The following is a 52,839-nucleotide window of genomic DNA, read 5'->3' on the forward strand; positions in this document are numbered from 1 at the left end:
CACTATTATTGTTGATATAATGCGGCTACCTACCACCTCTATATCTCGCGATGGGTCGGCAGAGTAAGATGGGTATAAGAGACACCCACCCACCCATCCCGACAAGGATGTTGGCTTTCGTCTTGGCCCCTGACTCATCGGTCGTGGTCAGCGTGCCGCTGGCAGGACTTCCGACCGATACCTGCCAGTTGCCTTTCAGGCGGCCCGTATCGACAGGCGTGCTGTCGATAACTTCGGAAAACAGTGCGAAGGTGATGGCGCGGACGGTCTGGTCAACCGCCTTTTCAGACTTAATAGCCCACTTGCCTACGTCAACAGCGAAACTGCTCATCGCGTCGCGTTGGCCTTGTACAGCACCGGCACGCCGGCCGGCGCAACCTCGGTCACGGCCTCAAGCTGCCACACGGAGCCGCTGACCTCGGTCAACTTAGTGGTGGCGTCAGGGGCCCATGACAGGTTCGGCTCGATCAGCGCCTTGCGGTCGCCAGCCTTTACCGTCCCATCCAGATAATCGCCGTCGCGGTACGGCAGGATCGCAGCCTTGCAGGTCTGCGACTGCACCGTATCCGGGGATACCGTCCCGGTCGCCGGGTCGTATCCGCCCGGAACAACGCGCGACAGGGTGACCGTCTGGCCGAACGTGTCCAGCAGCGCGGCGGCAGTCGCTGCGCTGGCCGGATAATCGAATGCCATTGTCAGGCCCGAGTTACGCTCAGCGCGTACAGACCACGACGCGCAAGGTAATCTGCGAACTGCACCTGCGACGGACGATCCGGCGCGGCGCGCATCAGCTTCCCGCTGTTCTCGACGGTCGCGTACTCGACTTCCAGTACGTCCACTTTTTCTTTTGTCACCGCGCCCTTGCGGGCCTCCGGCGGGTCTATGTCGTCAGCGTGGATTTCAGCCGCAAGCGCCATCTGGCCGTACAGGATCGGGGCCGGAATGTAGTCGTCCGCCAGAATTTCGCCATCGACGGCGACGCCAGTACGCGGCCACGCCATCGACTGTGATGCCCCACCCTTCCGGCTGCCCTTCCAGTCCAAGCCGTTCATGGCCTCAGCAGCGCGCCTCAGCAAGACTTCCTGCTCGGATTCAGTTGCCGGGATCGTCCAGCCGTAGGCGGCTGCCCGGTCGGCCAGTTCGGCGGCAGTGGCGTAGCTGTCGGCCCCGGTTACGCCGGTTCCGTCCTCAATGGTCAGTGCCACGCTTGCGCCTCCTATTCTTGGCGGGCCGGTCAGGCTGCGCCCGCACGGCGGGCATTGCAACCCCAATACCGGGGATCAGGTGATTCAGTACAAAATCTACGCACTGGCCGCTACGCATTTCATCGAGCGTCCACTGGCCGTAGGCAATGCGTGCGCACAATGCGCGCAGCGCGGCTCGGCTCGGTAGCGCCGGCCCGGAAAGCTCGCCCCAGCAAGCCCTGTCCGGAAGATCAGCAACCGCCGGAACCCCCGCGATCATCGCCTCAAGTCCGCCAGTGCTGCAAAGCGTGTACACGACGCTCGCCGCCGATAGCGCATCGGCCAGCGGCCCGACTGACTGGTCGGCATCAACCTTCACGCCGGGGCTGTGCGGGTGCGGCCGGAATACAGCGCCATGCTCATCGCACTTGGACTGCGCCCACGCAGCCATCCCGCATTCGGTGTACCCATGCGACGGATCGCCTACATGCTGGCCCAAGACAAGCGGTCTGCCGCCAGCCTTGGCCGGCATGAGCTTGACCCCAAGTGCGTCGAATCTGTCGCCAGGGCATTCGAAGCTAGGGATGCGGTTCAGCCCGCCTAGCCCTACCTGCCAATGTCCTGTTTCCCACGTATCGACACCTGACACCCGATCAAGGTAGCCGTAGTCGATTACCACAACTTGGATGCCGGCCTCCGTATAGTCTCGGCAGACCTGCCCGCCCTTGTCGCGGACCCCGGAAACGACAACAACTTCGAACTGCTCTACCTGGCCTTGCCCGTAATCTGATACTGACCGCCAGTGCGGACGATGCCCTAAAGCCAAGAGGCCGGAGCGAAATGCCCCGGCCTCAAGGTTGTCACTGCGGGCGTATACCCCTACCCGCATTAGCGCGACTGGATCACCACGCCGGCCAGGTCCTTGTGGGACGTGAATACCTTGTCCCAATAGTCGCTGGTGCCGAGCGCCGAGTCAGACGGGTTCTTGCCGCCGTTGCTGACATCCCAGGTGAAGCCCTTGATGCCGACGTTGTAGGCGAACTCGCCCTGCATGCGGATCAGGAGTTGTTCCAGTCCGGTGACTTCCTGAATCACTACATGCTCTTCCTCGGTGTCCTCCACTCGCAGCGCGTCGGCGCTCAGGCCAAGCGTGAAGTAGTCGGTCACCGCAGCAGTTCCAGAACCGGTCGTTACCGCAAGCGCGTCCGAATCGGTGACGATGATCGGACGATTCAGGGTCAGCGGAGACGCCGCCACAACCGCCGTGTTCGCAACCACGTCGCCGTTGTTGCTCGGGGCGATCTGGTACTGCAACAGGTCAAACGCGACCTTGGAGTGCATCACCCAAGCGTCGATCCGCGAGGCGGCATCGCCGTACAAGGCGAGACCGGACACAAGCGAAGTGGTCGCCATCGTTCCATTGGTCGGGACGGTGAACTTGTTGGCAGCGTTGCCACTGAGCGCGGCGCGGCCGGCGCGGATGGCGTTGTTCAGCATGTCCGCCAGTACGTCCTTGGCGACCTGCTCACCGGCAGCGACGCGGATAGCGTCCTGCGACAATCCGGGCTTCAAGAACGCCGAACGGGTCCATTCCACCGGGCCGATCTTGCGATTCAGCTTGATGGCGGCGTACTCGTCCTGCGACAGCTTGATGCCGGACGCGATGGCGACGCTGGTCTGATCCTGGCGAGAAACGAGGCCGCCCGCGTTCTTGAAGAACGCAGCATAATCGTAGTCACCGGGCTTGCGGTTGCTGGTCAGGCGAATGGTGCCGTTGCTGCCAGCGTTGAACTTGTCAACCGCCTGCGCAATAACTTCGCTGTAGCCGCTCTGGAAGAACGGGTCGCGGAACTTGGTATCAGTGGGGAGAGTGGTAGCCATTTCTTTAACCTCTAGTCAGGTAATTTCATGAAGGCGTCCTGACCATGCTTGGAGACGTATTCCGCCTTCTGGACATGACTCATGGACGACCGCTTGAGTTGTTCGCCGCCGCCGCCACCCTGTGAACCGGGTGCGCCGCCGCCGCTTGCACCGTTAATGACGAAGTGCTTGCCCTCGTCAGTCCCGGCCCATTCCGTGATGAAGTCGCCCAGCGCCTTGTCGCCGGCCTTGACCACCTGCGTACCGTTGTCGTCCGCAACCGATACCGCGCCGCCGAGCAGCGCTTTGACTGCTTTCAGGTGTACGGGATTGGTCACGCCGGCCTTGGTCAGCGCTTCGGTAAGAGCCGTGTCGGCTAGGGATTTTCGATATGCCGCATCAGTTTCTGCCGCCTGCTTGGTGGCATCCTCCGCAGCCTTGGTCGCCTTGGATAGCGCTTTGGTTGCATCAGCGAGCTTCGCTTTCAGGTCGTCTCGCTCTGACTCGACTTTTTCAAGGTCGGCCGGATCGATTTCCGTTTGTTTGCGGAGCTTCTTCACCTCGCCAAGCAGTTCGTCACGCTTGGCAAGCAGGGGGGCAGTAGCTTTCTGTACGGCAGCATCAATCGCCGCCTGCACCTCAGGCGCAGTCAGGTCAACGTCAGTCACGGATAATGTCCTCTGGACGGGTTACGGCCGCAGGCCAAAAGAATGGGCCGCCACTGGCGACCCTGCTTGCTCGCCCCGGCACGACCGGGCACGCGCGATGCTGGTAACGATGTCGAATAATCCGGGGGAGCTTCAATCCCCCAACCCGGCCCGCTTGAACGCCTTAGGTTCCAGCCGCCTCATTTCCTCCAGCGTCAGCGGTTGCCAACGTCGGTCAAGCTGCAATTCGGCGAATCGCTTGGACGACAGCCCGCCGTCCCGCAGCAGCTTTCCTCGGGTCGGACCGATTACCTCATCCTGAAATGCGGCCGGCTGGCGCTTGAGCCAGTCGTAGTAGGTCGTCCCGGCATCTACCGGGCCATCCATGCTCGAACGCTTGGCCCCTTTCGTCAGCGCCTTCCACTCGTCTTTCAGGACCGGGGTTGTGCTGGATCGGCAATTGACGTGAGCCGGCGGCAGCGGCCCATTTCCGAACTGGAAGATACGGCCGTCCAGCGCCCTGCATGTGTCGCTGGTGCGCTGGTCAAGCGTGGCGGACCACATATACCCGGCCAGGATGTCGGCATTGTCGGCGTAGGTCTCATGCCGCGCCGAGGCGCTAACATGAGCAACCGCCGTCCGTACCACGGCTTCGGTTTTGCGTGCAGATATCGCCAGTACGCCATCGGCGTACCCCGCCGCTTTCGTGCCGCGTACCGCCTGCACGATCTGCGCCGTGGTCTGCCCCTCGGCCACACCGAGACGGATAGCCCCGGCGACACGCTCACGCTCAGCCTGCGACCATTCGCCGATGAACCCGGCCAGCAACTTCCCTTTGCCGGCCGCCAGCGGCTGGGAACTGGCCGCTGTCCACAACTGACCTGCGGTCGGCACATTGGCCCGATACCCATGCTCGGCCAGCATCCCGCCGACAAACTCGCCCTCATAGGCTGCCAGCGCCCGCAGGTCGTCGTCCAGCGCCCCGGTGTACTTCGACAGGGTTGCCGCCAGTACGCCATCCACCTCGCGCAACATGGCCTCCATGCGAGCATGTTCAATGGCCGTCAGTCCGCCGCGCGTCAGTATCTCGCGCAGCCTGCGATCGATCTCGCGCAGGAACGGGGCGAACTTGCGGACCTGGCCGGATTTCAGGCGCTCGATATAGACCGCATGCCGGGTCAGGTCGTCGGCAAAGGCGAGATTGGCCTGTGCCATTACTCAGCCTGCGCAGGGTCGACACCCGGCTCAATCGGATCAAGCTCGACCCCGCCGCCCTGCGTCTCAAGCTCGTCGCGGATGTCGTCATCCGACTTGTCAGCCGCGATCAGCCCGATAGCGCGGCAGTACGTCCAGAAATCGGATTCCGGCAGCTTGCCAGACTGCACCGCCGCCAGAGCCTGCCCCATCTGCTGCGCGTCGAACTGCACGCCGGAGAACTCGGTCCCGATGGTGAAGTCAAGATTCTCGGGTGTCGCCGCTACGCCAGCGAACTGTGCCACCCAACCAAGGGCGGTCCGGTAGGCGTCGCTCACGTTGTCGCAGACGATGGACAGGATGCTGTTGCTGGATTTGTCGTTCGCTGCGGCCTCGGTGGCGGTACGGTTGGCCTCGCCGGGGGCGATCAGCTTTGCCCCAAGCATCCCCATCAGATCGACTTTGTGCTGCATTTCCTCTGACAACCCGGATACCGCCTGAGCCTGCAACAGCCCCGCCTGCCCGCCGGACGGAACCGGAAGAATGCTCCGGCTGCCGACGTACACACCGGACTTCTGCATTTCTTCGGCCCAATCCGCATCCGCGCCGCTAACCCAATACATCGCCTGCCCCGCGAAGAACAGTGATTCCTCATGGTCGGCGCTGTTGTTCAGGTGCGCAATGTTCAGGGTCGCAAGGTCATACAGCGGCGGCTGATCCGGAAGCACGTCGTTATTCGTGGCTCCGATGAAGGTGAACGGGATTTCCGACCACGGCTTACTGCCCTTGATGACTGGCCGCCTTTTCTCTACGACAACCCAGCCGCCGCTGTTAGACTCCTGCCATACCTCCTGCACATACACGCCTCCGTCCATGCGCAGCACCCGATACTGCGTCTTGCTGCTTACCTCAAAATCGCTCCATTCCTCGTATGACTCACGCAGCACGACGAGCGTCAGCATGTTACGTGCGCCCATCTTCTCGGTGCGCCAGTTCATGATTGAGTTTGCGTCGTACAGGGAAATTGTCGGCCGCACGCCCATACGCTCGGCATCGATGGCGACCATTTCACCGTCTGACTTCGGGTAATCCACTAGCAGGCCGGATCGCCCGGTCTGCAAGACATTGGATACCGTGGACTGCGACTGATTGATGATCCCGACGCCGGAACCGTCAACGTCGCTCTTTAGGAAATCCAATCCTGACGGACACTTGACCTCTGGTGATTTCCCGAACGCGATACCGATCATTGCCGACAGCGTGCGCCCGGTGGCATTTGTGTATACCGCCCGCCGCCTGCGCTGATCGTTCCGAGTTGTGTTCTCAGGCGACAGGTCGGTCGGATTCACTTGGATGATGTAGTCGGATGTCTTGACCGCATCTGACCCTGAGACGGCATCTTGCACGAGTTTCCACTGCGCACGCTTATCTTTAGCCTCGGGACGGATAAATTCAACGCTCATGCGGCAAATCCAATTTTGATTGCGGTGGCGGGTTTCTTGATGGGGTATCGGTAGGCAATGAAGTACCCGGCGGCGTCGATCACATGATCCAGCCCGCCCGACTTGTCAGGCTCGCCGTGCTTGTCGTAAGCCTGCTTTTCCAGTGACTCGACCAAATCGGGGCACCCCTCTGGATTCACCCGGTAGCGCCTTGCGCCGTCCGAGCAAATCATCTTGTTGACTGACAGCACACGGTCTTTCACACGCGGGTTCGACGGATTCACGCGGACGCCGAATCCGGCCTTTCGCAAGATCGCCAAGTCAGACTCACTCGCGTTGTTGCTCTTGCGACTCGCTCCGCTGGCGTCCGGATACACGATGATCTTGTGCCCCTCATGCTCTCGGCTCAGCAACGCAGCCATTGCTGGCGTATCAAGCACTCCGGTATGCTCGACGACCGCATGCGGATCGTCTCCGCGCAGTACGTGGATAACCGCCGACATTTTGCCTACGTTGAAGTCCATCCCGACGTGCAGCGCCTCGCCTTCCTTGATGCGCTCAGCACTCGCATTTGCCGCCCGGTCGAACTCCGGATACACGGACCCGGCCACGAGGTTGACGAACTCTCCATCCAAGTAGGCGGCCAACAACTGCGGCGGGTACGTGGTCCGCAGGCTGTCGATGTACCCGGTCGGAAGATTGGCCGCATTGCTCATCGTCCCGGCCTTGATGATTCGATATCCGGACTCGGCCCGACGAACCCATCGGTCGTAGACGAATCGAAATCCCTCAGGGGTCGTCGCAACGCCTACAGTATTAAGACTTCCGTCCGGCTTTTTCTGCCGGTTGCGCGCAATGATCTTGTTCCATGCATGCGCTGCCTTTTCCTCAGGCAGCGTATCCAACTCATCGACAATGCTGTCTGCCACCTCGTAGCCGATGATCCGCTCCGGCGCATCCATCGTCCGGAAGATGATCGATCCCGCTCCCTCGACATTGATGATCTTGTCGTTCTTGTTCTGTTTGTACCCAAGCCCCCATGACTCCAGCGTTTCCATGACGCGCGGCCACGCAATCGTCGTTACAAGGTCATACGTCGGAAGGTAGTACGCAACCGACTGGATCGGGTACTGCAATTTCAGCGTCAGCAGGCGGAGAATCGCCGCGTGCGTCTTGCCTGCGCCGAAACCCGCCACCATCGCCGGAAACTGGTCCGTCGCAGTGACGAACTCGTACTGCGGGCCAGTCAACTCGACACGCACGATCAGTCCTCGCGCTCGGGAGCCTCCGCAGCGCGGACAATCTGGATCACTGGAAGTCCTGCGCCTTCGACCTTGGCGTCAACGAACTCAGTAGGCTTTCCCCATCCTCGATCAAGTAGCGCCTGCGAGCAGGCGACGCGCACCTGCCACTCCGGCGCGGTTAATCCATCAGCAAGGGTCTGGATCGCCTCCGCCGTGTGCAGTCGCGCCAACTGCGCAGCCGTCTCCCCATTCGGCCCAACGCGAGGCGAACGCCCCCCAGGATTCCCGGACTTACCCTTCTGGAACGTGGTGCTGCTCTTTGCCACGTTAGCGCTCCAGCACTCCCAAAGCGCGATCCGCCCAACGGGCGGGGGTTGCAGCGCCTGGTGTTTCAAGCAGCAGCTTGTGCAGCTTGGCGATAACCCAGATCAGGATGGCTTTCATCGGTTCACCTCGTAGGCTTGTATTAGGGCTTCGATTCGGGCGTCGCAGGCGGCACCGACTCCAATAGCATCCGAGACAAGCTCTGCTCCGCGTTCAACGGCTGGGTCAGGCTCGGCGGCAGCGGCGGTATCACCGGACAGACGGGCGGTGTGGAGCGCTGCGACTTCGTGGCGCAGCCGGAGATTGCCTGCACGCAAAGCAGCAGCAACACTTTCAGCGCGGGCTTGCGCATCTTGTTTTTCCTTCTCGTATTGTTCGGCGACGGCGTTTAGCTCTGCTGATCTAGAGCGCTCGGATTCAAGGGCGTCTTGTAGGGAGATAACCTTTGCCTCGGCAGCGTCGGCGCGATTATTGGCCTCAGTTGCGCTGGTTTTCTGGCGTCCATGATCACAGGACACGACGCCGAAACAGACTGCAAGAGCCGCGAAGCAGGCCAGCAGGATTCTGGTCATTGAACGTCCCTCAAGCACAACTTCCGCTCATCAAGGCGGCGGTTGAAAAGACCTCGCACAAACTTCCCTCCCGCGCTGCTCCATACAGGCTTTCCGGCAGCGTTGCGGGGGATGCGCTCACAGGCCGTCTCGTAATCCCCGCGCCTTGCGTACTGCGCAGCAACGCTTCCGCAGGTCTTGTTTACGCCGAAATTCCATGCGTGCGACGAGAGCGCATCAAACACCGACTGTGGCGGTGTGCGGCCAAGACAGTTAATCAGCGGAAGCTGTACATGCTTCACCATCGCAGCCCTTTCCTCGGCCTCGCATTGCTCGTCAGTCCAAACATCGCCAACGATGATCGGGGTGTCGGTCACATGCTTTGTAAGTCCGTCGCACACGGTCGGCAGTCCACCCGCCAGTCTGTCGGCATAGACTGTTAACCCCCGAGTCCCGCCGCTCTCCCACTTTTGGACGAACCCCATCAGGACAGCAGACGCTAGGACAACCCCGGCCACCGTGCCGCCTACAACGGTCTTTGTCCCCACCTGACCTCGGCTCATTGGTCGTCCTGCAAATCCCGCAATTGCGCCTTGTGCAACTCCGACTTGCGAACGTCATCACGGTGCTTGTAAATCCAGTTGACCGCCAAGCCGACGATGGCGACGAATGCACCAGTGAATGTCATCACGTCGCTGGCAGTGAGCCCGCCGATTACTGCGGCAGCACTCCCTCCGAACGTAGCTTTATTTGCGATGGCGGCTATCGTCGCCTCGGCAGCCTGATCCTTCACTTCCGGTCCTCAGTGCAATGGGCCGGATTCCCGGCGTTCCTCGATATGCGCGAGCGTCTGCCGCGCGATGTCCACAAGGGCGAGCAAATCCTCGGCCGCTACCCCGACCTGATACCCGCCCGCTTGCGTCTTGTAGATGACAAAAACCTCGGCGACATCGCCGTCGCAGGCTGCGTCGTGCAGTTCCTCGATGATGTCGTCGGTTAGCTCGCGGATGTTCATGGGGTTACCGAGTCAATGCCTCCGCCGGTCTCCGGGTCGAACTGCGCGGCGATCTTGACCGCTGTCTTTGCGTCCGACCCCATCGCAAGTGCACCAATCGCAAACTGGGCACCTGAACCGATTACGGCGAATGGCTCGCGGATGCGAACCTCGCGCAAGTACGGCCAGGTCAGCCAAAAAGCCTCGTCTCCGCGGATCACGATGAACTCGCTATCCTCCGACTCAGGAAGGGCCGGCTTGTCCTTACCTTCCTGCATCCATGCCGCTACCTCGATCAACTGGTGCATCGTCCCCGCGCCGGCCAGATAGCCGTTCGGGATCGGAAATATCTTGCAGGTCGTCATGTACCCCGCCATCTGACGATCAGCGGCAAGGGTTTTGCCATCCCACACGATTGTGGTCACGCCGCCTCCGCGAACATTTCCGCATTGACGCGGCTGCGGCCAACCTCCCCATGCTTGGCGTGGTACACGATGGCCTGCATCGGGCGCGCAGATCGCCATCCGCCATTGGTGGCGTAGGCATCCCGCGCCGCCAGTGTCCCGAAGCTCTCTACCGTCACGCCTGCAAACTCTCTGCGGCTTTCGTGATGGACGTGGCCCATCAGCCAATGCCTGTGATCTGACTCGCCCCAATCCTTCGCGCGGTCGGCGGCCATGACCCCCGGCAGCTTGTCAGGCTTGCAGGTGTGTCCGTGATGGACCCCGAGCAATACCCGCCCGAATTTGTAATACGCGAATACAGCCGGCGAACTGTCTACCGTTACCCTTGGCTCGCGTTCGTAGGCGACTGACAGCACTCGCGCGAGCCAAAGCCCGCCCGTCTCATCGTGATTGCCGGGGACGCAGATCACATGCACGTGCTTGTGTTTCTCCAGCGCCGACTCGATGCACTGGCGCATGGTCGTGACAGCCACATCAACTACGCGGGCATAGCGTCCGTCCGCATCGAGCATGTGGCCACTGCGAGGCGTCTTTGCCTCCATCGAGTCAAAGTGCAGCGCGTCGCCCAGGTTGATGACCAGCCCGGTTTCGCTTGCCGGGGCGGCGGCGACCAGTGCCGACATCGCGTCGCAATGCACCTGCCGGGCGATATCCAAATTCCAATCCTCGCCAGTCTCATCCGGCCAAGACAACATGCCAAAGTGCGGATCGCCGATTGGATACACCGTCAGCAGGTCGTCGCGGAATACGCCCTTTGCCTTCCTCGGCTTGACCCTCGGCAGGTCTGCCGCCATCGCATCGATTGCCGCGACCATCGCAGCATGACGCGCCTCGGCGTCGGCTGTGGTCTTGACCCATTGAGCCGCAACGGAGCCGTCCTCCCGGTACAGCGTGGACGTGCCCTTGACGTTGAAGCCCGGTGCCGTCGGGTGAACCATGTCGCTTTCGTGCGCCACGCCCTTCGCTGCCGCGATAATGCGGTCGGCCCACTGCTGCTCAAGCTCTGGCATGACGTTGAACGTCCTCTTGCAGTCGTGGCATGCGCCTCGACCGCTGCCCTTCTTGTACGTGTGTGTGCTTCCGCACTTGGGACACTGCATCAGTCGCCCGTGTCCTGTCGGACACGTATCCCGGTGATTCGGCCGGCTGTACCCACGGCGACAAAATCCGATTCGTCCACATGCACCAGTGCCGCCTCGATTTCCTTCTGCAAAAGCGCCAGCGCACGCCACGCCACCTTGGCAGAATGACGCACGCCATCGGTATCGACGGTCCCGCGCTGCATAAGGTGTCGCATCAGCGCATCAGCCTCGTCGCCCGACTTGCTGCGGTCCCAATGAAGCGGCTGGCCTGGATTGTGCTGCTCGTTACCAATCGCGGATAACTCTGCTACGGCGGCCAAAGCATTTGGGAAATAATCCAAGCAGCCGGTCGCCAGCGGAATCAACTTTCTGGCCGCCGCGTCTGTCGGAAGTGTCATGTGAACTCTGGTCGTTGATGTAGGTTTCAGCAGCCCCGCAGCGCTACGGGGCACGTCCGGGTTCCCAAGGTTTACTCGGGGATCAGTGCGGGATTCCGCTCCCCCCTCGTCCCGACCTCGCCAGCAGGAGCTACCCACCGGCCGGATTCGACGCTTGCTGAAATAGGAACCCCCCATGGTGCGCCGGTCTGACGAGAGGCGTGGGGGGTGTTGTTATCGACCTTCGTGGATCAGTCCGAAGGGCCGCTGTTACTACCTTTCGGCCTAGCAGCGGTCTTGGAGTTGCACGAGCAGTTACCCATCTCGCGCGTTGTAGCGACGATCATCCAAAAACTGGGGGAGCATCAATCCCCCGATCAGGCTGCATCCCGCAACGCTGCCGACAGGTGCCGCGCGGCTTCCTGCTCGGCGTCCCCAAATTCGCGGATCATCCACTCGTACATGGGCCGCCACACCACGCGGTAGGTCGCCTTGTCCCGCCCGATGGCCGCTGCACGCTTACGGTCGGAGATTGCCAGCGTTCCGCGTCCGCCACAGGTCGGACAGGTAACGACAAGCTCGCCCGCCCGGAGTTGTCCGCGACCCTTGCAGTCCGGGCACTGATTCGGATGGGCCAACTCGTCGATGACAGCCTTGGACATCGCCGGCAGCATTTCGAACGCCGACACCGGCCAGCACCTGGCCTTGATCGCCTCGACCTTGGCCTCGGCCGCCGCAAGCTCTCGCAGCAGCCCAGCGCCCGGATTGTTTGCCCAGCCGGCGCAGGCGTGGAGCATGCCCCGGTGGATTCGCGCCTCGGATAGCTCCTTGGCTTGCCGCGCAATCTCCGGCTGTACGTGCATGTACACAGCGTCCCTGAGCTTGTGGGAGCGCCTTGCGGCCCCGTCCGGCCACCAGCAGGCCTCCAGTACCTCACGGCCCAGGCCCGCCGGCACAAACGCCAGCGCGGCGGCAATGTCCTGATTCGACAGCGCCCCGACCCCGCCCCGGCCAACGTCGTAGCGGATCGTCGTCGGGTTCAGGCGTGCGAGTAGTTCGCGTGGGTTAGTCATGGCGTACTCCCCTCCCGGCGGCAACCGCCCGGTGCGCGAAAGCCAGAAATTCCAGTGGCGACCTGACCGCAAACCGTGCCAGCGCCATGTAAGCCGACCGCACTCCAGACCAGCGCCCCAATCCGAACGCCGCACCCACTGCTGCCGCCAAAAGAATCTCGTTCATGTCGATACCCTCTTGATTCGCCCTGTGCGGGCCTGTGAGGCCCGCCCCTGTGTTCCGCTACCCTCGCCGCACTCGAACGGAGGACGACCCGCGCAGAGCGACTGGTGCGGCTCCTGCCCCATGTAGTCCACGACAGAAGCCCATGCCGCCTCCCAGCCGTGGCAAACGGCCGTCGCCCATCCCGCGCTGGTCAGGTGCGCCAGCCATTCGTGCTGTTCCCGGCTGACCCGCCCGCCGTGCAGGCGCTTGAGTTCGAGGGCCAGCCCCACGAACGGGCCGCGTGGCACGGGCAACAGGTAATCGGGCACGCCGGGGCGGACGCCCTCTGCCTTGAGCTGGGCGGCCACGCGCTTGTTGCGCAGCCCCCCATTCGGCACCGCATGGAGCCATCGAAGGTCGGGCCAGCGATCCTCCGCCCCGCGCACGGCTCGCATGAACACCACCGCTTCGGTGTGTTCTGAGGTCATGGCGTCACCATACTGAGGCTGTCAAATCCGTATGGAGCCCTCACAGCAGGGTTATCCACAGGCGGCGACCTGTCGGGAACGACCTGTCGGCCCTTACGGGTATAGGAACCGACAGGTGAGTCAGACCCGTCCGTAACCGGCCGACAATCGGGGGAAAGCGCCACAAAAGCGCGCTTTTCCCCATCGACATGTCGGCTTTCGGGGGCCCGACATGTTGCCGACAGGTAATCCGACAGGTTAACCACTTGAAAATCAATCATTTGCGTTGACGTGTCGGATTCTCCAGAATTTCCGACAGGTGATCCGACATGTAGCCGGATTGACCCACCTGGAAGTGAATCCGAGGCCCGGATTGGACGCTCAGGAGGAGTGCGGAAAGGCGCTTTCTGCCGAAAATCGAACCGACAGGTCGAGTTGTCTTTAAAATCAATCATTTATAGTCACCTGTCGGTTTTTCAGAATAGGAACCGACAGGTCGATTCCTCCACGGAGCCGACGAGTCGTCCCACGGACGAGTAGCGCCAGCCGGCCTGAACACGTCAGTCAGGCCGTTGACACGCGGGATTTGCTCGGTAGATCGGACCAGATCGCCGGACTCGACGGCCGCAGCGAGACGGCTCTTGGCCCAATCGGCACCGAACCCGCACCGGTTCGATACCTTTCGGACGGTCGCGTACTCCTTGGCCTCACACAGCTCGACCACCGCCCGGATGACCAGGCGCACATTCGCTTGCTCTTTCTCCAGCTTCCGTTCTGCCGCCGCGTCCGCCTTGGCCCCCTGGAGCGACTTATGGACAGACCGCCACGATTTACCCGACAGGTCGGCCGGAGTGTTTATCTCTACCGCGCGGGGGCCATAGGGGTCCACGTCATCCCAGCGGAAGAACAGTGGCACCGGCTCGGCCGACTTGGAGGACGACAGGCATGCCAGCAGGGTCACCCGGTCCTTTTCGCCGGGGGCTACCAGTGATCGCAGGACTTCGCGGCTGTCGGCCTCGGGGAACGGGTCGAAGGCCGACCCCAAGTTAACGGCCAGAAGGGTCTGGCGAGCGTTGTTGACCAGCGCGGTGCCGCCACGGAAGGCCGACTCTGACAGGTCAAGCGTCGGAAGGGCCTTGGCCGCCTCCTGGCTTGTGTGGTGCGTCAGTACGACGGCCACGCCGGTGACCTTGGCAACGTGCTTGAGGGCCGAGACCAGCACGCGCAGGCCTACGTTGTCCTCCTCGGCGTCCGAAAGCGTGCTGGCCGTCTCGAAGATGGCCAGCCCAAGCGGACACTCGCGGGCCATCAAGCGCCGGATCGTGTCGATCAGGGCCGCCAGAATTGGGCCGCGCACGGGTTGCCGGCCTTCCAGCCGCACAATCTCGCGCCAGCCGGCAAGCAGCTCGCCGTGAAGGTCGGGGACGATGATATTGGACTGTAGTCGGGCGGCGTCGTCCGCCGGAAGGCGAGAGCGTTGGGCCTGCACCTTTCGGGCGTACTGGGCGCGGTCGTCCTCGGCCGAGTAAATCATCACGCTACCGACTTCGACCGGAGCCATGCCGCCCAGCGCCCAGCCAAGCGCGAAGTGTTTGGCAATGGCCGTGATCACGGTCGTCTTGCCCTCGCGTCCGGGGGCGGCAAGCACGGTAACCTCGCCAGCCGGGAACAAGCCGCGCTTTCCGTCCGGTGCCATGAAGGCGTGCGGGTGCGGGATGGCAGCGGCGTCGAACTCAGCATCGGTGAACGGAGTCGCGGCCTCATCCAGTGCGGAACCGATGCTGGCGACAATGGCGGTCGGCTGCGTGGGGGGCGCACTGGAGGATGGGACCACTCCGGACAGTGGATTCAGCCAACCGTGCCGGCTGGCCGCCGCGAACACGGCCTGATAGCCGGTATGGTCGGCCGTGAAGCTGTCCCACACACGGGCCGCGTCGGCCGGATCGTACTTGTCGGACTGCTGCGACCACTCGACCCACAGGGCGCGTCCGCGTTCTCCAAGTTTCTTGAGCCGTTGACCGTTGGCAACCCATAGGTCGCGATCATCCGCCCGCATGGAAGCCAGGGCACTGCGCAGATCGGCCGCAGTGCGAGGGTCCATGTACTCGGTTACGTTGTCCGGAGTCGGGGCTGCGTTCGGGGCGTGGCGTGGCGCTAGAGTCCTGGTCACGTAGTCGTGCAGGTCGATGGGTTCGCCAAGCCCTGCGCCCTCGCCCGTGACTGTGAAGAACCGGCCGGCGCTGTATGCCTCTATTCCTGATCCGTTGGAGCCAAGGGCTGGAAATGGGCGGCCATACCCGATTGCATGGAGGCCGTTTCCTGACGGACTGGACTCGGTGTAACCGGGCAGTCCGTCGTCGGCCAACAGGGCAAGCTCAGGACGGCTTGGCAGGTCATCCAAGTCGATCCCCTGCCAATGGCCCCCGGTTCCGTCGGGCCCAAGGGCAAACCCGAGTCCTGTGTATTGCCCTGATGCCAAGGCATCGCAGGCGTCCACAAATGAGGCGAGTTGCGCAATGTCGGCAGCGTCGTCCAGTCGCCCGTGCCGGGGCTTGCCGTTGGCGTAGAACGGAACCTTCCGGGGCTTCTTGTCAGGGACGGGAATGCTTCGCCATACCAGCCAGCGACGCGCATCACGCATCGATTCGGGGAGGGTGTCGGCGTCGAGTTCGGCCGTGATCACGACGCAGCAATCGCCATCCGCTTCTGAAGGACTTCCAGCGCCTTCACGGCCGACACGAACTCTCGCTGAAGCTGGGCCGCCTCGTCCTCCGGGTTCAGGGGCTGCGGCTCGGTGTAGCCGGCGTCACGCGCCTCGTAGTGGGCCAGGATGTGAACCCCCGACTGCCGCGCGGTGCGCCGGATCAGGCGCAACTCGCCCAGGTCCAGCTTTTCCCGCTTGTCGGTGTTGAGGCAGGCGGCCAGCTTGCGGCCGGCATCGTCTGCCGGCATGGCTGGCCAGAGCATGTTCCCCACCTGCTTGAAGCCACCAAGTGCCGTCACGCAGTCGCGGATGGCGTCCTCGTAAGTGTCGTAAAACAAAGGGATTTGTGCGCTTGTCACTCTCGTTACCCCTGCGGGGGACGGCGTGGGACAACCGTCCGGATGTACAAAAAAAGCCCGCCCAACAGGACGAGCTGCTATGTGTTCAACCCCAAATATCAGGCCGCAAAGACGCTTTCCGCACGCGGTATCGCCGCCCCCATGTCGCTGTCTCAACCTCGATTGCTTGAGCAAGCTCGGGAGACGGGCGCTTTCCTCGCCACCCCTGCCCCAACTGCCACAGATAGTCAGGGCTACGTTTCAGACGACGCGCCAATTCGGAGCGCCGACTGGTGTCTGACACGAAAGTTTCCAGGTCCATGACGGATAAGTCTATCCGTAAGGTAGACGTCCTTGCAAGGCCCATGTGTCCCCAAGAGGTAGACCACACCTATCGAGGGCACGCCTACCATTTGGGTATGCGTCCAATCACTGACATCCGGCGCGCCCGACTCCGGCAACTGATTGATGAGTTGTTTGATGGAAATCAGGCCGCGTTCGCCGAGTCAATCGGCAAATCAAGGGCTTATGTTGGCTTCTGGCTGGCGGACCCAGCCAAGCCGCACGCAAAACAGATCAGCCACGCAACAGCGCGCGAGGTAGAGGCCAAGGCGATGAAGCCGGCCGGCTGGCTGGATGTCGATGAGGCGGCGTCGCAGTCGGTGATACCCGACCCGGCGATTCTTGGAATCGCGCTTACATCGGTGGACAAGGTTGCCCGAGATCGGTTGATACGCATAGAGGGGCAGATGGGCGTATTGGCTCCGGTCGTGATGTATGCATATGCGTTAGCCATGCGAACCTTCGCAGGCAAGTTGCCGGTCAGAGGTACGGTGAGGGGCGATAAAGCGCTGGACGATTTCGACAGGAAGGTCGCCGAGAACTTGGGGGAAGGCATTGAGAGCGGATCACTCGGACCACTTGAGTACGTTGCTGGAAGAAGCAAAAAAGGCCCTATCCAAGGCAAGGCCAAGAGCAAGGCGGCTGGGCGTGGTCGAACCTGACGGGATCAGGATTGTGATTGACGAATCCGGCGGGCGGGAGCAACGCCAGTTTCGGAACTTAGACCAATTAGGGGACTGATATGAAGATGGCACTGATCGCGCTCCTTTCTTTGGTAGCGGCGTCGGCGCTTGCCGCTGACGGGTACAAAGTCGCTGGGAGACAAGGCGCTATGGTGTTTGTGTCCGTAGATAAGTCCCAAAAGGACAACGAGGACGTTTACAGGATTGCGGTCGCAGAATCCTGCGCCGGGAGAGCAATATGCAACGTCCATTTTTGGGTAGGCCAAGCCGCAAGTAGGTTGCCAATGACCGACGCGCAGGTGAACTCAAAGGTCGTCACTTGGCAGCAGAATTTGAATACCGGCCTGCGCCGATGGGTTGTCAATTGCAAGACGACCGATGTATTTAAGGGTGACCGCGAGTGCGGATAGCTTGGCGCGCATCCAAAATTGAAACAGGGGGAGTAGTGAAGAGGATTGCTTTGATCGGGGTAATGACGGCTGTAGCCGCCTGCGCATCTACGCCTCCGCCCATGAGCAGAAGTGACTGGGAGGATATCCACGTTCGTCAGTACGAAGGGGTAACCGCCAGAGAAGTTCAAGACGCGGCCGAGAAGGTATTGCGGCTCGCCGACCATGATTTTTCGTTCCAGTATCCAGACGGAAGGCTGATTGCCAGCAGAAACTGGACGGTGTTCGCTGTGATCGCCATCACTGGCGGGAAAGATCATTGGACTGTGGAGACGAGTGAGTCAAATGGGGTCACGCGGGTAACTACGACGATAACGCGAGAGTCATCTACGACAACTGCCGCGCCAGTTGTTGGTGGATCAGGGGTCGCGCCTGTTGTCGGGTCCACACCTGGCGCGCTGATAACGCAGGGCGCTCCATACCAGCTTTTCTGGGAGCGGCTTGAGTACACCATTGGGAAGAGGGACGTATGGACGACGTGCGACCAGTTCAAGGGTCGGATTAAGGACTCCACGAGAGCAAGAGACCGGGGGCAGATAGATGCTTTATGCGGGATAACCGCAGATGACGTGTACCCACAGTAATCCAACGACTCCGAATAGCCGTATCTAAAGCCCGCTCCGGCGGGCTTTTTCTTTGCCTGAAACTTTTTTCCACTGGCCTATTGACAAGTCTATCTTTTGGATAGACACTTACTCCCAAGCCCGCACACACCGGGCACGGGAGACAGACAAATGGCACAGGTAGTCCAGATCATGCCGTTCCAGTCAGCGGTCAAGCAAGGCCGCCGGATCGGGGTCACGGACAAGGCAGCGGTACGCGACGTACTGGCCGCACAGCGCAAGGGTGAGACCGGCGAGACCGTCGCCAGCACCTACCGGCATATCGCTTGGGGGCTGGTGATGAATGGCGGGCGCGGGGGTGCGGCATGACCAGCAAGAAGACGCAGGCCCCGGAAGAGACCATCACCTCCTACAAGGGCTTCACAAAGGACTTCACCTGCATGGGCGGCTCAGAGCCTTTCCAGTACGCAGTTGACGAGACCTACGAGCATGTAGGAGTGGTTTTAGCCTGCCGCTCGGGCTTCCACGCCTGCGAATACCCTCTCGATGTTTTCGGCTACTACCCGCCCGGTATCCTGAGTCGGTACGCCGAAGTCGAGCAGTCTGGCGACATTTCGCGGCATGAGTCAGACAGCAAAGTCGCCAGCAGGAAGATCAAGATCGGGGCCGAGGTTGGTATCCCCGGCATCATCAAGGCCGCCATCGAATACACCACATCTCGGTGCAACCCCGTAAGGGCCAAGCATTCCACAGGGGACCAGTCGGCCAGTAGCGCCACGGGGTACCAGTCGGCCAGTAGCGCCACAGGGGACCAGTCGGCCAGTAGCGCCACGGGGTACCGGTCGGCCAGTAGCGCCACGGGGGACCAGTCGGCCAGTAGCGCCACGGGGTACCGGTCGGCCAGTAGCGCCACGGGGGGCCGGTCGGCCAGTAGCGCCACGGGGTACCGGTCGGCCAGTAGCGCCACGGGGGGCCAGTCGGCCAGTAGCGCCACGGGGTACCGGTCGGCCAGTAGCGCCACAGGGGACCAGTCGGCCAGTAGCGCCACGGGGTACCAGTCGGCCAGTAGCGCCACAGGGGACCAGTCGGCCAGTAGCGCCACGGGGTACCAGTCGGCCAGTAGCGCCACGGGGGGCCAGTCGGCCAGTAGCGCCACGGGGGACCAGTCGGCCAGTAGCGCCACGGGGGACCAGTCGGCCAGTAGCGCCACGGGGTACCGGTCGGCCAGTAGCGCCACAGGGGACCAGTCGGCCAGCTTGTCTACAGGCTCACATTCATCGAGCCAGATCACTCCGAACAAATATGGAGAGAGTATGGCCGCGTCCGCCATTGCGGTTGGCTATGCAGGCAAGGCCCGCGCGCCAATGGGTAGCGCGATCTATCTGGCAGAGCGAGATGACAGCGGCGAGTTCCTGGCCGTGTTCGCCAGCCGGGTCGGCGACAACGGGATCAAGCCGGATACCTGGTACACGCTCAAGGATGGCAAGCCGGTGGCGGTGTCCGAATGACCCTTCTATCCCGCAAAGACCCCTATGCACCGGGAAACCGGGTTCTTGCCCACGGCGAGGCGGCGACGATCCTGCGCAATCTGGCCGATGGCGTCCACATGATCCACACGGACTACGGCCGGATGCGGATCGCGGACGACAAGGACATCAAGCCGATGCCTCGCCGCCGGGTCCCGGTCAGCCTGCGGATCACTCGCGCATGGTTTCGGCTGCGGTACTGGCCTGACCTGTATCCAGCCGTGGTGATGTTTCTGTGGGGCGTGGCGATTGCACTGGCCGTCGCGCTAGCCCCCTACATGTGGGCGCACGCGCAGACCGTGTACGACTTCGGCGTGTTCACGCACTCGGCGGTGAGGGGATGACCGCCCTCGCCCACCTGTCAATCGTCCACTGCCCGCCGCGCCGAATGGTGCCGCAGGTGCCGACAAACCGGGAGCGCATTCAGGCGTACCGGGCGCTATCGCCGGTAGAGCTTGGCAATGGCTTCGATTGGGGGTGGCGCAAGCGGCACGAATACGAACTGTCCGAAATGATGGACGGCCGCGAACGACAAGCAACCGGGGAGGAACTATGAACTTCGACGAAAAGGCCGCGCTGTACGAGCAGCGCAAGCAAGAACTGAACATTGCGCAGACGCGATTGAATGAGGCGCATGAAGCGCTACTCGCGGATTGTGTCAGCCGCAATGAAGGAAGCGCAACGACGACCGGGAGCAACTACAAGGTCACGGTCACCTACGGTATGAATCGAACGGTTGACCAGGCCGCACTCAATGCTTTGTGGGAGCGGTTACCGGAAGGGGCGAGGCGCGTGTTCCCGGTTAAGCATGGCATCGACACGAAGGAACTGCGCTACTGGCAATCGAGCGAACCGGACACCTACGCGCTGATTGCGCAGGCGATAACTGCCAAGCCGAGTAAGCCGAGCGTGAAGGTGGAGCGCATTGAAACTGCGGCGAATGCCGCTTAACGGAGAAAATCATGGCAATTTCACTCACTTCAATCTCGCGCACTTCGCGCAACAGCCTCCCGCCGCGCGTGGTGATCCACGGCGATGGCGGAGTCGGAAAGTCCACGTTCGCCGCCAGTGCGTACAAGTCGATTTTCCTGCCGTTCGAGGATGGCTTGTCTGGCTTGGAGGTTGACGCCTTCCCACGACTGACCGGATACCAGGATGCCATCGACGCCATTGCCTCGCTTGCGCAGGGCGAACACGAGTTCGGCACGGTCGTCGTGGATTCGCTGGATTGGCTGGAACCGCTGGTGTGGGCCGAGGTTGCGAAGGCGCACGGTAAGGACAGCATCGAGGCCATTCCGTATGGAAAGGGATATGTCGAGGCGCTTCCGTTGTGGGCAAAACTTCTCGATGGGCTGAACTACCTGCGCGAGAAGCGAGGCATGGCCGTGATCCTGATCGCGCACAGCGAAATCAAGCGATTCGAAGCCCCAGATTCGGAGCCGTTTGACCGCTATCAGATCAAGCTACACAAGGGAGCAAATGCACTGGTGCGTGAGTGGGCCGACATCATCGGATGGGCGCACCACGAAACAGCCATCAAGAAGGAAAACATGGGATTCCAGACCCGAGCCCGTGGCGTGGCAACCGGACGCCGACTACTGCGCGTGGCCGAAACTCCGGCGTGCGTCGCTAAGAACCGCTACTCCCTGCCCGGTGTGATCCCGCTTGAGTGGGGCGCACTGATGCAAGCAATGCAGCCGCAGCAGCAGGCGGCGTAACGACCACGGGGCGGCACCGGCGCTGCCAATGACGGTGCAGACGGATTCGACACCCTCGCCCCACCACTTTCAACGAAGCAACCACATAGAGGTAAACAGTAATGGCTAACTTGACCGGCTTTTATGACCCGAGCGCAGAAATCCCAACCGGGGGCGGGGCATTGCCCGCTGGGTGGTATTTCGCGCAGATCATCGAATCGGAACTCCGAGACAATTACAACAAGGACGGCGAGGAATACCAATTCACCTACGAAGTCATGGATGGCGACCACAAGGGACGGAAGTTTTGGCACTCCATTGCCCGTAGCGGACCCGATACAAGCCGAATTGGAAAGGGGCAAGGCGAAATCAATGCCATCACCGCCGCTTGCGGCATCAAAGGCGCTCCCAACGACACCCAGGATTTCCACTACAAACCGCATTGGGTCCGGCTGTCGTTTGTCGCAGCCGGAACATCATCCAAGTCTGGTAACACCTACCAGAAGGACCGCAACTTTCTGAATGAGTGGAAGCCTGCCAATGATGGCATGGCCCCGACTCAGGATTCCCCGCAGCCTGCCACTTCCGCGTCGTCCACCCCGCCGTGGGTCGCTAAGTCGGCCTGATCCAGCCCACGAGTTGCGCGTGTATCTCCGAGGGCGGGCCGGCGTCCTGACGCAACAACCGGCCAACTTTCAATGGGGTGAATGCGCAGGCTGATGCGCTGTAGCGGCGCAGGAATAAGCCGCATGGGAAACCAGAACGATTCCTGAGCCGGAGATCAGCACCGGCCACCCCACCCAACACCGAGGACACTCATGGCCGCCCTACCGCCGCCACGCTCACAGACTGTCGAGGCCATCTATACATGGTGGCAGGGAAAGATGGAGCCGCCGCGCGCCTATCTTGGGGCCAGCGCCATCGGCCGCGAGTGCGATCGGCAACTTTGGTATGGCTTCCGCTGGGCGACAGGCGGGGAACAGTTTGACGGACGGATGAAGCGGCTTTTCAATCGCGGCCACCGCGAGGAACCCGTGTTCATCGAGGAGTTGCGGGCCATCGGGTGCACGGTCAAGGACATTGATCCTAGCACCGGGGATCAGTTCCGGTTCAAGGCGGTCGGCGGGCATGTCGGGTGCGGCTTGGACTCCGTGATTCTCGGCGTTCCGGAGGCGTCAAAGACTTGGCACTTGGGGGAGTACAAGACCCACAACGCAAAGAGCTTTGCGGCGCTTGTGAAGGATGGCGTAGCAAAGTCGAAGCCCGAGCATTACGCACAGGTGCAGCTTTGCATGAAGCTGTCGGAATTGACGCGGACGCTATACCTTGCCGTCAACAAGGACACCGACGAACTGCATGCCGAGCGCATTCACTACGACTCCGACTTCGCCGATAGGGTGCTGACGAAGGCCGAGCGGATCGTGTACGCGCCCGAGCCGTTGCCCCGCCTCTCCGATGACCCAGCATTTTTCAAGTGCAAGTTTTGCCCCGCCTCCCAGGTATGTCACGCATCCGCGCTTCCGCAGGTGTCGTGCCGCACCTGCCTACACGCGACGCCAGAGCCGGACGGTGATGGTCGATGGTCGTGCGCGAAGTTCAATTGCGACCTGAGCGTCGATATCCAGAGAGCGTCCGGAGAGCAGTGTCGGTCGCATCTATACATTCCTGCCCTACTCCACAATTGGGGCGAGGCCGTTGACGCCAGTCAGGAAGATGGCTGGGTTGAGTATCGGGCCACGGATGGCCTTGTTTTTCGCAACGGACCGTGGGGCGTGACGAGTTTCACCAGCAAGGAGTTGTTCGCTGCGTCGCCGGAGTTGTTGCGCAACGAGCAATTCATGTCTATCAGGCGAGACACGAACGCAAGGATTGTCGAAGGTTCAGAATGGAAGGATGCAGCCTAATGGCACACCACGGATACATGGGAGTAATCGGGAAAACGCCAGTGTCCAGCATTGCGAACAAGTGCGCCGAGTTCATTTCACGGCCGCGTGCCGTGCCGATGGCGGTATGCGTTGACCCCGCGCTAAGGGTTACGGTCGGGGAATACGACGACTCGGTGCCGTCCGATGTGATCGGCGTGTACAACAAGACCATCGGGCGAATGGAGTTGTGGCGTCAGATCGAGGCTGATTTGCGATGCGAATATGAGCTTCGGATTGGTGGGCTTGGGAGGGTGGCGTGATGGCGGCGCGTAGGCGCGGTCTGTACAACGCAATAAGCAGCTATCGGCGAGTATACGACCGATCTTACATTGAAGATTTAATTTCCAACAGGTCGGAAGCCAACAGCGCACTCTACAACGTTCCAAATTACCTTGTGTTCAGTTGGAAAGAAAGAATGGGTCAGTGTTTGCAGAGGTACTTTCGCCGGCACCACGACGGGCACTGCACGGTTGGGGCGTGGAATCGGGCAATTGACAAGTACGTGGGAGATTCAGGGATTTTCGGGCGTGGGAGCGTCATTGCAACTAGGCACATACGTGTAACAGAGGGGACTTACTTCGATGGTTATAGGGACATAACCAGGACAAGGAATCACAGCGAGGATTACGAAGATCGCGTAACGATAAGAAATATCGTAGGGAAAAAGCATACGCACACCTACGGCCAAATCCGCGCCCGCATTGCTCGATACCAAAAGTTCCTAGAGGAACGCGCAAAACGCGACGAGCTTGCCGTCCGGCGCGAAGCAAAAAAAGTATTAAATGCTGCGCAATCCGTTAAGCGATCCCCCGCCCAACTCTACCGGCACTGGGACAAGGATGGCCGTCTGCTGTACGTCGGGATCGCGTGCAACTTCGTAAATCGTCTGGCGCAACATAGGAACGATTCGGCGTGGTTCCCGCTGATTGCAAACGTCACGATCCAGCACTTTGATTCAAGAGAGGAGGCCGCCGCCGCCGAGGTTCACGCGATCCGCACCGAACTCCCGATCTTCAACAGGGCGCATAGCGTCATTGATCTGGCAGCCTAATGCAACTCCGCCCCTACCAGTCTGCCGCCCTCTCCACCTGCTGGGACTACCTGCGCAACCGCACCGGCAACCCCGCCATCGTCTTACCGACTGGCGCGGGGAAGAGTCCACTCATGGCGGCCATTGCACGCGATGCCTACCAGAATTGGGGTGGGCGTGTCGGGGTGATCGCGCACACCCAGGAATTGGTCGGCCAGAATTTTGACAAATTTCGCAAAGTCGCCCCCGACCTACCTGCCGGAATTTACTCGGCCAGCCTGAACCGCCGCGACCGATTCGACCCGATCATGTTCATGCAAATTCAGAGCGTTGCGCACCGGGCAGACGCACTCGGAAAATTCGACCTGTTGCTGATTGACGAGGGGCACCGCATTCCACTCAAGGGCGAGGGGCGCTATCGCAGATTCATCGAGGGCTGCCGGCGGTGGTCGCCCAATCTTCGCGTCGTGATCCTGACGGCGACCCCGTACCGGTTGCAGGGTCAAGCCGTCCCGATATGTGGTCCCGACTACATCGCGACCGAAATCGCCTATGAAGCCCGTATCCCCGACCTAATCGCCGATGGCTACCTGTCTCCACTTATCAGCATTGCGGGCGACAACCCCGACCTTAGTGCCGTCCACCTGAAAGGAGGTGAGTACATCGAGGACGAATTGGCCGACGCCATGATCCGGCTCGTGGAGCGTACGGCGGACGACCTTGTGCGGCGCGCAGCCGAACGCCGCGCCATCATCGTGTTTTGCGTCAACGTCGCCCATGCCGAGGCTGTACGCGATGCGCTGACCCGGCGCGGCGTTGCCACCGGACTCGTCCACGGCGGAACGCCGAAGGGTGAGCGCACCGCACTGCTTGACCAGTTTCAGGACGGCCAATTGCGTGCGATGGTCAACGTCAATGTGCTGTCTGAGGGATTCGACGCGCCGCATATTGATTGCGTTGTCATGTTGCGCCCTACAAAGTCACCAGGCATGTACTACCAGCAAGTCGGGCGGGGATTCCGTATGGCCCCCGGCAAGGCGAATTGCCTGGTGCTGGACTACGCCGGGAACGTGCTGGAGCACGGGCCAGTAGATCAAATCCGCGTCCGCACGCCACGGCCAGGGAAGGCCGCCGAGGTTCAGGCCGGTAAGGCCAAGCAGTGTCCCGGATGCGAAACTCTGCTGCCATTCGGGACACGAACCTGCCCGGAATGCGGCCACCAGTTCACGCACAGCGCCCCCGACCATTTAGACCGGCCGGTCAATGCGCCCGTGCTATCCAGCGAGCGTGAGCGGGTTGTGGTATCGCTGCCCGTGTCGTCGGTGAAGTACGAGCGGCACGTTGGCAAGGGCGGGAAGCTGGACAGCATGCGCGCGACCTACCAGTGCGGGCTTCGCCGGGTGCATGAATGGATCTGCGTCGAGCATGGAGGATTCGCCGGCCGCAAGGCACTGGAATGGTGGATTCGACGCGACCCGGCCGGCGTGCCGCCGCGTACTGTCGAGGAAGCTCTTGGGCGGGCCTACGGCCTCCCTACTCCCGCCAGGATCACAGTTGACGAGACTGACAAGTATCCGCAGGTGCTTGGGTGCGAATGGGATGCCGAGGCCGTCGCGGAACAGCAGGCGACTACGCTGGAAGCCCGCAAGACGCCGGCTTGGCTGGCCGAGGCGATGAGCGGTCTTTCCTCTGCTTGACAAGTCTATCTTTTGGATAGACACTTACTCCCAACACAACGGAGACCAGCCCATGACCACCGAACACGAAATCCCCGACGCCCTGCCCCGCATTGATCCGCCGGTTGGGCCTAGTGGCGACAACAAGCCCGTGAACGCGCTGGAGTTGCTGGACAACGCCGCTGAGCAAGTGCGATGCGGGGCCGTCTGCGCCAGCGATGCCGAGAAACGGCGTGTCGATGAGGGTATTCGCAAAGCTCGCGACGCCATGAAAGAGCTGATCGAGGCGGCTGGCAAGGCGCAGGACACCAACCGCGAAGATTATGTGTTGGGCCGCCCCGACGTGTCTGGATTGCCCGAGGCCGAGCGCGCCGTATTCCTGCGCGGCTGGGATGCCGCCTCAGAAGCCGTCTTTCGCACCGGCCTCCGCGCCGCCCTCCGCCGCGCGCGAGGGGGTGCGGCATGAGCGCCCAACCGAACGACTACCGCACGAAAGGTCCCGGCGATCTTCCGGGCGACCCAAATCATCCGAACAGCCCGGATTACGTGGAGCCGGAATACGGGTATGAGGAGGCGGACGACGATATCGCGGCTGGCCTTGAGGAAGCGGGAGAAGTTTCCGAGCTTGTGATGGATGTCCGCAACGCGGCGGCTCTGCTTAACTGGATTGCTAACAACGTCGAGTTGCCCGTGTGGGCGCTTCCGGACTTCCGCGCGATTGACCGGCAAGCAAGCTCAATCTCTAAACGCGCCGATGAACTTATCGAGAAGTACGCATGAGCGGAGGAACGAAGAATGATTGACGTGTATATACGCTCGATCAACAGCGCAGACTCATTCCGACTAGCGACCCTAAAAAACGCAGCAGAAGTAGACGATCTGCTAATTAACGTCAGGACGCACGGAGTCTACTGCGACGGCGGCGTTACCATGAAAGTGATTATGCAATACGTGATCGACGAGGAAAACGAAGATGCCTTCGTTGAGTTCATCGCAGGAGAAATGTAATGACCACCATCCCCGAAGCGGCGGACATTCTTCGAGCGCACAACGAATGGCGGCGTGGTGGAGACGGCCCGCAGACAGACCCGATGCAGCTGGGGATTGCTATTGATGTCGCGATTGAGGCTCTTTCTGCACCCCTACCTGCCGGCGGGGAGGCGGTGGAGTATATGCCGTTCGGTTACGTTTATCGTGTCACATCTGACACTAGCTCAGAGCGCGCGTGGAATCTAAACGAAACGGTGTTTTGTTTTGGGGCTGCGCCCGCTAATGGAGTGAAGGGGTCAATCCAGTACCTTAATCTCTACGCCGCCCCTCAGTCCGCGCCAGAGCCGGACGAAATGTCGCCGGACTTCACTGACACGGCGCGCGCAGCTATTGCGTGGGTTCTCTACCACCACCAAGGCGGAAGCAGCCCGATAGGACAGCCACTCCGCTTCGCCCTTGGGATGGGCGCGCATGAACAACTCCCTGACTGGCGCATCGCCGAAGCAAAGCGATACGCGGCGTGGGCTGGCTCCGCCACCGAAAGGTTCCATGCCGCCCCGCAGCCCGCGCCGGCACCGGAGCCTGCTTACGACCGGGAGCTGAGCGCGAGCATGCTGGAAAATCCGCACGGTTTCGCGGTTGAGTCGATGCGCGAACAAGCCCGCCTGCTACGTGAAGCCGACAACGCCACCGCACAGGCGCGGACTGTGGTGATGGGTGAGCAGGGCGGGCCGGATGACGCGATGCTCAATGCGGAGCGGTACGGCTGGCTTCGCGAACACTTCCGTTTTGCGAATGACAGCCTGCATGAGTTGTGGTTTGACGGGTCTCTTGAACCTAACTGCGGCGGGGTGCCAGCTGATCTTGACCAAGAAATCGACAGGGCCATGCTCGCCGCCGCGCCAGAGCTGGGAGAGTCCAATGCGTGACATCAATGGAATGCCCCTCGTGCCCGGATATAACTCAGACAGGATCGATATCACAGCCGGGATGCAGGAGTTGCGTCGGTGCGGATACGAGGCTAACGCAGAGCGCGACATGGTAATCGAGTATGCGCTGGCACGATGGAAGCGCGGCGAGGAAGAACAAGCGCAACGCGGAGCGATAGACAAGAGCTTCCACGGGATCACGCTTACAGCGTGGCTCCGCGTTATTTCCGCCGCGATGGTGGCAGGTGAGACCAACGCCGCGCCAGAGCCGCGCGGTGTGGATGGAATGAAGTGACAGAAGCGACAGACAAGAGAGTGCTGGACCCGTGCTGCGGTACCCGCATGATGTGGTTCCACCGCGCGCACCCGGACGTAGTGTTCGGCGACAAGCGCAGCGAGACGATAACTGTCACCGACCGTTCGCATGGAAACGCCAGTGGCCAGCGCGTGCTGCGCGTAGAACCGGACGTGCCGCTGGACTTCCGGGCGCTGCCCTATGCCGATAGTACGTTCAACCTCGTTGCATTTGATCCACCGCACTTAGTTCGCGCGGGTCCGAAAAGCTGGCTGGCGGCGAAGTACGGAAAGCTAGGAGAGGACTGGCGCGATGACCTGCGCCGTGGCTTCGCCGAATGCTTCCGCGTGTTGGCCACCGACGGTGTGCTGGTTTTCAAGTGGAATGAAACCCAAGTCAAGGTGACCGAAGTGCTGGCGCTGACTCCAGTCGCGCCACTGTTCGGTCACCCAACAGGCCGCAAAGGTCTGACCCACTGGTTAGTTTTTATGCGCCCCCAATCCCTAAACCAATCCGCGACTAGCACCACCGAGACAGACCGATGAGCGAACAAATGGAATACCGAGTGACGCTGACCAAATCCGTGACGGTCATGGCCGATGACGCACTTTCCGCGATCCGAGCCGCCGAAAAGGTTGTTCGCGGCGCGAAGGCGGTGAGCGTGTACTGCGACGAATCCGGCGAGCAGCGGTATGTGATCGAGCGTTGTGAGGGATGCGACAAGCCAAGGCTCGATGGCGACAACAGCGGCGCACATTGGGAAGACGGCGTGTGGACATGCGGCGATTGCACGGCGCTGGAACCCGGCGAACGAGTAGCAGGCCGACCATCGCTCAGGGTTGTCGGAAATGCAGCGCCAGAGCCGGGGGTGGGGTGATGCGGGTGTTGGTCGGCTGCGAGCGATCCAGGGTTGTCGCCCAGGCGTTTGAAGCGCTCGGGCATGAAGTCCTGTCCTGCGACATTGAGCCTGCCCGAAGTGGGGGGGGCGCATTACATGGGGGATATTTTCAACGTGATTGACTACCCATTCGACCTCGCCATCTTTCATCCACCATGCACGCACACTGCGGTCAGCGGGGCCAGGCACTTCGCCGAAAAGCGGATGGACGGACGCCTGTACGCCGGCATGAGTTTCATCATGGCGATTGTTCGCAGGTCGGCACATATTCCTCGCGTCGCTATCGAGCAGCCCGTGTCGATCCTGTCAACACTGTGGCGCAAGCCAGATCAGATCATCCAGCCGTGGATGTATGGCCACGGTGAGACCAAGGCTACCTGCTTGTGGTTGCGCGGGCTGCCGCCGCTGATGCCTACAAACGTTGTCGAGGGGCGAGAAAGCCGCATCCACCGCATGCCGCCGTCCGACGACCGAGCCGACAAGCGCAGCGAGACGTACTCAGGGATTGCGGCGGCGATGGCGCAGCAATGGGGCGATCATCCCTTGGAGGCGGCAGCATGAGCGCCAGTGAACCAAACTGCCGAAACCACGAGTGCAAGCTCAAAGAAATGCAGGCCGAGATTGAGCTGCTGAGGAAGAATGCTGAGCGGTGGCGGGTATTGATTAAATACCGGCAGCTTCGATCGTCAGCCGGATACGTTGTGGTCGCAATAGACGACAGGTGTACGCCAGGACAGGCTGAAAATGTCGCTGACCGACTGATCGCTGAGGATGGGAGGGAGTGATGGAATGCCCGAATTGTGGAGTAGAACTTTCGACGGAAATTGTCCCGCTTGAGTCAGAGCGAATGACTTTTCGGATGACGTGGGAAGGCGATGCCATCGAAGCCAAGACCGTTGGCGGCGTTATCGAAAACACGAGGAAACTGCTGGTATCCGCAGCCAAGGATTCCGGGTGTGGAAACTATGCCGTGATGATGGACGGGATCGACTGGGGCGATAAAGAGGCGTCGTTCCACTTCCTCCTGATCGCCAAACCGGGGCGATCTGTCCCCATGATTGGAGGCAACGATGGCTAAGACCTACGCCGCCGCCCGCAAGGAGCTACAGGACCGCACGGGATGGGACATGGCGACGCTCAGGTACGAGCTTGCATTCCAGCAAGCCACCGGCATCCACACTTGGGGAACAGGTCGATGTGGACACCCGGCGCGCGGATCGGGATTCTGCGCCGACTGCTTGCAGGCGGAGATTGATAGGAGGGCGCGGGGTGATTGAAGCGTATTTTGTGCTAGCTGCGTGGTTCTATGCTACTGACATGATCGCCGGCCACGTTGCTGGAGTTAAGTGCAGGCCAATCGCAGGGATAGGATTAGCTGTGGTTTGGCCTATTTCATTGGCGGTATCGCTTGTGGCATCCGCTGCACTCGTCCGCGCCTACAGACTCAAGCTGTACGGAGGCGAAGATGGCTGAGCTAACTCCGCACGGATTCAAGACAAAGCAGTTGCTTTGCGAAGTCGTGATAGACGGCGCTATCCGGGTTCTTAATACCAGATCAGGTGAGTGGGTGATGGTTCAACAATCGGGCAAAGGCGTTAAGCAGTGGGTCACCACTGGAAAATTCTCGCAAGACGCATTGCGCAGTTACCTTAGCCACACCGGAGGCGGAGATGGGCGCGGCTGAGCGACTGCCCGGAATTTACACCTACGCCGACCTGAAATCCATGTGCAAGCCGGAAGGGAACCCAACCCTTGCAACCGTTGAGCGATGGCTGATCCGGCAGCGCATCCCGTACCACTACGACGGCAACGGCGGCGTCTGGACGACACCAGAGGCCATCAACTCCGCGCTCGGGATTGGTGGCAAACTGGAGGCCTACCGTCCCGAGGATTTAGCCTGACATGCCTCGCCCGCGCAAGCACAATCAAACCATTCCCACGCATATCGATCAGACCAAAATCCCGAAGGGCATCTATTGGGATTCCTCTGGAAACGGCCGCTGGTATGTGAGAGACGGCGAGCGCGCGATGAAGGTAGCCGGACCCGCTGCCAAACTGTCTGACCTCCACGACATTGTGGAGCAGCGAAAAGGCGGCTCCGCGCGGGATACGGTCGGATATTTCATTGAGCGATTCCACGCGAGCGCGAAGTTCGGGAAGCTGTCACCACGGACTCAGAGCGATTACGAACGGCAGGCAAATATCATTCGTAGCTACATGACCCCGATGGGGATACCGCTTTCTGCCGTGCTTGCCACGCGTCTGTCGCCAACGTCAATCCAAAGGGTCGTAGATAAACTGGAAGATGCGGGCACGCCGACTAAGGCAAATCACCTGCTCCGCTACTTGCGCAGGGTACTGAGCCATGCCGTGCGCCACGAAGGGCTACCATCTAATCCTGCGAAGGGCGTTGAACAGGCAAAAGAGCGAGCCAGGTCTGGGATGCCATCCCTACATGCGTTTGCCAGAGTCCTGTCCTTCGCCCGCGAACGCAGCCAGAGACAGGCTCACTCCGCTGGTAGCGTCTCAGCGTATCTCCCCCACCTGATGCTGATAGCTACGGTCTGCCGCCTCCGTGGGATCGAGGTAGTGACCATCACGGAAGCACAGGGAACACCAGATGGGATTCGCGCAGTCCGCAGGAAGGGTAGCCGGGACAACGTGACAGCGTGGACGCCCGAGTTATCGGCCGCGTGGAATGAACTGTTGAGGATTCGCGGCGACGCTTGGGAACGGAATCGAGTCCCCTACCCTCTTCGACCAGAGGATCGACCGATGTTTGTGGCCGAGGCCGGACATGCGCTGAGGAAGTCGGCTCTGGACACCGCATGGCAGCGGTTGATGGCTATGGCCGTCAAAGAGGGCGTGATTGCAGAGGATGAGCGATTTACCTTGCACGGGCTCAAGCATCGCGGCATCACTGACAGCGCCGACAAGGCGGCGGGCGGGCACCGGACGGAACGGATGCGGCAGCACTATGACCACGATACGCCGGTCGTGGAACCATCGAAAACAACGGAGTTTTCAGGAGTGATTTCAGGAGTAGCGGTAACGATCCCTGTAAGTGACTGAAATACATGGTGGGCCGTGATGGATTCGAACCATCGACCAGCGGATTAAAAGTCCGATGCTCTACCGACTGAGCTAACGGCCCACGGGCTGGAAAGCCTTGCAAATCAAACGCCCGGCATTGCGCCGGGCACGTCATTCTACCCCAGACCACCGCCACCGGCGAAATCAGGCGTAGTGGGTCGGGTCGGCCACGCCGGCGTCGGCGAAGCCGGCCGCGCGCAGGCGACAGGCATCGCAGTGCCCACAGGCTAGGCCCTGCGGATCGGCACGGTAACAGGAGACGGTCAGGCCGAAGTCCACGCCCAGGCGCAGGCCTTCGCGGACGATGTCCGCCTTGCCGAGTTCGATCAGCGGCGCATGGATGCGGATACCCGCCCCTTCCACCCCCGCCTTGGTCGCCAAATTAGCCAGCCGCTCGTAGGCGGCAATGAATTCCGGGCGGCAGTCGGGATAGCCGGAATAGTCGACTGCATTGACGCCGCAGAAGATGTCGGCCGCGCCCAGCACTTCGGCCCAGCCCAGCGCGATCGACAGCATGATCGTGTTGCGTGCCGGCACGTAGGTGACCGGAATTCCGGCACCGCCGGCTTCCGGCACCTCGATATCGTCGGTCAGCGCAGAACCGCCGATCGAGCGCAGGTCCACATCCACCGTCTTGTGCGCCACCGCACCGAACTGCCCGGCCACCCGTGCGGCGGCATCCAGTTCCGAGGTATGCCGCTGGCCGTAGCGCACGCTGAGTGCATGCACGGCGAACCCGCGCTCGCGCGCGATTGCCAGCACCACCGCCGAATCCATGCCCCCGGAGACCAGAACCACTGCATTCTTCATGGCGGGAATTGTACGGCCTCGGCAGCGATGCCGCCCGAATCCCGCGGACCGGATCAATGGCCCGGCGCGTCGTCCCACAGCAGCTTGTGCAACTGCATCTGGAAGCGCACCGGCAGGCGGTCGGTGACGATCCAGTCGGCCAGCATCCGCGGCGGCAATTCCGACTTGCTCGGCGAGAACCACACCATGCAGCGCTCGTGCAGGCGATGCTCGCGGATCACCTCGCGCGCCCACTCGTAATCGGCGCGACCGCACAGCACGAACTTGACCTGATCGCGCGCGGTCAGGCACGCCAGATTGTCCCAGCGGTTGCGCTCGACTTCCGCCGACCCCGGCGTCTTGATGTCCAGTACCCGCGACACCCGCGGATCGACGGCGGAAATATCGATCGCCCCGGAGGTTTCCAGCGAGACCTGGTAGCCGGCATCGCACAGCCGCTGCAGCAGGCCCAGGCAACGCTTCTGCGACAGCGGCTCGCCGCCGGTCACGCAGACATGGCGAACGTTGTGGCCGGCGATCTCGTCCAGAATGTCGTCGATGGCCCGCCACTGGCCGCCGTGAAAGGCGTAGGCGGTGTCGCAATACTGGCAGCGCAGCGGACAGCCGGTCAGGCGCACGAATACGGTCGGCCAGCCGACGGCATCGGCCTCTCCCTGCAGGGACAGGAAGATTTCGGTGATCTTCAGTCGCGATTCCGCGGACGGCGCGGTATCGGTAGCGGCAGCAACGGTATTCATGACGGCGACACTATGCCGCGATGGACCGCGGCGGGAAAGCGGCCTTGTCCGATCAGCGCAGGCCGGCCCGGCCGACCTGGATGGCACGCAGGCGGTCGTCGGCGGTGCGGGCGACGTCGCTGCCCGGATAGCGGGCCATGACATCGTTGAGAATGCGCTCGGCCTCGGCCGTCTTGCCCAGCCCGTAATCGCACAGGCCCAGCTTCAGCAATGCGCCGGCGGCCTTGTCATGGGTGGGATAGCGGTCCAGCAGTGCACCGAACTGTTGCGAAGCCAATTGATAGTTGCCGGTCACGTAATAGCTTTCGCCCAGCCAGTACAGGGCGTTGGGCGCATAGACCCCACCCGGGTACAGCTCCAGGAAACCCTGGAACAGCTTGGCCGAGTCGGCGTACTCGCCGGCCTTCAGCGCATCGAAAGCCACGTCGTAGGCGGCGCGCTCGTCGCCGGCCTGGGCCAAGGCGCCGACATCGCCATGTACGGTCGGCCGGCTGTCGGCAGGTGCCGGAACCGGATTCGCCGCGGCCTGGTCTCCCTCGGATACCGGTGCCGTTGCTGGCGTCTCGCCGCCTTCCAGCCGGTTCAGACGGCTGTCCAGGTCCAGGTACTGATCGCGATTACGCTGCTTGAGTTGCTCGTTCTCGTTCTGCAGCTGCTCCAGCATCCCGCGCAACTGCATCACTTCGCGGCGCAACTGCTCGATCTGGTTGACCAGCTCGGTATTGCCCTGGTCGGCCGCGGCATGCGCTTCCAGCGCCGTGACCCGGTCGGACAGACTCTGGCGCTGTGCCTGAGCTGGCAGAACCAGGGCGAAGGACAGTACGGCGGCGAAGAAGAATCGAGTCGGGATGCGCATGGAGAATGTCGTCGTGTTTCAGTTACGGGTGCCGGGTGTCGGGTGTCGGAAACCGGTATTCAGCCTGCATGACCTTACTGTGAGGGGCACGGGAAAGTCTGAACGGCGCCCCCGTCGCGATCGTGCCGCCGCACAGACGAATGCCCGCTTGCGCGGGCATTCGTCGGCGTTTCCCGGGCCGGAATCCGGCCGGGTGGCGCGGCTTACTTGGCGGTATAGACGATTTCGACGCGGCGGTTGCGTGCCCAGCAGTCCTCGCTGGACTCGGTGCAGACCGGACGCTCCTCGCCATTGCTGATCGTGTTCAACTGGCCGGCCGAGCCGCCATTGGCCATCAGCGCGGACGACACCGCGTTGCCGCGACGCTCGCCCAGGCCCAGGTTGTACTCGCGGCTGCCGCGCTCGTCGGCGTTGCCTTCCAGAGTGATGCGCGAAGACGGGCGATCGCGCAGGTATTTGGCGTGGCAGCCGATGATCGCCTGGAACTCCGGCTTCAGCGCATCCTGATCGAAATCGAAATAGACCACGCGCTGGCGCAGGCAGGCATCGGTATCGAGGTCTTCGGGACCATACACGCCCGAGGTCACCGGAGCGGTCGGGGTGGTCGGAGCGGTGACGGTGTCGTCGACCGGCGGAGTTTCCGGCTTGACGTCCTTCTTGCAACCCGCCAGTACGGCGACGGACAGCAGGGAAAGCATGACTACGCGTGCGCTGGTGTTCATGGAAGAATCCTTCGTCTCGCTTACAGGGTGGGTTTTACGGGGGTTTGCGGGGGATTCTAGCGCGTAATCGGTTACGGCTGCATGCGCCGGGAGAACTAGCGGGCTTTCCGGTACGGCCCCCATGCCGGTTCGCGGACATCGCCGTTGGCCAGAACCAGCCGCTGGCGGACCCGGCCATCGGCCGAAACCGCATACAGCACGCTACGGCCACCATCCCGGGCGGCGTACAGCAGCATGCTGGCATTGGGGGCGAAGCTGGGCGACTCGTCCAGCGCACCCGGCGACAGCATGCTCCAGCGCGGTGAGCCCAGGCTGCTGTCCATCAGCGCGATCCGGTAGGTATTGCCACTGCCCTGGGCCACGGCGATCTTCTTGCCGTCGTAGGACACGCTGGCGGTGGCGTTGTAGCTGCCGTCGAAGGTCACCCGGCTGGCGCTGCCGCCGGCCGACGGAACCTGGTAAATCTGCGGCTTGCCACCACGGTCGGAGGTGAAATAGATCGTGCCGCCGTCGGCGCTCCAGACCGGCTCGGTGTCGATGCCGAACTGCCGGGTCAACTGGGTCAGCGCCTTGCTGGCCAGATCCATCACGTAGATTTCCGGGTTGCCGCTGCGCGACAGCGACAGGGCCAGTTTGCGGCCGTCCGGCGAGAATGTCGGCGCGCTGTTGATACCACGGAAACTGGACACCAGTTCGCGCGCACCGGTACCCAGGTCCTGGATGTAGATCGACGAATTGCCGCGCTCGAAGCTGACGTAGGCCAGCCGGCGGCCATCCGGGCTCCAGGCCGGCGACAGCAGCGGCTCGGCCGAGCGCACGATGGTCTGCGGATTGAAACCATCGGCGTCGGCCACCATCAGCGCGTAGCGCGCGTCACGGCCCAGCCCGGTCTGGGTGACGTAAGCGATCCGGGTCCAGAACGCGCCGGGCACGCCAAGGATCTTTTCGTAGATGGCATCGGCCATCTGGTGGGCGACATCGCGCATCGCGTTGGCGCGCGCGGTCATCGCCAGGCCCAGCAGGCGCTCCTGCTTGGCCACGTCGAATAGCTCGTATTCGACCCGGTAGCTGCCCTCGGCGGCATCGACGACGCGACCGACCACGATGTAGTCCTGCCGCAACGCCTTCCAGGTCGGGTAATCGATCTCGCCGCCGCGGGTCGGGCGCTCGACCATGCTGGCATCGGCCAGCGCACGGAACTGGCCGGAGCGCTCCAGATCGGCGCGCACCACCGCGGCCACGTCGGTGCCGGGCATCGCCACCGCGCCCTGGTAGGGCATCGGCACCACGGCAATCGGCAGGGCCGAGGCATTACCGCCGACGATGTCGATTTCCAGCCCCTGCTGGGCCATCGCCGCCAGCGGAGCGAGCAGAAGAAGGGCGAATGCGGCAAGCCGATGCGTCAGTGTCTTCATGGGCGCAGTATCTGGTTCAGGTTCCGGAATGATTCGACAGTGTGCATGCCGACGCTTGCGCTACCGTGAACGGCGCCGCCACTCAGCGGTCCTGGGCTTCGAAGTTGAGGGTCAGGGTGCGGCTGAACACCGACTCGTAGCCCCGATACGGCAAGGGCTGCGCCTTCAGTACCGCGCGCTCGACCGAATCGCGACCGGCCGCGTCCATCGCGCAACCGGACTGCACTTCGGCGCTGATCACCTCGCCGCCGGGCAACTGCCTGATGACCACACGGCAGCGCGTCCCCAGCGGGACCGATTCCGGCCGCACCCACTGCCGCAGCACGGCTTCCTGGATCGCTGCTGCATAGCGCGCACGCAAGCCTTCATCGACGCCGGCCTGCCCGGCCGGAGCACTGGACTCGGAGCCGTATTGCACCGCATTGGCCGAACTGGCTTGAGCGGCTTGCGCATCGTTGATCTGCCGCAGCTTCTGTTCGGCCCGCGCCTTTTCGCGGTCGAGCTTGGCGCGCTCGGCACGGATCGCGGCCAGCTTCTTCTGCCGCGCCTCTTCGTCGCGCTTCTTCTGCTCTTCTTCCTGCTGCTTGGCCAAACGCAGGCGGTTCTCGGCTTCCTGCTGGCGCTGGCGTTCGGTCAAGTCGATCTGCTCCTGCCGGCGCTTGGCCTCCTGCTCCTTGCGCGCGGTTTCCTGCGCGATGGCGTCGGCGCTGACTTCGTCCTGATCCACCCGGTCCGGCACCGGGATGCGCTCCTGCGCCTGGGTCTGCTGCGGTACCGGCGCATCCTGCGGGCGTGGTTCGGGAATCGGCTGCGGTGGTGGCGCGGTGTCCTCTTCGACCGGCTCGGGCTCGACCGGTTCAGGCAATGGCAGCGGGTCATCACGCAGCGCCCGCCGTACCGCGCGATCCTCGGCCGCGGTAGTGTCCATGGTCGCCTCAATCACCGGCGCGCCGGCCGCGGCCGGATCGTGGTCCCACTCAATCCGTGCGGCCAGCCACAACAGCAGCGCCAGCAGCAGGTGCACACCGATGGCCAGCGCCAGCGGCCCGCCCAGGCCACCGTCGTCGTATCCGTTGCGCGGGAGCGTTTCGGCGTGCATGCGACCGCGCTATTGCGTCCACAACACGACGTTGGTGACCTTGGCTTTGCGCAGCGCATCGGTGGCGTCGATGATGCGCTGGTACGGGGCATTGCCCTCGCCGGCCAGCAACACGCGCATGTCGTTGCCCTGCTGGGCCTTGATCGGCGCCAGCATCGCCTCCAGCGCGGCCGCATCGACTTCGCGCGGCTGCTCGTCGCCGGGCAGCTTCAGCCCTAGCCGGCCGTCCGGGTAGGCGATCACGATCACCGGCTCCTGCTTGCTTTCCAGCGCCTTGCCGGTGGACGAGGGCAGCTTGACGTCCACGCTGAGGGTCAGCAATGGCGCAGTGACCATGAAGATGATCAGCAGCACCAGCATCACGTCGATGTACGGGACCACGTTGATCTCGGACTTCAGCTTGCGCCGCTTGCGATGGAAGATGCCTCCGGCCATCGTCCGCGCCCTACTCGCCCGAACCCTGGCGCTGCAGGATCGAGCTGAACTCCTCGGCGAAGCTTTCGAAACGCACGCTCAGGCGCTCGACCCGGGTGGTGAAGCGGTTGTAGGCCCACACCGCCGGGATCGCCACGAACAGGCCGATGGCGGTGGCAAACAGCGCCTCGGAGATGCCGGGCGCGACCGAGGCGATGCCTGCCTGCTCACCGCTGCTGACCATGTCGTGCATGGTCACCATGATCCCGAACACGGTGCCGACTAGGCCGACATACGGCGCGGTGGAACCGATGTTGGCCAGCAGTTCCAGGTTGCGCTCCAGATGATCGACCTCGCGCGTGTAGGCCACCCGCATCGCGCGCTGCGCGCCTTCCAGCTGCGCCCGCCCGTCCAGGCCGCGCTTGTCGCGCAGGCGGGCAAATTCGCGGAAACCGGCCTCGAATACCGCTTCCAGCCCGCGCAGTTCGCGGTTGCGGTCCGATGCGGCCGAATACAGCTTGCCGAGGTCGGTACCCGACCAGAACCGGGTCTCGAACTCGTCCGCACTGCGATTGGCGCGGGCGAAGATGCGCGCCTTGCGGAAGATGATCAGCCAGCTGATCAGCGAACCCAGCAGCAGCAGCAGCACGATCAGCTTGACCGGCAGGCTGGCCTTGAGCATCAGGTCGAAATAGTCGATGCCGCCATGCGCAACCTGGGCGGTAGCCTGCGCGGCGGCCTGGCTGACGTCCACCGGCAGCGCCTCGGTGACGGTGGCAAGCGGGGCCAGGAATGTTGCGATCATCCGTTGGGTCCTCGTGCTGGCAGGCAGCGGTTGTTGTCTCGGGGGAACATGTCGGGATTCGTTCCCGGAATCGGTTCAGACATCCGCCGCTTCCAGCGACTTGAATGCCTGGTACAACGTGGCAGGCAACGCAACGGGGCTGAAGGCCGAGGCTTTCAGCGCCGCCACCCGCACCTGCGCCGTCAGCAGCAGCGTCCCGTCGCGCACGATGCGCTGCGCGAACGCAAAGCTGGCGCGCCGGCACTGGCGCAGCTCCACTTCGACCTGCAGCAGGTCGTCCAGCCGCGCGGGTTTGAGGAAATCGATCCGCATTTCCCGCACCGCGAACACCAGATCGTGGGACTGGCGCAGAAGTTCCTGACCGTAGCCATGGGCGCGCAGCCACTCGGTACGGGCGCGCTCAAGGAAGGCCAGGTACTGCGCGTGGTACACCACGCCACCGGCATCGGTATCTTCCCAGTACACCCTTGTCGGCAGGCTGAACACCGGCGAATCGCTCATGCCTCGTCCTGGGTCTCGGCGAACAGGTCGGCGTCGGGATTGCGCGGCTTCAGCCCCAGATGGCGGTAGGCCTTGTGGCTGGCCATGCGCCCGCGCGCAGTACGGACCAGGAAGCCCTGCTGGATCAGGAACGGCTCGATCACGTCTTCCAGCGTGCCGCGCTCCTCGGACAGGGCCGCGGCCAGCGATTCCACCCCGACCGGGCCGCCGTCGAAGTTTTCCACGATCAGGTTCAGCAGCCGGCGATCGAGTTCGTCGAACCCTTCCGGATCGACCTTCAGCATCGCCATCGCCGCATGCGCCACCTCGCGGTCGATGTGGCCGGCGGCCTTGACCTGGGCGTAGTCGCGCACCCGCCGCAACAGGCGGTTGGCGATCCGCGGGGTGCCGCGCGAACGGCGCGCGATCTCGGCCGCGCCCTCGGGCTGGCAGTCGATGCCGAGGATCCGCGCCGAACGCTGCACGATCCGCCCCAGTTCCTCGGCCGAATAGAATTCCAGCCGCTGCACGATGCCGAAGCGGTCGCGCAGCGGCGCGGTCAGCAGGCCGGCGCGGGTGGTGGCGCCGATCAGGGTGAACGGCGGCAGGTCCAGCTTGATCGAGCGCGCGGCCGGGCCCTCGCCGATCATGATGTCGATCTGGAAGTCTTCCATCGCCGGGTACAGCACTTCCTCGACCACCGGCGACATGCGGTGGATCTCGTCGATGAACAGCACGTCGTGCGGCTGCAGGTTGGTCAGCAGCGCCGCCAGATCGCCAGCCTTCTCGATCACTGGTCCCGAGGTCACCCGCAGGCTGACCCCCAGCTCGTTGGCGATGACATGGCTCAGAGTGGTCTTGCCCAGCCCCGGCGGACCGAAGATCAGCACATGGTCGAGCGATTCGCCGCGGCGCTTGGCCGCCTCGATGTAGATGCCCAGCTGCTCGCGTACCGGCTGCTGGCCCAGGTAGTCGTCCAGTCGCTGCGGGCGGATGCTGGCCTCGATGGCCTCGTCCTCGCGGGTGGAACCGGCGGCGATGATGCGCTCTTCGCTCATCCGGCTATGTTCGCATGCCGCACGCGGCGGCGCACCGGCTACGCCTACTGCGTGCCCCGGGCGGCAAAGGCGCGAGCCGCCAGCGCGAACGAATGCCGGCGCGCGGCATGGTCGAAGATGTTGGCCGTCAGCATCAGCTCGTCGGGCCGGTGACGGGCGGCGAAAGCGGCGATGCCCTCGGCCACGTCGGCGGCGTCGCCGATCACCGCGCAGGCCAGCGCCTGCTCCACCATGGCCTTCTCCTGCGGCGTCCAGAACGTCTCGATGTCGTCCAGGGGCGGCGGGATCAGTCCCGGCTGGCCGCGGCGCAGACGCACGAAACTCTGCTGCTGGGTGGTGAACAGCCGCCTCGCTTCGGCGCCGGTATCGGCGGCGACCACGTTCAGCGCCAGCATCGCGTACGGCTGCTGCAGGCGCGCGGACGGACGGAAATCGCGCCGGTACAACGCCAGCGCTTCCTCCATCGCCGCCGGGGCGAAATGCGAGGCGAAGGCATAGGGCAGTCCCAGTGCCGCCGCCAATTGGGCCCCGAACAGGCTGGAGCCCAGGATCCACACTGGCACCTCGATGCCGCCGCCCGGAACCGCCTGCACCGCCTGTCCCGGGCGCACCGGTTCGAAATAGCGCAGCAGCTCGGTCACGTCGGCCGGAAACGCATCGGCGCTGGCGTAGTAGCGCCGCAGCGCGCGGGCGGTGGGCTGGTCGGTGCCCGGCGCCCGCCCGAGCCCCAGGTCGATCCGCCCCGGATACAACGACGCCAGCGTGCCGAACTGCTCGGCCACCTGCAGCGGCGCGTGGTTGGGCAGCATGATGCCGCCGGCACCGACCCGGATACGCGAAGTGCCGCCGGCGATGTGGCCGATCAGCACCGCGGTCGCCGCGCTGGCGATGCCCGGCATGTTGTGGTGCTCGGCCAGCCAGTAGCGGGTATAGCCCAGCATTTCGGCATGCCGGGCCAGGTCCAGCGTATTGACAAAGGCCTGCGCCGGCGTGCTGCCTTCGCAGACCGGCGCCAGGTCGAGCAGGGAATACGGGATGCGACAGAGCGCGGATTCGGATGGCGAGTTCATGGACAGGAATTCTCCCCCGCCCTGCGCCGTCTGTCGGCCCCCGGCATGGAATGCTGCGGACCGTCACTGCATCGGCAATGCCCGCGCCGGATCAGATCTCCACCTGCGAACCCAGCTCGACCAGGCGGTTGCCGGGGATGCGGAAGAACTGGTTGGCCGGCGCGGCGTTGCGGTGCATCAATGCGAACAGCTTGTCGCGCCAGATCGGCATGCCGCCGCGCGCGCGCGCGACGATGGTTTCGCGGCTGACGAAATAGGTGGTGTCCATCGGGTCGAAATAAATGCCGCCCTTGTCGCAGCTGCGCATCAGCGCCTGCGGAATGTCCGGCGTTTCCATGAAGCCGAAACGCACCGTGACCCGGTAGAACTCGTCGCCGATCGACTCGATCTTCAGCTGCCTGTTCTTCGGCGCGTATGGCGTGGTCAGCGTCTCGGCGGTCAGGAACACATTGCGCTCGTGCAGTACCTTGTTGTGCTTCAGGTTGTGCATGAAGGCATGCGGGACCACACCGATGTCGCTGGTCAGGAACACCGCCGTACCCGGCACCCGCACCGGCGGCGCCAGCATCAGCCCGGGGATGAACACGTCCAGGCGGATGCCTTCCTTCTGCACCTCGGTGTGCAGCAGTTCACGTCCGCGGCGCCAGGTGCGCAGCAGGGTGAACAGGGTCAGGCCGATCGCCAGTGGCACCCAGCCGCCCTGCATGATCTTGGCGCCGTTGGCCACCACGAAGGCCAGCTCGATCAGGAAGAACACCACGCACAGCGGCAGCACCCACTTGCGCCAGCGCGGCCACAGCGCACGCGCCACCAGCGCCAGCAGCAGGGTGTCGATCAGCATGGTCAGCGACACCGAGATGCCGTAGGCGGTGGCCAGCGCGGTCGAGGTCTTGAAGGTCAGCACCAGCAGCACCACCATCACCATCAGCGCCCAGTTCACCCCCGGCACGTAGATCTGGCCGATGGTGTCCTGCGAGGTGTGCTTGACCCGCATGCGCGGGATATAGCCCAGCTGCATTGCTTGCCGGGTCACCGAGAACGCGCCGGTGATCACCGCCTGCGAGGCGATCACCGTGGCTGCGGTCGCCAGCGCGATCATCGGCCAGCGCGCCCATTCCGGCACACCGATGTAGAACGGATTCTCGACCGCGGCCGGGTCTTCCAGCACCAGCGCGCCCTGCCCCAGATAGTTCAGCATCAGCGCCGGCAGCACGAAGAAATACCAGGCGTAGCGAATGGGTTTTGGGCCGAAATGACCCATGTCGGCATACAGCGCCTCGCCGCCGGTCACCGCCAGCACCACCGCGCCGAGGATGAACAATCCATGCCAGCCGTGTTCGATGAAGAAGCGGGCTCCCCACCACGGGTTGAACGCCTTCAGCACTTCCGGCGCATGCAGGATGTTGGCCACCCCGATCACCGCCAGCGCCAGGAACCAGACTGCAGTGATCGGCCCGAACACCTTGCCGACCTTGGCGGTGCCGAAACGCTGGGTGGCAAACAACCCCACCAGCACCAGCAGCGCCAGCGGCACGATCCAGGCATGCAAGCTGGGTGCGGCCACCTCGATGCCTTCCAACGCACTGAGTACCGACACCGCCGGGGTCAGCACACCATCGCCGAAGAACAGCGAGGCACCAAAGATGCCGAGGATGCCCACCGCATAGGCGGACCGGGAGCCGTTTTTCAACGTGCGCTGGGCCAGCGCCATCAATGCCATGATGCCGCCCTCGCCCTCGTTGTCGGCGCGCATGATGATGGTCACGTACTTCAGCGTCACCGTCAGCATCAGCGCCCAGAACACCAGGGACAACACGCCGAGCACGGTGTCGTGGTTCGCGGTCAGCCCGTAATGCGGCAGGAAGGCTTCCTTGATGGTGTACAGCGGGCTGGTGCCGATGTCGCCGAACACCACGCCGATGGCGCCGACGATCAGTCCGGCCAGGCCGATGTTGCCGTGGCCGTGATGGCCGGAAGCGGAGGACGGCTGGCCGTGAAGCGGCGGCTTTTCTGCTGGGGACATGGACGGACGACCGATGACGGATGGGCGGTCAGCGCAACGCCGACTGCAACGCCTTGCGGATGATGGTTTCGGCCGCGTCGCCATCGGCGGCGGCCTGCCGGGCCATGCGCTGCGCCTCGGCCGGCTTGTAACCCAGCTGCTGCAGCGCGATGGTCGCCTCGGACAAGGGGTCGGCCGGGCCTCCGCCGGCCGGCAGCGTCGCGCCACCGGCCAAGTCGGCCGCACGGTCGCGCAGTTCCACCACCATGCGTTCGGCGGTCTTCTTGCCGATGCCGGGGATGCGGGTCAGCGCAGTGACGTCGCCGGCCTGGACCAGGCGGGCGAACTCGTCCACCGATACGCCGGACAACACCGCCAACGCGATCTTCGCACCGACCCCGCTGACCTTCTGCACGTCGCGGAACAGCCGGCGCTCGGACTCGCGCAGGAAGCCGTACAGCGACACGCTGTCTTCCTTCTGCGCATGGTGGGTGAACAGGCAGACCTCGCGGCCAAGTTCCGGGAGGTCGTAGAAGGTGCTCATCGGCGCCTCCAGTTCATAGCCGACCCCGCCCACGTCCACCACCAGCCACGGCGGTTGCTTGTAGGCCAGCACGCCGCGCAGACGACCGATCACTTGCGCCCCCAGGCCTGTCGCGCGTCCACTCCCAGCCGCGCCGCGGTCGCGCGCACGTGCGCGTGGGTGATGGCCACCGCCAGCGCATCGGCCGCGTCGGCCTGCAGCTTGCCGGCCAGCCCCAGCATCATCGCCACCATGTGCTGCACCTGCTGCTTCTCCGCGCCGCCGCCGCCGACCACGGCCAGCTTGACCTCGCGCGCGGCGTATTCGTGCAGCGGCAGGTCGTGCATGACCACCGCCGCCATCGCCGCACCGCGCGCCTGGCCCAGCTTCAGCGCCGAGTCGGGGTTGCGCGACACGAACACCTTCTCCATCGCGACTTCCTGCGGCTGCCAGGTTTCGATGATTTCGTTCAATCCGCTCACCAGGCGCTTCATCCGCCGGGGAAAATCGCCCTCGCCCAGCAGTACCAGCGGCGCATGATAGACGCTGCGGGCCTTGCCCGCCGCATCGACGTCGATGATGCCAATGCCAGTCCTCTGCGAACCGGGGTCGATGCCGAGGATCCGGGTCATGTCGTCCGCTTACGCGTACGCGTCGGCACCGAGATCGGCGTTGGAGTAGACGTTCTGGACATCGTCCAAGTCTTCCAGCCAGGCCAGCAGCTTGGCCACCTGCTGCGCGTTCTCGCCCTCCACGGCCACGTCGTTGTCGGCGCGGTAGGTCACCTCGGCGATGCCCGGCTCCAGCCCGGCGGCCTGCATCGCCGCCTTGACCGCGCCGAACCCGTCCGGCGCGGTCAGCACGTCGATCGAGCCATCGTCCGGATACACCACCACGTCGTCGGCACCGGCCTCGATCGCGGCCTCGGTGATCGCCTCCTCGTCGGCGCCGGGGGCGAAGCTCAGCACGCCGAGCCGCTTGAACATGAATGCCACCGAGCCCTCGGTGCCCATGTTGCCGCCGAACTTGCCGAAGGCATGGCGCACGTCGGCCACGGTGCGTACGCGGTTGTCGGTCAGGCAATCGACGATCACGGCCACTCCTCCGGGCGCATAGCCCTCGTAGCGGACCTCTTCGTATTCGACCCCTTCCAGCTCGCCGGTGGCCTTCTTCAGCGCGCGCTCGATAGTGTCCTTGGGCATGTTGAAGCCCAGACCCTTGTCGATCGCCGAGCGCAATGCCGGATTACTTGCCGGATCGCCGCCACCCTTGCGGGCCGCGACCGAGATCTCGCGGATGATCTTGGTGAAAACCTTGCCGCGCTGCGCGTCGCTGGCGTTCTTGCGTGCTTCGATCGAGGGACCACGGCCCATGGGGTTATCCGGCAAACGGTGTAGCGAAGCGGGGAATTATAACGCTGCCCCCGATCGGGGGCCGATCTGCCGCTCACGGCGGCAGGAAACGGCCCTCGCGCAGGAACTGCCCGGCCTGCGCCGCGACCTGGTCCGAAAACACCAGTCCGGTGTGGCTGCTGTGGACGATGCAGTGGTCGGCCAGCCCCGGTAGCCGTGTTTCCTCGAGGCCGACGGTGCCGTCGGATACCCCGTCCGGGCGCGCGAACAGCCGCCCCAGCCCGCGCGCCACGTCGCCGGCGATCATCCCGACCTCGGCGGCCCCGTCCCAGGTCGGCAAGCCGTCCAGCAGCAGCTCGGCGCTGTAGCCCAGTAGCGGCCGGCTCCAGGCGTGCGCGGCCACGTTGCGCGCGGTGGCGCTGCCGCGCAAGGGCGAGCCCAGGCAGACCACCCGCCGTACCGGCAGTTCCGGCGCGGCGCGCAGGGCCTGCAAGGCCATCAGTCCGCCCAGGCTATGGCCGACCATGCCTTCGACCGGCTGCCGTCGCAGGCGCTCGACCAGCCGCGGCAATGCCTTCCGCGGCCCCTCCAGCACGCTGGCGTATCCGAACGTCGCGACCTCGAAGCCCTGCGCGCGCAATCCCGCCGACAGCCGAAACAGCCACCAGGGCGCATTCAACAGGCCATGCACGAGCAGTACGCGACGGATCATGCCGCCAGTCTGTCCGGATTCAGCCCGCCGGGCCAGCCGGCCGGCGCAGGATGAACTCGTCGTCCAGGGTGTTGCCAACCGGGAAGTGGTATTCGCCCGCCTTGGCGAAACCGTAGCGCGCGTAGAACCGCTGCGCACCGAAGTTCTGAGACCACACGCCCACCCACAGCGTCCGCGGCCCCTCGCGCAGCAGCCAGTCCATCGCCGCGTCCATCAGCTGCGCGCCGAGTCCGGCATTGTGGAATTCGCGCAGCACGTACAGGCGCTTCAGTTCGCCGTCGTCCGCCTGCACCTCTGGGTGCGGCAGGCCGCAGGGGCCGGCCGCCGCATGGCCGATGGCCACGCCGTCGTTCTCCAGCAGCCACATCGCCTTGCGCGGGTCCTGCAGTTCCTCGCGCTGCGCCTCGGGCGCATAGCAGGTGCGCAGGAAGTATTCGAGATCCTCGGGCGGATACAGATGGCCGAAAGTCTCGATGAAGGTCGCCGTGGCGATGGCGGACATCGTCCCGGCGTCGTCGGGGGTCGCGCGGCGGATCAGCATGGAGCGAGTGGAGAGTGGCGAGGAGAGAGGAACGAGTGAAGTCAAGAACGCAACGCATGGTGCTTTCCACTCACTCTTCACTCCTCTTCACTCACTCCTGCTTTTCCCGTACCCGCACGTGCACTTCGGCCAGCTGCACGTCGGGAATCGGCGACGGCGCGCCGGTCATCAGGCATTGCGCGCCGGTGGTCTTCGGGAACGCGATCACGTCACGGATCGATTCGGTGCCGGCCATCAACGCAGCGATGCGGTCGATGCCGAAGGCGATGCCGCCATGCGGCGGGGCGCCGTATTTCAGCGCATCCAGCAGGAAGCCGAACTTCAGCTCGGCCTCTTCGGCGCCGATGCCCAGCAGTTCGAATACCGCGCTCTGCATTTCCGGACGGTGGATACGGATCGAGCCGCCGCCGATCTCGTTGCCGTTCAGCACCATGTCGTAGCCGCGCGACACCGCAGTCTTCGCATTCGCCTTCAGTTCGGTCACGTCATCGACCGCCGGCGCGGTGAACGGATGATGCAGGGCCACGTGGCGCTGCGCCTCCTCGTCCCACTCGAACATCGGGAAATCGGTGACCCACAGCGGCTTCCAGCCATCCTGCACGAGGCCGAAGTCCTTGCCGGCCTTCAGCCGCACCGCGCCCATGAAATCGCTGACCTTGTTGTAGCCGCCGGCGCCGAAGAACACGATGTCGCCGTTGCCGGCGCCGACGTGCTTCAGCAGCACGCCGAACGCGTCCTCGTCGAAGAACTTCTGGATCGGCGAGCTGACCGCGCCCGCTTCGTCGAGCTTGATGTAGGCCAGCCCCTTTGCGCCGTACTTGGCGGCGTGCGCGGCGTATTCGTCGATCTGCTTGCGCGACAGCGACGCACCGCCGGGGATGCGCAGCGCAGCGACGCGACCGTCGGGGTCGTTGGCGGGGCCAGTGAACACGGCAAACCCGCTGTCCTTCACCAGTTCGGCCACGTCCACGAGTTCCAGATCGATGCGCAGGTCGGGCTTGTCGGAGCCGTAGCGACGCATCGCCTCGGCCCAAGTCAGGCGCGGGAATTGCGCGTCCAGTTCGACGTCCATCACTTCCTTGAAGATGTCGCGGACCATGCCCTCGACCGTGTCCTGCACATCGCGCTCCTGCACGAACGCGAATTCCATGTCGAGCTGGGTGAACTCCAGCTGGCGGTCGGCGCGCAGCGCCTCGTCGCGGAAGCAGCGCGCGATCTGGTAGTAGCGGTCGAAGCCGGCCACCATCAGGATCTGCTTGAACAGCTGCGGGCTCTGCGGCAAGGCGTAGAACTCGCCGGCGTGCATGCGCGCCGGAACCAGGAAGTCGCGCGCGCCTTCCGGCGTGGCCTTGGTCAGGATCGGCGTTTCGATGTCCTGAAAGCCGCGCGCATCCAGCCAGCGACGCAGCGCCTGCACCAGGCGGATGCGGGTGCGCTGCATGCGCTGCATCTCGGGCCGCCGCAGGTCCAGGTAACGATATTTCAGGCGCGTGTCCTCGCCCGGATTCTCGTGGGCGTGGAACGGCAGCGGCTCGGCCTTGTTGAGGATCCCGATCCTGGTCGCGATCACCTCGACCTTGCCGGTGCGGATCTTGTCGTTGACCGCATGGCGGGCGCGCACCGTGCCTTCGACCTGCAACACGTCTTCGTAGCCCAACTGCTCGGCTACCGCGAACACCTCGGCGGCATCCGGTTCCACCGTCACCTGCACGATGCCTTCGTGGTCGCGCAGGTCGATGAAGCACACGCCGCCCAGGTTGCGGGCAACGTCGGTCCAGCCACACAGGGTGACCGTCTGCCCGATCATCGATTCGTCGATCAGGCCGCAATAGTGGGTACGCATGGAGGCTCCGCGAAATCCGTCCGGTCGCGCCGGAAAGCCGCCTAGTCTAACCGGCAACGGCTCAGTCTTCGGCGCCCCAGGGCGGCAGGGGCGTCGGCAGCGGCCGGGTCAGGTCGAATTCGACCCGGAACAGGCGCCCGTCGGGCCGGCCGAGCTGGTAGGCAAAGGTCTGCCCCGGCTGCAGCTCTATCGTCCAGGTGTTGCGAAGCGAGGCGGTCAGCCCCTCCCGGCGGAACATCTCCACCGACTCCGCATCGACCGGGAACTCCTGCTTCGAAGCACTGCCGGGAGTAAGAGTGTCGCCGCCGTACAGGGTCACCGCATCGGGGCTGCCATCGGCATGCCGATGGTCGTGCTTGAGCCTCAAGCCGCTGGCCGTGCGGCTGAGGACCCAGGTCCGCGAGCGGTCTTCGCCGACGTGGAACGGCACCCGGATCTCGTGCCCGGGCTGTGCACAGCCGCGCACATGCATCACCAGCGCCTTGCCTTCGAACGGATCCGGCGTGGCCGAAGCCGGCTGGTTGGCGACGATGCGGCCGCCGTAAGCCTGCCCGCAATGCGCTGCCAGCGCGGCGAGAAAGGCATCGGCCGGCGCCGGCGGTTCGGAAGTACTGGCGCAACCCGAGGCTGCGAACACCAGCAGCACGGCCGCAAGATGCGCCTTCATCGCGCGTTCCTGCCATCGGCGCGGCACAGACTCACGATGCCGGACTCGACGGCTTGGACTCGGATTTCGCCGCCGGTTTGGCGCTCTCGGCAGGCTTGGCCGCTTCGGTCTTGCCTGCGGCGGCGTCCAGCTTGGATTCGCCGGACGACCCACCGCTCTCGCCGGCGGCCAGGTTGCGCTTCTTGTCGCCGTCCTTCTTGAAGTCGGTCTCGTACCAGCCGCTGCCCGCCAGCCGGAACGACGGCGCGGTCACCTGCCGTTTGACCGCCTTCGCCCCGCATTCAGGGCAGGTGTCGGGATCGGGGTCGGACATCTTCTGCAGGCGGTCGAAACTGTGGCCACAGGCGGCGCACTGGAAGGCATAGATCGGCATGGCGTCGGAACGGCGGAAAGGGGGTTCAATCGGCAATTTTGGGGGCGGCGGCCGCGGAATCAAGCCGGCGCGCGATCACGTCGTCCGGATGCAGCACCCGATCCTCGACCGGTTCGACATCGAACGGCGCCCGGAACACCAGCGACGGCAGCAGGGTAGTCAGGGTGGCGTACAGCAGCAAGCCGCCGAACAGCTCCGGCGGGATATGGAAGCGGTCGCGCATGATCCCGGCCAGCACCAGGGTGAAGATCAGCGTCGGCGCCAGCGCCAGCGATACCCGCAGGCTGTTGCCGCTGCTTTCCTGCCGGAACATCAGCCGCCGCTGCAACCACAGCACCGCGATCCGCAGCGGCAGCACCACCGCGGTCAGCGCCAGGCCAATCCCGAGCGCCTTCCAGCTCAGCGCATCCTCGGGCACCCGGGTGCCGGCGTTGAAGAAATAGAACGGCACGAAGAACGAGGCGAACAGGCGCACCGCATGCAGGTTGGCCTCCGAGGCCAGCAGCGGCATCCGTACCTGCAGCAGGCGCGCGACCAGGCCGGCGATGAAGGCGCCGACCAGGTAGTACACGCCCAGCTTGTAGCTGATGTAGGCCGCCACCAGCCCGACCATGACCAGCAGCGAGAATTCCGAGCCCGGCGCATGCGGCGCCACCCAGCGCCCCAGCGCGACGAACACCAGCGGCAAACCGACCAGCATCGCCAGCATGACCCCGGACGACACCGCCATCTTCGTCGGGTCGCTGGCCTGCAGCACCACGAACAGCGCCGCCAGCGCCAGCAGCTCGCCGGCGATGGCCTTGCTGGTGACCCAGAAGCGCTCCTGCTCGTCCAGACCCAGCCGCGCCAGGGTATCGAGGATGAAGCCGGTGGACGGCGTCAGCAGCGCCAGCGCCAGCAGGCCGGACGCCTGCCAGCCAAGGTCGAAGTAGTGCCAGGCCAGCCACGACAGGCCGACCAGCACCACGGTGCGGATCGCCAGATGCGCCAACAGCGGTCCCAGCCCCTTGCGCAGGTCGCGCAGCTCGACCTCCAGGCCGGCGAACAGGAACAGCGAGGAGATGCCCAGCGTCGCCAGCATGCCGATCACCGGATCGTGCGCCCGTTCGTGCCAGACCAGCATCGCCGCCACCCCGAACAGCAGGCAGGTCAGCGGCGCCGGGATCTTCCAGCGCTGCAGCGCGCGCGGAATGACCAGCAGAGCGAAAATCAGCAGCAGGTAGATCAGTTCGTTGCTCATCGGCGGTGGGGGTCCTCGAAGTCCTGATGGCGCCCGGACAACCACGCCCGCAACGCATTCCCTCCGTGCCACGTTACCACCCCCGCAAAGCCGGCTCCGCCCATCGCCGGAATTTTGTCCAATTCAATCAATATGTTATGATTCCAAGATAGAACTCCACCGGTGCAACACCGCGCCCCGACGCCGGCGCGAACCGGTCCCGCCCACCGGGACCGCTCCTGCTTTCCACGGAAGAAGTTTCCAGGCACCGGCACCCGCTCCCGCCCGCTGTCAGGAAGTCCGTTGACCCCCAAAAACGCTGTCCGCAATTCCCCGTCCCGTCCGTCCGTGGCCCCGCGCCGCACGCCCAGACTGATCCTGGCCACCGATCTCGACGGTACCTTCCTCGCCGGGTCGGCCGAGGACCGCCACCGCCTGTACCGGCTGGTCGACCAGCACCCCGACATCCACCTGATCTTCATCACCGGACGCGGCCTGGAAGCGGTCATGCCGCTGCTGACCGACCCGTCGATGCCGCGCCCGGACCATGTGGTCTGCGATGTCGGCGCCACCGTGGTCGACGGCCGCAGCCTGCAGCCGCTGCAGCCGCTGCAATCAACCATCGAATCGCGCTGGCCGGGCGAACAGGTCGTGCTCGAGGCGATGCGCGCCTTCCCGCAACTGCAGCGCCAGGACGTGCCGCAGGAGCGCCGCTGTTCGTACTTCTGCGACCCGGAAACGTTGGGCCCGATCCGCGCGGCGATCGAGCATGTGGCCAGCGCGCTGGGCTGCGACGTGCTGTATTCGGCCGACCGCTACCTGGACATCCTGCCGCCGGACACCGACAAGGGCCGCACCCTGCGTGCGCTGACCCGGCAACTGGACCTGCCGCGCGAGCGCATCCTGGTCGCCGGCGACACCCTGAACGACCTGTCGATGTACATGGCCGGCTTCCACGGCGTCTGCGTCGGCGAATCCGAGCCGGCGCTGATCGAGGCCACCGGCTCGTTGTCCGAGACCTACCACGCGCAAGCGCCGGGCTGCGGCGGCATCCTCGAGGCCATCGACCACTTCCGTCTGCTCGCCGATGACGACAGCGGCCTGGACACGCCGAGCCGTCCCGACAAGGGCAAGGCCGAACTGGTGATGGTCTATCACCGGCTGCCGTACGAGGAGGTCGTCGAGGACGGCCAGCGGGTACGCCGGCGTCCGAAATCCCCCAACGGCATCATTCCCTCGCTGCTGAGCTTCTTCCACGGCGGCCAGGCCGGCTCGTGGGTGGCGTGGAGCATCGAGGACCCGAAGCAGGGCCCATTCGAGGTCCATACCGAAGTCGATCCCGAGCACTACCCCACCCTGACCGCGGCGCGGGTGCCGCTGAGCAAGCAGGAAGTGGACATCTTCTACAAGCGTTTCTCGAAAGAGGCGTTCTGGCCGATGCTGCACGTGTTCTGGGAACGCGCGCGTTTCCGCGAGGACGACTGGCAGGTATTCCTGAAGGTCAACCGCAAGTTCGCCGAAACCACCGCCGCCGAAGCCGCGCACGGCGCCACCGTGTGGATCCACGACTACAACCTGTGGATGGTGCCGGCGTACCTGCGCGAGATCCGCCCGGACCTGAAGATCGCCTTTTTCCACCACACCTATTTCCCCTCCGCCGACGTCTTCAACGTGGTGCCGTGGCGACGCGAGATCATCGGCAGCCTGCTCAGCTGCGACTACATCGGCTTCCACATCCCGCGCCAGGTCGAAAACTTCGTCGACGTCGTGCGCGGGGTGATGCCGGTCGAGCGGCTGGAAATGCAGAACTGCGCACCGCGCTTCGTCACCTACGGCTGCGCGGTCGGGCTGGACACCATGACCACGCGCCTGCGGGTCGGCGATCGCGTGGTCGCGCTGGGCGCGCATCCGGTCGGTACCGACCTGAAGCGGATCCGCGACGTGCTAGCCAATCC

General features: G+C 63.6%; 70 protein-coding genes, 1 tRNA gene and 1 pseudogene (1 of these 72 only partly in view). 28 read left to right on the forward strand and 44 right to left on the reverse strand.

The window, feature by feature from the left end; genetic code table 11:
* Positions 1–25: 25 nt before the first annotated feature.
* The 21 genes from CSC70_RS03885 to CSC70_RS03985 form a co-directional block, all read right to left on the reverse strand.
* Positions 26–331 carry an HK97 gp10 family phage protein gene (locus CSC70_RS03885; protein WP_162455355.1) on the reverse strand — a complete coding sequence of 102 codons (306 nt, stop codon included), beginning with the start codon at positions 329–331 and terminating at the stop codon, positions 26–28.
* On the reverse strand, positions 328–693 hold the full coding sequence (locus CSC70_RS03890; protein WP_162455356.1) for a hypothetical protein: 366 nt from the start codon (positions 691–693) through the stop codon (positions 328–330). The genes CSC70_RS03885 and CSC70_RS03890 overlap by 4 nt, the downstream gene beginning before the upstream one ends.
* Positions 694–695: 2 nt before the next feature.
* On the reverse strand, positions 696–1,205 hold the full coding sequence (locus tag CSC70_RS03895; protein ID WP_162455357.1) for a DnaT-like ssDNA-binding protein: 510 nt from the start codon (positions 1,203–1,205) through the stop codon (positions 696–698).
* Positions 1,189–2,073, reverse strand: coding sequence for a hypothetical protein (locus CSC70_RS14580; RefSeq protein WP_211369412.1), 885 nt, complete (start codon positions 2,071–2,073; stop codon positions 1,189–1,191). Before CSC70_RS14580 ends, CSC70_RS03895 begins: the two co-directional genes overlap by 17 nt.
* Positions 2,073–3,065 (reverse strand): major capsid protein, encoded by a 993-nt coding sequence (locus CSC70_RS03905; protein ID WP_162455359.1) that lies wholly within the window; start codon positions 3,063–3,065, stop codon positions 2,073–2,075. The genes CSC70_RS14580 and CSC70_RS03905 overlap by 1 nt, the downstream gene beginning before the upstream one ends.
* Before the next feature lie 11 nt (positions 3,066–3,076).
* A complete protein-coding gene (locus CSC70_RS03910) occupies positions 3,077–3,712 on the reverse strand; it encodes a hypothetical protein (protein ID WP_162455360.1) in 636 nt (211 codons plus the stop codon).
* 132 nt (positions 3,713–3,844) lie between these two features.
* Positions 3,845–4,906 carry a phage minor head protein gene (locus CSC70_RS03915; protein WP_162455361.1) on the reverse strand — a complete coding sequence of 354 codons (1,062 nt, stop codon included), beginning with the start codon at positions 4,904–4,906 and terminating at the stop codon, positions 3,845–3,847.
* On the reverse strand, positions 4,906–6,348 hold the full coding sequence (locus tag CSC70_RS03920; RefSeq protein ID WP_162455362.1) for a DUF4055 domain-containing protein: 1,443 nt from the start codon (positions 6,346–6,348) through the stop codon (positions 4,906–4,908). The genes CSC70_RS03915 and CSC70_RS03920 overlap by 1 nt, the downstream gene beginning before the upstream one ends.
* Entirely contained in the window at positions 6,345–7,589 is a 1,245-nt protein-coding gene (locus CSC70_RS03925; RefSeq protein ID WP_211369413.1) for a phage terminase large subunit family protein, read from the reverse strand. The genes CSC70_RS03920 and CSC70_RS03925 overlap by 4 nt, the downstream gene beginning before the upstream one ends.
* Positions 7,590–8,011: 422 nt before the next feature.
* Positions 8,012–8,467, reverse strand: a complete 456-nt coding sequence (locus tag CSC70_RS03930; RefSeq protein WP_162455363.1) for a DUF2514 family protein — start codon at positions 8,465–8,467, stop codon at positions 8,012–8,014.
* Positions 8,464–9,009 carry a lysozyme gene (locus CSC70_RS03935; RefSeq protein WP_162455364.1) on the reverse strand — a complete coding sequence of 182 codons (546 nt, stop codon included), beginning with the start codon at positions 9,007–9,009 and terminating at the stop codon, positions 8,464–8,466. Before CSC70_RS03935 ends, CSC70_RS03930 begins: the two co-directional genes overlap by 4 nt.
* A complete protein-coding gene (locus CSC70_RS03940; protein ID WP_162455365.1) occupies positions 9,006–9,239 on the reverse strand; it encodes a holin in 234 nt (77 codons plus the stop codon). Before CSC70_RS03940 ends, CSC70_RS03935 begins: the two co-directional genes overlap by 4 nt.
* A 9-nt stretch (positions 9,240–9,248) precedes the next feature.
* Positions 9,249–9,461: a hypothetical protein gene (locus tag CSC70_RS03945; RefSeq protein ID WP_162455366.1), complete on the reverse strand. Its 213-nt coding sequence runs from the start codon at positions 9,459–9,461 to the stop codon at positions 9,249–9,251.
* Positions 9,458–9,865, reverse strand: a complete 408-nt coding sequence (locus CSC70_RS03950) for an Ntn hydrolase family protein (protein WP_162455367.1) — start codon at positions 9,863–9,865, stop codon at positions 9,458–9,460. The genes CSC70_RS03945 and CSC70_RS03950 overlap by 4 nt, the downstream gene beginning before the upstream one ends.
* A complete protein-coding gene (locus tag CSC70_RS03955) occupies positions 9,862–10,914 on the reverse strand; it encodes a metallophosphoesterase family protein (RefSeq protein WP_162455368.1) in 1,053 nt (350 codons plus the stop codon). The genes CSC70_RS03950 and CSC70_RS03955 overlap by 4 nt, the downstream gene beginning before the upstream one ends.
* Before the next feature lie 89 nt (positions 10,915–11,003).
* On the reverse strand, positions 11,004–11,384 hold the full coding sequence (locus tag CSC70_RS03960) for a dATP/dGTP diphosphohydrolase domain-containing protein (RefSeq protein WP_162455369.1): 381 nt from the start codon (positions 11,382–11,384) through the stop codon (positions 11,004–11,006).
* Positions 11,385–11,740: 356 nt separating this feature from the next.
* On the reverse strand, positions 11,741–12,436 hold the full coding sequence (locus tag CSC70_RS03965; protein WP_162455370.1) for a DnaJ-like cysteine-rich domain-containing protein: 696 nt from the start codon (positions 12,434–12,436) through the stop codon (positions 11,741–11,743).
* A complete protein-coding gene (locus CSC70_RS03970; protein WP_162455371.1) occupies positions 12,429–12,602 on the reverse strand; it encodes a hypothetical protein in 174 nt (57 codons plus the stop codon). Before CSC70_RS03970 ends, CSC70_RS03965 begins: the two co-directional genes overlap by 8 nt.
* Positions 12,599–13,069, reverse strand: a complete 471-nt coding sequence (locus CSC70_RS03975; RefSeq protein WP_162455372.1) for a VRR-NUC domain-containing protein — start codon at positions 13,067–13,069, stop codon at positions 12,599–12,601. Before CSC70_RS03975 ends, CSC70_RS03970 begins: the two co-directional genes overlap by 4 nt.
* A 430-nt stretch (positions 13,070–13,499) precedes the next feature.
* Positions 13,500–15,731 (reverse strand): AAA family ATPase, encoded by a 2,232-nt coding sequence (locus CSC70_RS03980; protein ID WP_162455373.1) that lies wholly within the window; start codon positions 15,729–15,731, stop codon positions 13,500–13,502.
* A complete protein-coding gene (locus tag CSC70_RS03985; RefSeq protein WP_246189321.1) occupies positions 15,728–16,090 on the reverse strand; it encodes a hypothetical protein in 363 nt (120 codons plus the stop codon). Before CSC70_RS03985 ends, CSC70_RS03980 begins: the two co-directional genes overlap by 4 nt.
* Before the next feature lie 419 nt (positions 16,091–16,509).
* Here CSC70_RS03985 and CSC70_RS03990 point away from each other — a divergent pair, with 419 nt between their 5' ends.
* The 5 genes and pseudogenes from CSC70_RS03990 to CSC70_RS14890 form a co-directional block, all read left to right on the forward strand.
* A complete protein-coding gene (locus CSC70_RS03990; protein WP_162455375.1) occupies positions 16,510–17,094 on the forward strand; it encodes a helix-turn-helix domain-containing protein in 585 nt (194 codons plus the stop codon).
* Positions 17,095–17,174: 80 nt separating this feature from the next.
* Positions 17,175–17,525: a hypothetical protein gene (locus tag CSC70_RS14585; RefSeq protein WP_211369414.1), complete on the forward strand. Its 351-nt coding sequence runs from the start codon at positions 17,175–17,177 to the stop codon at positions 17,523–17,525.
* 101 nt (positions 17,526–17,626) lie between these two features.
* Positions 17,627–18,148 (forward strand): hypothetical protein, encoded by a 522-nt coding sequence (locus tag CSC70_RS03995; RefSeq protein WP_162455376.1) that lies wholly within the window; start codon positions 17,627–17,629, stop codon positions 18,146–18,148.
* Between the two features lie 150 nt (positions 18,149–18,298).
* The gene (locus CSC70_RS04000; RefSeq protein ID WP_162455377.1) at positions 18,299–18,496 is read left to right on the forward strand and encodes a hypothetical protein; all 198 of its coding nucleotides are present in this window, start codon (positions 18,299–18,301) and stop codon (positions 18,494–18,496) included.
* 71 nt (positions 18,497–18,567) lie between these two features.
* Positions 18,568–18,762 (forward strand): annotated as a pseudogene (locus tag CSC70_RS14890) (DUF7666 domain-containing protein); the annotation flags it as partial.
* On the opposite strand, the gene CSC70_RS14590 reads toward CSC70_RS14890, so the two are convergent.
* Entirely contained in the window at positions 18,687–19,457 is a 771-nt protein-coding gene (locus CSC70_RS14590; RefSeq protein WP_211369415.1) for a hypothetical protein, read from the reverse strand. The pseudogene CSC70_RS14890 and the gene CSC70_RS14590 overlap by 76 nt on opposite strands.
* Between CSC70_RS14590 and CSC70_RS14595 the strand changes: the two genes are divergently transcribed.
* The 22 genes from CSC70_RS14595 to CSC70_RS04110 all read left to right on the forward strand — a co-directional run bounded on the left by CSC70_RS14595 (position 19,441) and on the right by CSC70_RS04110 (position 32,165).
* A complete protein-coding gene (locus CSC70_RS14595) occupies positions 19,441–19,635 on the forward strand; it encodes a hypothetical protein (RefSeq protein ID WP_211369416.1) in 195 nt (64 codons plus the stop codon). The genes CSC70_RS14590 and CSC70_RS14595 overlap by 17 nt on opposite strands.
* The gene (locus CSC70_RS04010) at positions 19,632–19,997 is read left to right on the forward strand and encodes a hypothetical protein (protein ID WP_162455379.1); all 366 of its coding nucleotides are present in this window, start codon (positions 19,632–19,634) and stop codon (positions 19,995–19,997) included. The genes CSC70_RS14595 and CSC70_RS04010 overlap by 4 nt, the downstream gene beginning before the upstream one ends.
* Complete coding sequence (locus CSC70_RS04015) at positions 19,994–20,209, forward strand: hypothetical protein (RefSeq protein ID WP_162455380.1); 216 nt, start codon at positions 19,994–19,996, stop codon at positions 20,207–20,209. Before CSC70_RS04010 ends, CSC70_RS04015 begins: the two co-directional genes overlap by 4 nt.
* On the forward strand, positions 20,206–20,604 hold the full coding sequence (locus CSC70_RS04020; RefSeq protein ID WP_162455381.1) for a DUF7173 family protein: 399 nt from the start codon (positions 20,206–20,208) through the stop codon (positions 20,602–20,604). The genes CSC70_RS04015 and CSC70_RS04020 overlap by 4 nt, the downstream gene beginning before the upstream one ends.
* An 11-nt stretch (positions 20,605–20,615) precedes the next feature.
* Positions 20,616–21,371 (forward strand): ATP-binding protein, encoded by a 756-nt coding sequence (locus CSC70_RS04025; protein ID WP_162455382.1) that lies wholly within the window; start codon positions 20,616–20,618, stop codon positions 21,369–21,371.
* Between the two features lie 101 nt (positions 21,372–21,472).
* Positions 21,473–21,976 (forward strand): DUF669 domain-containing protein, encoded by a 504-nt coding sequence (locus CSC70_RS04030; RefSeq protein ID WP_162455383.1) that lies wholly within the window; start codon positions 21,473–21,475, stop codon positions 21,974–21,976.
* A 192-nt stretch (positions 21,977–22,168) separates the two neighbouring features.
* Positions 22,169–23,254 (forward strand): PDDEXK family nuclease, encoded by a 1,086-nt coding sequence (locus CSC70_RS04035; protein WP_162455384.1) that lies wholly within the window; start codon positions 22,169–22,171, stop codon positions 23,252–23,254.
* 41 nt (positions 23,255–23,295) lie between these two features.
* Positions 23,296–23,535 carry a hypothetical protein gene (locus CSC70_RS04040; RefSeq protein WP_162455385.1) on the forward strand — a complete coding sequence of 80 codons (240 nt, stop codon included), beginning with the start codon at positions 23,296–23,298 and terminating at the stop codon, positions 23,533–23,535.
* On the forward strand, positions 23,535–24,326 hold the full coding sequence (locus tag CSC70_RS04045; RefSeq protein WP_343038773.1) for a GIY-YIG nuclease family protein: 792 nt from the start codon (positions 23,535–23,537) through the stop codon (positions 24,324–24,326). Before CSC70_RS04040 ends, CSC70_RS04045 begins: the two co-directional genes overlap by 1 nt.
* The gene (locus CSC70_RS04050) at positions 24,326–26,002 is read left to right on the forward strand and encodes a DEAD/DEAH box helicase (protein ID WP_162455387.1); all 1,677 of its coding nucleotides are present in this window, start codon (positions 24,326–24,328) and stop codon (positions 26,000–26,002) included. The genes CSC70_RS04045 and CSC70_RS04050 overlap by 1 nt, the downstream gene beginning before the upstream one ends.
* Positions 26,003–26,054: 52 nt before the next feature.
* Positions 26,055–26,447 carry a hypothetical protein gene (locus CSC70_RS04055; RefSeq protein ID WP_162455388.1) on the forward strand — a complete coding sequence of 131 codons (393 nt, stop codon included), beginning with the start codon at positions 26,055–26,057 and terminating at the stop codon, positions 26,445–26,447.
* Complete coding sequence (locus tag CSC70_RS04060) at positions 26,444–26,761, forward strand: hypothetical protein (RefSeq protein ID WP_162455389.1); 318 nt, start codon at positions 26,444–26,446, stop codon at positions 26,759–26,761. The genes CSC70_RS04055 and CSC70_RS04060 overlap by 4 nt, the downstream gene beginning before the upstream one ends.
* Positions 26,762–26,776: 15 nt before the next feature.
* Positions 26,777–26,989, forward strand: coding sequence for a hypothetical protein (locus CSC70_RS04065; protein WP_162455390.1), 213 nt, complete (start codon positions 26,777–26,779; stop codon positions 26,987–26,989).
* On the forward strand, positions 26,989–27,900 hold the full coding sequence (locus tag CSC70_RS04070; RefSeq protein WP_162455391.1) for a hypothetical protein: 912 nt from the start codon (positions 26,989–26,991) through the stop codon (positions 27,898–27,900). The genes CSC70_RS04065 and CSC70_RS04070 overlap by 1 nt, the downstream gene beginning before the upstream one ends.
* Positions 27,893–28,195 carry a hypothetical protein gene (locus tag CSC70_RS04075; protein ID WP_162455392.1) on the forward strand — a complete coding sequence of 101 codons (303 nt, stop codon included), beginning with the start codon at positions 27,893–27,895 and terminating at the stop codon, positions 28,193–28,195. The genes CSC70_RS04070 and CSC70_RS04075 overlap by 8 nt, the downstream gene beginning before the upstream one ends.
* Positions 28,196–28,242: 47 nt before the next feature.
* Entirely contained in the window at positions 28,243–28,740 is a 498-nt protein-coding gene (locus CSC70_RS04080; protein ID WP_162455393.1) for a class I SAM-dependent methyltransferase, read from the forward strand.
* Entirely contained in the window at positions 28,737–29,072 is a 336-nt protein-coding gene (locus CSC70_RS04085) for a hypothetical protein (RefSeq protein WP_162455394.1), read from the forward strand. The genes CSC70_RS04080 and CSC70_RS04085 overlap by 4 nt, the downstream gene beginning before the upstream one ends.
* A gap of 84 nt (positions 29,073–29,156) precedes the next feature.
* Positions 29,157–29,654 carry a hypothetical protein gene (locus tag CSC70_RS04090; RefSeq protein WP_211369417.1) on the forward strand — a complete coding sequence of 166 codons (498 nt, stop codon included), beginning with the start codon at positions 29,157–29,159 and terminating at the stop codon, positions 29,652–29,654.
* Positions 29,651–29,878, forward strand: a complete 228-nt coding sequence (locus CSC70_RS04095; protein ID WP_162455395.1) for a hypothetical protein — start codon at positions 29,651–29,653, stop codon at positions 29,876–29,878. Before CSC70_RS04090 ends, CSC70_RS04095 begins: the two co-directional genes overlap by 4 nt.
* Before the next feature lie 74 nt (positions 29,879–29,952).
* Positions 29,953–30,171: a hypothetical protein gene (locus CSC70_RS04100; RefSeq protein WP_162455396.1), complete on the forward strand. Its 219-nt coding sequence runs from the start codon at positions 29,953–29,955 to the stop codon at positions 30,169–30,171.
* A gap of 592 nt (positions 30,172–30,763) precedes the next feature.
* On the forward strand, positions 30,764–30,994 hold the full coding sequence (locus tag CSC70_RS04105) for a hypothetical protein (protein WP_162455397.1): 231 nt from the start codon (positions 30,764–30,766) through the stop codon (positions 30,992–30,994).
* 1 nt (position 30,995) lies between these two features.
* A complete protein-coding gene (locus CSC70_RS04110) occupies positions 30,996–32,165 on the forward strand; it encodes a site-specific integrase (protein WP_162455398.1) in 1,170 nt (389 codons plus the stop codon).
* Between the two features lie 6 nt (positions 32,166–32,171).
* Here CSC70_RS04110 and CSC70_RS04115 read toward each other — a convergent pair.
* The 22 genes from CSC70_RS04115 to CSC70_RS04220 all read right to left on the reverse strand — a co-directional run bounded on the left by CSC70_RS04115 (position 32,172) and on the right by CSC70_RS04220 (position 50,905).
* Positions 32,172–32,247, reverse strand: a tRNA-Lys gene (locus tag CSC70_RS04115).
* Positions 32,248–32,330: 83 nt separating this feature from the next.
* Entirely contained in the window at positions 32,331–32,996 is a 666-nt protein-coding gene (gene queC, locus CSC70_RS04120) for a 7-cyano-7-deazaguanine synthase QueC (RefSeq protein WP_162455399.1), read from the reverse strand.
* Between the two features lie 53 nt (positions 32,997–33,049).
* The gene (gene queE / locus CSC70_RS04125) at positions 33,050–33,733 is read right to left on the reverse strand and encodes a 7-carboxy-7-deazaguanine synthase QueE (protein WP_162455400.1); all 684 of its coding nucleotides are present in this window, start codon (positions 33,731–33,733) and stop codon (positions 33,050–33,052) included.
* Between the two features lie 52 nt (positions 33,734–33,785).
* Positions 33,786–34,589 carry a tol-pal system protein YbgF gene (ybgF, locus tag CSC70_RS04130; protein WP_162455401.1) on the reverse strand — a complete coding sequence of 268 codons (804 nt, stop codon included), beginning with the start codon at positions 34,587–34,589 and terminating at the stop codon, positions 33,786–33,788.
* Positions 34,590–34,792: 203 nt separating this feature from the next.
* Positions 34,793–35,311 (reverse strand): peptidoglycan-associated lipoprotein Pal, encoded by a 519-nt coding sequence (gene pal / locus CSC70_RS04135; protein WP_162455402.1) that lies wholly within the window; start codon positions 35,309–35,311, stop codon positions 34,793–34,795.
* Positions 35,312–35,406: 95 nt separating this feature from the next.
* Positions 35,407–36,726 carry a Tol-Pal system beta propeller repeat protein TolB gene (gene tolB / locus CSC70_RS04140; RefSeq protein ID WP_162455403.1) on the reverse strand — a complete coding sequence of 440 codons (1,320 nt, stop codon included), beginning with the start codon at positions 36,724–36,726 and terminating at the stop codon, positions 35,407–35,409.
* A gap of 82 nt (positions 36,727–36,808) precedes the next feature.
* Positions 36,809–37,825 carry a cell envelope integrity protein TolA gene (gene tolA, locus CSC70_RS04145; RefSeq protein ID WP_162455404.1) on the reverse strand — a complete coding sequence of 339 codons (1,017 nt, stop codon included), beginning with the start codon at positions 37,823–37,825 and terminating at the stop codon, positions 36,809–36,811.
* Positions 37,826–37,834: 9 nt separating this feature from the next.
* Entirely contained in the window at positions 37,835–38,260 is a 426-nt protein-coding gene (locus CSC70_RS04150; protein WP_162455405.1) for an ExbD/TolR family protein, read from the reverse strand.
* Between the two features lie 10 nt (positions 38,261–38,270).
* Positions 38,271–39,044, reverse strand: a complete 774-nt coding sequence (gene tolQ, locus CSC70_RS04155) for a protein TolQ (protein WP_162455406.1) — start codon at positions 39,042–39,044, stop codon at positions 38,271–38,273.
* 75 nt (positions 39,045–39,119) lie between these two features.
* A complete protein-coding gene (gene ybgC, locus CSC70_RS04160; protein ID WP_162455407.1) occupies positions 39,120–39,545 on the reverse strand; it encodes a tol-pal system-associated acyl-CoA thioesterase in 426 nt (141 codons plus the stop codon).
* Entirely contained in the window at positions 39,542–40,582 is a 1,041-nt protein-coding gene (gene ruvB / locus CSC70_RS04165) for a Holliday junction branch migration DNA helicase RuvB (protein ID WP_162455408.1), read from the reverse strand. Before ruvB ends, ybgC begins: the two co-directional genes overlap by 4 nt.
* Positions 40,583–40,626: 44 nt before the next feature.
* Positions 40,627–41,652 (reverse strand): LLM class flavin-dependent oxidoreductase, encoded by a 1,026-nt coding sequence (locus CSC70_RS04170; protein ID WP_162455409.1) that lies wholly within the window; start codon positions 41,650–41,652, stop codon positions 40,627–40,629.
* A 91-nt stretch (positions 41,653–41,743) separates the two neighbouring features.
* The gene (locus CSC70_RS04175; protein WP_162455410.1) at positions 41,744–43,675 is read right to left on the reverse strand and encodes a potassium transporter Kup; all 1,932 of its coding nucleotides are present in this window, start codon (positions 43,673–43,675) and stop codon (positions 41,744–41,746) included.
* Between the two features lie 28 nt (positions 43,676–43,703).
* Positions 43,704–44,291 carry a Holliday junction branch migration protein RuvA gene (ruvA, locus tag CSC70_RS04180; protein WP_162455411.1) on the reverse strand — a complete coding sequence of 196 codons (588 nt, stop codon included), beginning with the start codon at positions 44,289–44,291 and terminating at the stop codon, positions 43,704–43,706.
* Positions 44,288–44,809 (reverse strand): crossover junction endodeoxyribonuclease RuvC, encoded by a 522-nt coding sequence (gene ruvC, locus CSC70_RS04185; protein ID WP_162455412.1) that lies wholly within the window; start codon positions 44,807–44,809, stop codon positions 44,288–44,290. Before ruvC ends, ruvA begins: the two co-directional genes overlap by 4 nt.
* 9 nt (positions 44,810–44,818) lie before the next feature.
* Positions 44,819–45,550: a YebC/PmpR family DNA-binding transcriptional regulator gene (locus CSC70_RS04190; RefSeq protein WP_162455413.1), complete on the reverse strand. Its 732-nt coding sequence runs from the start codon at positions 45,548–45,550 to the stop codon at positions 44,819–44,821.
* Between the two features lie 73 nt (positions 45,551–45,623).
* The gene (locus tag CSC70_RS04195; protein ID WP_162455414.1) at positions 45,624–46,241 is read right to left on the reverse strand and encodes an esterase/lipase family protein; all 618 of its coding nucleotides are present in this window, start codon (positions 46,239–46,241) and stop codon (positions 45,624–45,626) included.
* Between the two features lie 19 nt (positions 46,242–46,260).
* Positions 46,261–46,782, reverse strand: a complete 522-nt coding sequence (locus CSC70_RS04200) for a GNAT family N-acetyltransferase (protein WP_162455415.1) — start codon at positions 46,780–46,782, stop codon at positions 46,261–46,263.
* 91 nt (positions 46,783–46,873) lie between these two features.
* Positions 46,874–48,625, reverse strand: coding sequence for an aspartate--tRNA ligase (gene aspS / locus CSC70_RS04205; RefSeq protein ID WP_162455416.1), 1,752 nt, complete (start codon positions 48,623–48,625; stop codon positions 46,874–46,876).
* A gap of 61 nt (positions 48,626–48,686) precedes the next feature.
* Positions 48,687–49,292 (reverse strand): hypothetical protein, encoded by a 606-nt coding sequence (locus CSC70_RS04210; protein ID WP_162455417.1) that lies wholly within the window; start codon positions 49,290–49,292, stop codon positions 48,687–48,689.
* Between the two features lie 31 nt (positions 49,293–49,323).
* The gene (locus tag CSC70_RS04215) at positions 49,324–49,665 is read right to left on the reverse strand and encodes an FmdB family zinc ribbon protein (protein ID WP_162455418.1); all 342 of its coding nucleotides are present in this window, start codon (positions 49,663–49,665) and stop codon (positions 49,324–49,326) included.
* Positions 49,666–49,690: 25 nt separating this feature from the next.
* On the reverse strand, positions 49,691–50,905 hold the full coding sequence (locus CSC70_RS04220) for a cation:proton antiporter (protein WP_162455419.1): 1,215 nt from the start codon (positions 50,903–50,905) through the stop codon (positions 49,691–49,693).
* Between the two features lie 351 nt (positions 50,906–51,256).
* On the opposite strand from CSC70_RS04220, the gene ggpS reads away from it, so the two are divergent.
* A protein-coding gene (gene ggpS / locus CSC70_RS04225) for a glucosylglycerol-phosphate synthase (RefSeq protein WP_162455818.1) crosses the window boundary here: on the forward strand, positions 51,257–52,839 show its 5' portion. 751 nt of this gene lie beyond the right edge of the window; the window shows 1,583 of its 2,334 coding nt (coding positions 1–1,583); its start codon is at positions 51,257–51,259; its stop codon lies beyond the right edge, outside the window.

The sequence above is a fragment of the Pseudoxanthomonas kalamensis DSM 18571 genome (assembly GCF_010211745.1).
Classification (GTDB): domain Bacteria; phylum Pseudomonadota; class Gammaproteobacteria; order Xanthomonadales; family Xanthomonadaceae; genus Pseudoxanthomonas_A; species Pseudoxanthomonas_A kalamensis.

What these genes read in the sequence shown, in the direction of transcription:
- CSC70_RS03885 (WP_162455355.1), bottom strand. Translation starts at nt 331, where the DNA reads ATGAGCAGTTTCGCTGTTGACGTAGGCAAGTGGGCTATTAAGTCTGAA.
- CSC70_RS03890 (WP_162455356.1), bottom strand. Translation starts at nt 693, where the DNA reads ATGGCATTCGATTATCCGGCCAGCGCAGCGACTGCCGCCGCGCTGCTG.
- CSC70_RS14580 (WP_211369412.1), bottom strand. Translation starts at nt 2,073, where the DNA reads ATGCGGGTAGGGGTATACGCCCGCAGTGACAACCTTGAGGCCGGGGCA.
- CSC70_RS03905 (WP_162455359.1), bottom strand. Translation starts at nt 3,065, where the DNA reads ATGGCTACCACTCTCCCCACTGATACCAAGTTCCGCGACCCGTTCTTC.
- CSC70_RS03915 (WP_162455361.1), bottom strand. Translation starts at nt 4,906, where the DNA reads ATGGCACAGGCCAATCTCGCCTTTGCCGACGACCTGACCCGGCATGCG.
- CSC70_RS03920 (WP_162455362.1), bottom strand. Translation starts at nt 6,348, where the DNA reads ATGAGCGTTGAATTTATCCGTCCCGAGGCTAAAGATAAGCGTGCGCAG.
- CSC70_RS03930 (WP_162455363.1), bottom strand. Translation starts at nt 8,467, where the DNA reads ATGACCAGAATCCTGCTGGCCTGCTTCGCGGCTCTTGCAGTCTGTTTC.
- CSC70_RS03935 (WP_162455364.1), bottom strand. Translation starts at nt 9,009, where the DNA reads ATGAGCCGAGGTCAGGTGGGGACAAAGACCGTTGTAGGCGGCACGGTG.
- CSC70_RS03945 (WP_162455366.1), bottom strand. Translation starts at nt 9,461, where the DNA reads ATGAACATCCGCGAGCTAACCGACGACATCATCGAGGAACTGCACGAC.
- CSC70_RS03955 (WP_162455368.1), bottom strand. Translation starts at nt 10,914, where the DNA reads ATGCCAGAGCTTGAGCAGCAGTGGGCCGACCGCATTATCGCGGCAGCG.
- CSC70_RS03960 (WP_162455369.1), bottom strand. Translation starts at nt 11,384, where the DNA reads ATGACACTTCCGACAGACGCGGCGGCCAGAAAGTTGATTCCGCTGGCG.
- CSC70_RS03965 (WP_162455370.1), bottom strand. Translation starts at nt 12,436, where the DNA reads ATGACTAACCCACGCGAACTACTCGCACGCCTGAACCCGACGACGATC.
- CSC70_RS03970 (WP_162455371.1), bottom strand. Translation starts at nt 12,602, where the DNA reads ATGAACGAGATTCTTTTGGCGGCAGCAGTGGGTGCGGCGTTCGGATTG.
- CSC70_RS03975 (WP_162455372.1), bottom strand. Translation starts at nt 13,069, where the DNA reads ATGACCTCAGAACACACCGAAGCGGTGGTGTTCATGCGAGCCGTGCGC.
- CSC70_RS03990 (WP_162455375.1), top strand. Translation starts at nt 16,510, where the DNA reads ATGCGTCCAATCACTGACATCCGGCGCGCCCGACTCCGGCAACTGATT.
- CSC70_RS14585 (WP_211369414.1), top strand. Translation starts at nt 17,175, where the DNA reads ATGAAGATGGCACTGATCGCGCTCCTTTCTTTGGTAGCGGCGTCGGCG.
- CSC70_RS03995 (WP_162455376.1), top strand. Translation starts at nt 17,627, where the DNA reads ATGAGCAGAAGTGACTGGGAGGATATCCACGTTCGTCAGTACGAAGGG.
- CSC70_RS04000 (WP_162455377.1), top strand. Translation starts at nt 18,299, where the DNA reads ATGGCACAGGTAGTCCAGATCATGCCGTTCCAGTCAGCGGTCAAGCAA.
- CSC70_RS14595 (WP_211369416.1), top strand. Translation starts at nt 19,441, where the DNA reads ATGGCCGCGTCCGCCATTGCGGTTGGCTATGCAGGCAAGGCCCGCGCG.
- CSC70_RS14590 (WP_211369415.1), bottom strand. Translation starts at nt 19,457, where the DNA reads ATGGCGGACGCGGCCATACTCTCTCCATATTTGTTCGGAGTGATCTGG.
- CSC70_RS04010 (WP_162455379.1), top strand. Translation starts at nt 19,632, where the DNA reads ATGACCCTTCTATCCCGCAAAGACCCCTATGCACCGGGAAACCGGGTT.
- CSC70_RS04015 (WP_162455380.1), top strand. Translation starts at nt 19,994, where the DNA reads ATGACCGCCCTCGCCCACCTGTCAATCGTCCACTGCCCGCCGCGCCGA.
- CSC70_RS04020 (WP_162455381.1), top strand. Translation starts at nt 20,206, where the DNA reads ATGAACTTCGACGAAAAGGCCGCGCTGTACGAGCAGCGCAAGCAAGAA.
- CSC70_RS04025 (WP_162455382.1), top strand. Translation starts at nt 20,616, where the DNA reads ATGGCAATTTCACTCACTTCAATCTCGCGCACTTCGCGCAACAGCCTC.
- CSC70_RS04030 (WP_162455383.1), top strand. Translation starts at nt 21,473, where the DNA reads ATGGCTAACTTGACCGGCTTTTATGACCCGAGCGCAGAAATCCCAACC.
- CSC70_RS04035 (WP_162455384.1), top strand. Translation starts at nt 22,169, where the DNA reads ATGGCCGCCCTACCGCCGCCACGCTCACAGACTGTCGAGGCCATCTAT.
- CSC70_RS04045 (WP_343038773.1), top strand. Translation starts at nt 23,535, where the DNA reads ATGGCGGCGCGTAGGCGCGGTCTGTACAACGCAATAAGCAGCTATCGG.
- CSC70_RS04050 (WP_162455387.1), top strand. Translation starts at nt 24,326, where the DNA reads ATGCAACTCCGCCCCTACCAGTCTGCCGCCCTCTCCACCTGCTGGGAC.
- CSC70_RS04055 (WP_162455388.1), top strand. Translation starts at nt 26,055, where the DNA reads ATGACCACCGAACACGAAATCCCCGACGCCCTGCCCCGCATTGATCCG.
- CSC70_RS04060 (WP_162455389.1), top strand. Translation starts at nt 26,444, where the DNA reads ATGAGCGCCCAACCGAACGACTACCGCACGAAAGGTCCCGGCGATCTT.
- CSC70_RS04065 (WP_162455390.1), top strand. Translation starts at nt 26,777, where the DNA reads ATGATTGACGTGTATATACGCTCGATCAACAGCGCAGACTCATTCCGA.
- CSC70_RS04070 (WP_162455391.1), top strand. Translation starts at nt 26,989, where the DNA reads ATGACCACCATCCCCGAAGCGGCGGACATTCTTCGAGCGCACAACGAA.
- CSC70_RS04075 (WP_162455392.1), top strand. Translation starts at nt 27,893, where the DNA reads ATGCGTGACATCAATGGAATGCCCCTCGTGCCCGGATATAACTCAGAC.
- CSC70_RS04080 (WP_162455393.1), top strand. Translation starts at nt 28,243, where the DNA reads ATGATGTGGTTCCACCGCGCGCACCCGGACGTAGTGTTCGGCGACAAG.
- CSC70_RS04085 (WP_162455394.1), top strand. Translation starts at nt 28,737, where the DNA reads ATGAGCGAACAAATGGAATACCGAGTGACGCTGACCAAATCCGTGACG.
- CSC70_RS04095 (WP_162455395.1), top strand. Translation starts at nt 29,651, where the DNA reads ATGAGCGCCAGTGAACCAAACTGCCGAAACCACGAGTGCAAGCTCAAA.
- CSC70_RS04100 (WP_162455396.1), top strand. Translation starts at nt 29,953, where the DNA reads ATGACGTGGGAAGGCGATGCCATCGAAGCCAAGACCGTTGGCGGCGTT.
- CSC70_RS04105 (WP_162455397.1), top strand. Translation starts at nt 30,764, where the DNA reads ATGGGCGCGGCTGAGCGACTGCCCGGAATTTACACCTACGCCGACCTG.
- CSC70_RS04110 (WP_162455398.1), top strand. Translation starts at nt 30,996, where the DNA reads ATGCCTCGCCCGCGCAAGCACAATCAAACCATTCCCACGCATATCGAT.
- queC (WP_162455399.1), bottom strand. Translation starts at nt 32,996, where the DNA reads ATGAAGAATGCAGTGGTTCTGGTCTCCGGGGGCATGGATTCGGCGGTG.
- queE (WP_162455400.1), bottom strand. Translation starts at nt 33,733, where the DNA reads ATGAATACCGTTGCTGCCGCTACCGATACCGCGCCGTCCGCGGAATCG.
- ybgF (WP_162455401.1), bottom strand. Translation starts at nt 34,589, where the DNA reads ATGCGCATCCCGACTCGATTCTTCTTCGCCGCCGTACTGTCCTTCGCC.
- pal (WP_162455402.1), bottom strand. Translation starts at nt 35,311, where the DNA reads ATGAACACCAGCGCACGCGTAGTCATGCTTTCCCTGCTGTCCGTCGCC.
- tolB (WP_162455403.1), bottom strand. Translation starts at nt 36,726, where the DNA reads ATGAAGACACTGACGCATCGGCTTGCCGCATTCGCCCTTCTTCTGCTC.
- tolA (WP_162455404.1), bottom strand. Translation starts at nt 37,825, where the DNA reads ATGCACGCCGAAACGCTCCCGCGCAACGGATACGACGACGGTGGCCTG.
- CSC70_RS04150 (WP_162455405.1), bottom strand. Translation starts at nt 38,260, where the DNA reads ATGGCCGGAGGCATCTTCCATCGCAAGCGGCGCAAGCTGAAGTCCGAG.
- tolQ (WP_162455406.1), bottom strand. Translation starts at nt 39,044, where the DNA reads ATGATCGCAACATTCCTGGCCCCGCTTGCCACCGTCACCGAGGCGCTG.
- ybgC (WP_162455407.1), bottom strand. Translation starts at nt 39,545, where the DNA reads ATGAGCGATTCGCCGGTGTTCAGCCTGCCGACAAGGGTGTACTGGGAA.
- ruvB (WP_162455408.1), bottom strand. Translation starts at nt 40,582, where the DNA reads ATGAGCGAAGAGCGCATCATCGCCGCCGGTTCCACCCGCGAGGACGAG.
- CSC70_RS04170 (WP_162455409.1), bottom strand. Translation starts at nt 41,652, where the DNA reads ATGAACTCGCCATCCGAATCCGCGCTCTGTCGCATCCCGTATTCCCTG.
- CSC70_RS04175 (WP_162455410.1), bottom strand. Translation starts at nt 43,675, where the DNA reads ATGTCCCCAGCAGAAAAGCCGCCGCTTCACGGCCAGCCGTCCTCCGCT.
- ruvC (WP_162455412.1), bottom strand. Translation starts at nt 44,809, where the DNA reads ATGACCCGGATCCTCGGCATCGACCCCGGTTCGCAGAGGACTGGCATT.
- CSC70_RS04190 (WP_162455413.1), bottom strand. Translation starts at nt 45,550, where the DNA reads ATGGGCCGTGGTCCCTCGATCGAAGCACGCAAGAACGCCAGCGACGCG.
- CSC70_RS04195 (WP_162455414.1), bottom strand. Translation starts at nt 46,241, where the DNA reads ATGATCCGTCGCGTACTGCTCGTGCATGGCCTGTTGAATGCGCCCTGG.
- CSC70_RS04200 (WP_162455415.1), bottom strand. Translation starts at nt 46,782, where the DNA reads ATGCTGATCCGCCGCGCGACCCCCGACGACGCCGGGACGATGTCCGCC.
- aspS (WP_162455416.1), bottom strand. Translation starts at nt 48,625, where the DNA reads ATGCGTACCCACTATTGCGGCCTGATCGACGAATCGATGATCGGGCAG.
- CSC70_RS04210 (WP_162455417.1), bottom strand. Translation starts at nt 49,292, where the DNA reads ATGAAGGCGCATCTTGCGGCCGTGCTGCTGGTGTTCGCAGCCTCGGGT.
- CSC70_RS04215 (WP_162455418.1), bottom strand. Translation starts at nt 49,665, where the DNA reads ATGCCGATCTATGCCTTCCAGTGCGCCGCCTGTGGCCACAGTTTCGAC.
- CSC70_RS04220 (WP_162455419.1), bottom strand. Translation starts at nt 50,905, where the DNA reads ATGAGCAACGAACTGATCTACCTGCTGCTGATTTTCGCTCTGCTGGTC.